54 protein-coding genes, 1 pseudogene and 1 riboswitch (1 of these 56 running past the window's edge) are annotated in these 57,671 nt (G+C 44.8%); of the genes and pseudogenes, 34 read left to right on the forward strand and 21 right to left on the reverse strand.

Going from position 1 to position 57,671, the window contains the following annotated elements:
- Positions 1–90 precede the first annotated feature (90 nt).
- The 10 genes from AB6E30_RS14895 to AB6E30_RS14940 all read right to left on the reverse strand — a co-directional run bounded on the left by AB6E30_RS14895 (position 91) and on the right by AB6E30_RS14940 (position 8,593).
- A complete protein-coding gene (locus tag AB6E30_RS14895) occupies positions 91–534 on the reverse strand; it encodes a F0F1 ATP synthase subunit epsilon (protein WP_017060844.1) in 444 nt (147 codons plus the stop codon).
- Between the two features lie 14 nt (positions 535–548).
- Complete coding sequence (atpD, locus tag AB6E30_RS14900; protein WP_017068485.1) at positions 549–1,934, reverse strand: F0F1 ATP synthase subunit beta; 1,386 nt, start codon at positions 1,932–1,934, stop codon at positions 549–551.
- Between the two features lie 44 nt (positions 1,935–1,978).
- On the reverse strand, positions 1,979–2,848 hold the full coding sequence (gene atpG, locus AB6E30_RS14905) for a F0F1 ATP synthase subunit gamma (protein WP_372104150.1): 870 nt from the start codon (positions 2,846–2,848) through the stop codon (positions 1,979–1,981).
- A gap of 46 nt (positions 2,849–2,894) precedes the next feature.
- Positions 2,895–4,436: a F0F1 ATP synthase subunit alpha gene (atpA, locus tag AB6E30_RS14910; RefSeq protein WP_017060841.1), complete on the reverse strand. Its 1,542-nt coding sequence runs from the start codon at positions 4,434–4,436 to the stop codon at positions 2,895–2,897.
- A gap of 9 nt (positions 4,437–4,445) precedes the next feature.
- Entirely contained in the window at positions 4,446–4,997 is a 552-nt protein-coding gene (locus AB6E30_RS14915; protein WP_017060840.1) for a F0F1 ATP synthase subunit delta, read from the reverse strand.
- An 11-nt stretch (positions 4,998–5,008) separates the two neighbouring features.
- Positions 5,009–5,479 (reverse strand): F0F1 ATP synthase subunit B, encoded by a 471-nt coding sequence (locus AB6E30_RS14920; protein WP_017068483.1) that lies wholly within the window; start codon positions 5,477–5,479, stop codon positions 5,009–5,011.
- A gap of 54 nt (positions 5,480–5,533) precedes the next feature.
- Positions 5,534–5,770, reverse strand: a complete 237-nt coding sequence (atpE, locus tag AB6E30_RS14925) for a F0F1 ATP synthase subunit C (protein ID WP_004730405.1) — start codon at positions 5,768–5,770, stop codon at positions 5,534–5,536.
- Positions 5,771–5,817: 47 nt separating this feature from the next.
- A complete protein-coding gene (gene atpB / locus AB6E30_RS14930; RefSeq protein WP_017060838.1) occupies positions 5,818–6,588 on the reverse strand; it encodes a F0F1 ATP synthase subunit A in 771 nt (256 codons plus the stop codon).
- A gap of 1 nt (position 6,589) precedes the next feature.
- A complete protein-coding gene (locus AB6E30_RS14935; protein WP_017060837.1) occupies positions 6,590–6,991 on the reverse strand; it encodes a hypothetical protein in 402 nt (133 codons plus the stop codon).
- Between the two features lie 717 nt (positions 6,992–7,708).
- Positions 7,709–8,593, reverse strand: coding sequence for a LysR family transcriptional regulator (locus tag AB6E30_RS14940; RefSeq protein ID WP_017060836.1), 885 nt, complete (start codon positions 8,591–8,593; stop codon positions 7,709–7,711).
- Positions 8,594–8,750: 157 nt separating this feature from the next.
- Between AB6E30_RS14940 and AB6E30_RS14945 the strand changes: the two genes are divergently transcribed.
- From AB6E30_RS14945 to AB6E30_RS14975, 7 genes are all read left to right on the forward strand, one after another.
- Positions 8,751–9,149: a RidA family protein gene (locus tag AB6E30_RS14945; protein WP_372083449.1), complete on the forward strand. Its 399-nt coding sequence runs from the start codon at positions 8,751–8,753 to the stop codon at positions 9,147–9,149.
- A 187-nt stretch (positions 9,150–9,336) separates the two neighbouring features.
- The gene (locus tag AB6E30_RS14950; RefSeq protein ID WP_017060834.1) at positions 9,337–10,797 is read left to right on the forward strand and encodes an aldehyde dehydrogenase family protein; all 1,461 of its coding nucleotides are present in this window, start codon (positions 9,337–9,339) and stop codon (positions 10,795–10,797) included.
- 206 nt (positions 10,798–11,003) lie between these two features.
- Positions 11,004–11,999 (forward strand): membrane dipeptidase, encoded by a 996-nt coding sequence (locus tag AB6E30_RS14955; RefSeq protein WP_372100626.1) that lies wholly within the window; start codon positions 11,004–11,006, stop codon positions 11,997–11,999.
- 230 nt (positions 12,000–12,229) lie between these two features.
- Positions 12,230–13,837, forward strand: coding sequence for a BCCT family transporter (locus tag AB6E30_RS14960; protein ID WP_017066850.1), 1,608 nt, complete (start codon positions 12,230–12,232; stop codon positions 13,835–13,837).
- 257 nt (positions 13,838–14,094) lie between these two features.
- A complete protein-coding gene (locus AB6E30_RS14965; RefSeq protein ID WP_372104155.1) occupies positions 14,095–15,906 on the forward strand; it encodes a hypothetical protein in 1,812 nt (603 codons plus the stop codon).
- Complete coding sequence (locus AB6E30_RS14970; protein ID WP_017064722.1) at positions 15,903–16,640, forward strand: DUF3726 domain-containing protein; 738 nt, start codon at positions 15,903–15,905, stop codon at positions 16,638–16,640. Before AB6E30_RS14965 ends, AB6E30_RS14970 begins: the two co-directional genes overlap by 4 nt.
- A 396-nt stretch (positions 16,641–17,036) precedes the next feature.
- A complete protein-coding gene (locus AB6E30_RS14975; RefSeq protein ID WP_017064721.1) occupies positions 17,037–18,329 on the forward strand; it encodes an alpha/beta fold hydrolase in 1,293 nt (430 codons plus the stop codon).
- A 171-nt stretch (positions 18,330–18,500) separates the two neighbouring features.
- Here the strand turns inward: AB6E30_RS14975 and AB6E30_RS14980 are convergent, their stop codons facing one another.
- The 6 genes from AB6E30_RS14980 to AB6E30_RS15005 all read right to left on the reverse strand — a co-directional run bounded on the left by AB6E30_RS14980 (position 18,501) and on the right by AB6E30_RS15005 (position 24,063).
- Positions 18,501–18,683: a hypothetical protein gene (locus AB6E30_RS14980; RefSeq protein WP_004730424.1), complete on the reverse strand. Its 183-nt coding sequence runs from the start codon at positions 18,681–18,683 to the stop codon at positions 18,501–18,503.
- Between the two features lie 282 nt (positions 18,684–18,965).
- Positions 18,966–19,193 (reverse strand): PAS factor family protein, encoded by a 228-nt coding sequence (locus AB6E30_RS14985; RefSeq protein WP_004730426.1) that lies wholly within the window; start codon positions 19,191–19,193, stop codon positions 18,966–18,968.
- 265 nt (positions 19,194–19,458) lie between these two features.
- On the reverse strand, positions 19,459–21,615 hold the full coding sequence (locus AB6E30_RS14990) for a cytochrome c (protein WP_102393760.1): 2,157 nt from the start codon (positions 21,613–21,615) through the stop codon (positions 19,459–19,461).
- Entirely contained in the window at positions 21,612–22,226 is a 615-nt protein-coding gene (locus AB6E30_RS14995) for a cbb3-type cytochrome c oxidase subunit II (RefSeq protein WP_017064719.1), read from the reverse strand. Before AB6E30_RS14995 ends, AB6E30_RS14990 begins: the two co-directional genes overlap by 4 nt.
- Positions 22,227–23,651: a cytochrome-c oxidase, cbb3-type subunit I gene (gene ccoN, locus AB6E30_RS15000; RefSeq protein ID WP_017069846.1), complete on the reverse strand. Its 1,425-nt coding sequence runs from the start codon at positions 23,649–23,651 to the stop codon at positions 22,227–22,229. It lies immediately after the preceding gene.
- 37 nt (positions 23,652–23,688) lie between these two features.
- The gene (locus AB6E30_RS15005) at positions 23,689–24,063 is read right to left on the reverse strand and encodes a cytochrome c (protein ID WP_029235248.1); all 375 of its coding nucleotides are present in this window, start codon (positions 24,061–24,063) and stop codon (positions 23,689–23,691) included.
- 462 nt (positions 24,064–24,525) lie between these two features.
- Here AB6E30_RS15005 and AB6E30_RS15010 point away from each other — a divergent pair, with 462 nt between their 5' ends.
- Both AB6E30_RS15010 and AB6E30_RS15015 read left to right on the forward strand, forming a co-directional pair.
- Complete coding sequence (locus AB6E30_RS15010) at positions 24,526–24,981, forward strand: hypothetical protein (RefSeq protein WP_017069847.1); 456 nt, start codon at positions 24,526–24,528, stop codon at positions 24,979–24,981.
- Positions 24,982–24,990: 9 nt separating this feature from the next.
- Complete coding sequence (locus tag AB6E30_RS15015) at positions 24,991–26,016, forward strand: GGDEF domain-containing protein (RefSeq protein WP_017069848.1); 1,026 nt, start codon at positions 24,991–24,993, stop codon at positions 26,014–26,016.
- Positions 26,017–26,252: 236 nt separating this feature from the next.
- Here the strand turns inward: AB6E30_RS15015 and AB6E30_RS15020 are convergent, their stop codons facing one another.
- Positions 26,253–28,685: a putative bifunctional diguanylate cyclase/phosphodiesterase gene (locus tag AB6E30_RS15020; protein ID WP_372104157.1), complete on the reverse strand. Its 2,433-nt coding sequence runs from the start codon at positions 28,683–28,685 to the stop codon at positions 26,253–26,255.
- A 3-nt stretch (positions 28,686–28,688) separates the two neighbouring features.
- On the reverse strand, positions 28,689–29,720 hold the full coding sequence (locus tag AB6E30_RS15025; protein ID WP_372104160.1) for a PotD/PotF family extracellular solute-binding protein: 1,032 nt from the start codon (positions 29,718–29,720) through the stop codon (positions 28,689–28,691).
- Positions 29,721–30,295: 575 nt separating this feature from the next.
- Here AB6E30_RS15025 and AB6E30_RS15030 point away from each other — a divergent pair.
- The 6 genes from AB6E30_RS15030 to AB6E30_RS15055 all read left to right on the forward strand — a co-directional run bounded on the left by AB6E30_RS15030 (position 30,296) and on the right by AB6E30_RS15055 (position 33,531).
- Positions 30,296–31,096 (forward strand): PhzF family phenazine biosynthesis protein, encoded by an 801-nt coding sequence (locus AB6E30_RS15030; protein WP_065584627.1) that lies wholly within the window; start codon positions 30,296–30,298, stop codon positions 31,094–31,096.
- A gap of 123 nt (positions 31,097–31,219) precedes the next feature.
- On the forward strand, positions 31,220–31,723 hold the full coding sequence (locus AB6E30_RS15035) for a YgjV family protein (RefSeq protein ID WP_017071337.1): 504 nt from the start codon (positions 31,220–31,222) through the stop codon (positions 31,721–31,723).
- 61 nt (positions 31,724–31,784) lie between these two features.
- Positions 31,785–32,099: a cupin domain-containing protein gene (locus tag AB6E30_RS15040; RefSeq protein WP_017060022.1), complete on the forward strand. Its 315-nt coding sequence runs from the start codon at positions 31,785–31,787 to the stop codon at positions 32,097–32,099.
- Positions 32,100–32,197: 98 nt separating this feature from the next.
- A complete protein-coding gene (locus AB6E30_RS15045; protein ID WP_372104163.1) occupies positions 32,198–32,680 on the forward strand; it encodes a GNAT family N-acetyltransferase in 483 nt (160 codons plus the stop codon).
- A 165-nt stretch (positions 32,681–32,845) separates the two neighbouring features.
- Complete coding sequence (locus AB6E30_RS15050) at positions 32,846–33,103, forward strand: hypothetical protein (RefSeq protein ID WP_017060020.1); 258 nt, start codon at positions 32,846–32,848, stop codon at positions 33,101–33,103.
- A 131-nt stretch (positions 33,104–33,234) separates the two neighbouring features.
- On the forward strand, positions 33,235–33,531 hold the full coding sequence (locus AB6E30_RS15055; RefSeq protein WP_017064710.1) for a hypothetical protein: 297 nt from the start codon (positions 33,235–33,237) through the stop codon (positions 33,529–33,531).
- A gap of 127 nt (positions 33,532–33,658) precedes the next feature.
- Here AB6E30_RS15055 and AB6E30_RS15060 read toward each other — a convergent pair whose 3' ends face one another.
- Positions 33,659–34,156 (reverse strand): fasciclin domain-containing protein, encoded by a 498-nt coding sequence (locus AB6E30_RS15060; protein WP_017064709.1) that lies wholly within the window; start codon positions 34,154–34,156, stop codon positions 33,659–33,661.
- A 204-nt stretch (positions 34,157–34,360) separates the two neighbouring features.
- Here AB6E30_RS15060 and AB6E30_RS15065 point away from each other — a divergent pair, with 204 nt between their 5' ends.
- From AB6E30_RS15065 to AB6E30_RS15075, 3 genes are all read left to right on the forward strand, one after another.
- Entirely contained in the window at positions 34,361–35,344 is a 984-nt protein-coding gene (locus AB6E30_RS15065) for a DUF2860 family protein (protein ID WP_372104166.1), read from the forward strand.
- Positions 35,345–35,510: 166 nt separating this feature from the next.
- The gene (locus tag AB6E30_RS15070; RefSeq protein WP_372104169.1) at positions 35,511–36,005 is read left to right on the forward strand and encodes a GNAT family N-acetyltransferase; all 495 of its coding nucleotides are present in this window, start codon (positions 35,511–35,513) and stop codon (positions 36,003–36,005) included.
- A gap of 75 nt (positions 36,006–36,080) precedes the next feature.
- Positions 36,081–36,180: riboswitch (purine riboswitch) on the forward strand.
- Between the two features lie 90 nt (positions 36,181–36,270).
- Positions 36,271–37,293 (forward strand): adenosine deaminase, encoded by a 1,023-nt coding sequence (locus AB6E30_RS15075; RefSeq protein WP_372104172.1) that lies wholly within the window; start codon positions 36,271–36,273, stop codon positions 37,291–37,293.
- Between the two features lie 179 nt (positions 37,294–37,472).
- Here the strand turns inward: AB6E30_RS15075 and AB6E30_RS15080 are convergent, their stop codons facing one another.
- Together AB6E30_RS15080 and AB6E30_RS15085 are read right to left on the reverse strand one after the other, a co-directional pair.
- Positions 37,473–38,138, reverse strand: coding sequence for a DUF2057 family protein (locus AB6E30_RS15080; RefSeq protein ID WP_102320967.1), 666 nt, complete (start codon positions 38,136–38,138; stop codon positions 37,473–37,475).
- A gap of 293 nt (positions 38,139–38,431) precedes the next feature.
- The gene (locus AB6E30_RS15085) at positions 38,432–39,994 is read right to left on the reverse strand and encodes an arylsulfatase (RefSeq protein WP_372104175.1); all 1,563 of its coding nucleotides are present in this window, start codon (positions 39,992–39,994) and stop codon (positions 38,432–38,434) included.
- Positions 39,995–40,340: 346 nt separating this feature from the next.
- Between AB6E30_RS15085 and AB6E30_RS15090 the strand changes: the two genes are divergently transcribed.
- The 16 genes and pseudogenes from AB6E30_RS15090 to AB6E30_RS15165 form a co-directional block, all read left to right on the forward strand.
- A complete protein-coding gene (locus AB6E30_RS15090; RefSeq protein WP_017060009.1) occupies positions 40,341–41,888 on the forward strand; it encodes an arylsulfatase in 1,548 nt (515 codons plus the stop codon).
- A gap of 192 nt (positions 41,889–42,080) precedes the next feature.
- Positions 42,081–44,450, forward strand: a complete 2,370-nt coding sequence (locus tag AB6E30_RS15095) for a tetratricopeptide repeat protein (protein ID WP_372104177.1) — start codon at positions 42,081–42,083, stop codon at positions 44,448–44,450.
- A 149-nt stretch (positions 44,451–44,599) separates the two neighbouring features.
- Complete coding sequence (locus AB6E30_RS15100) at positions 44,600–45,583, forward strand: MoxR family ATPase (protein WP_017060007.1); 984 nt, start codon at positions 44,600–44,602, stop codon at positions 45,581–45,583.
- Positions 45,584–45,595: 12 nt separating this feature from the next.
- Positions 45,596–46,558 (forward strand): DUF58 domain-containing protein, encoded by a 963-nt coding sequence (locus AB6E30_RS15105; RefSeq protein WP_372104180.1) that lies wholly within the window; start codon positions 45,596–45,598, stop codon positions 46,556–46,558.
- A complete protein-coding gene (locus tag AB6E30_RS15110; RefSeq protein WP_017066901.1) occupies positions 46,559–47,101 on the forward strand; it encodes a DUF4381 domain-containing protein in 543 nt (180 codons plus the stop codon).
- Positions 47,094–48,173 carry a VWA domain-containing protein gene (locus AB6E30_RS15115; protein WP_372104183.1) on the forward strand — a complete coding sequence of 360 codons (1,080 nt, stop codon included), beginning with the start codon at positions 47,094–47,096 and terminating at the stop codon, positions 48,171–48,173. The genes AB6E30_RS15110 and AB6E30_RS15115 overlap by 8 nt, the downstream gene beginning before the upstream one ends.
- Positions 48,166–49,878, forward strand: a complete 1,713-nt coding sequence (locus AB6E30_RS15120) for a VWA domain-containing protein (RefSeq protein WP_372104185.1) — start codon at positions 48,166–48,168, stop codon at positions 49,876–49,878. Before AB6E30_RS15115 ends, AB6E30_RS15120 begins: the two co-directional genes overlap by 8 nt.
- Positions 49,875–51,257, forward strand: a complete 1,383-nt coding sequence (locus AB6E30_RS15125) for a BatD family protein (RefSeq protein WP_372104188.1) — start codon at positions 49,875–49,877, stop codon at positions 51,255–51,257. The genes AB6E30_RS15120 and AB6E30_RS15125 overlap by 4 nt, the downstream gene beginning before the upstream one ends.
- A 78-nt stretch (positions 51,258–51,335) precedes the next feature.
- Positions 51,336–52,241, forward strand: coding sequence for a LysR family transcriptional regulator (locus tag AB6E30_RS15130; protein ID WP_372083682.1), 906 nt, complete (start codon positions 51,336–51,338; stop codon positions 52,239–52,241).
- Between the two features lie 19 nt (positions 52,242–52,260).
- Positions 52,261–53,001, forward strand: coding sequence for a YegS/Rv2252/BmrU family lipid kinase (locus tag AB6E30_RS15135; protein ID WP_372104191.1), 741 nt, complete (start codon positions 52,261–52,263; stop codon positions 52,999–53,001).
- Positions 52,902–53,861 (forward strand): annotated as a pseudogene (gene tnpC, locus AB6E30_RS15140) (IS66 family transposase); the annotation flags it as partial. The gene AB6E30_RS15135 and the pseudogene tnpC, both read left to right, overlap by 100 nt.
- A gap of 377 nt (positions 53,862–54,238) precedes the next feature.
- The gene (locus tag AB6E30_RS15145; protein WP_017062010.1) at positions 54,239–54,523 is read left to right on the forward strand and encodes a hypothetical protein; all 285 of its coding nucleotides are present in this window, start codon (positions 54,239–54,241) and stop codon (positions 54,521–54,523) included.
- Between the two features lie 44 nt (positions 54,524–54,567).
- Entirely contained in the window at positions 54,568–54,759 is a 192-nt protein-coding gene (locus tag AB6E30_RS15150; RefSeq protein WP_372104194.1) for a carboxylesterase family protein, read from the forward strand.
- Complete coding sequence (locus AB6E30_RS15155; protein ID WP_372104197.1) at positions 54,704–55,285, forward strand: hypothetical protein; 582 nt, start codon at positions 54,704–54,706, stop codon at positions 55,283–55,285. Before AB6E30_RS15150 ends, AB6E30_RS15155 begins: the two co-directional genes overlap by 56 nt.
- Positions 55,286–55,394: 109 nt before the next feature.
- Positions 55,395–57,071, forward strand: a complete 1,677-nt coding sequence (locus AB6E30_RS15160; protein ID WP_102319826.1) for an amidohydrolase family protein — start codon at positions 55,395–55,397, stop codon at positions 57,069–57,071.
- A gap of 92 nt (positions 57,072–57,163) precedes the next feature.
- A protein-coding gene (locus AB6E30_RS15165) for a GTP-binding protein (RefSeq protein WP_065584640.1) crosses the window boundary here: on the forward strand, positions 57,164–57,671 show its 5' portion. Its footprint extends 476 nt past the window's final position; 508 of the gene's 984 nt are visible here — the first part of the coding sequence; it begins with the start codon at positions 57,164–57,166; its stop codon lies beyond the right edge, outside the window.

A 57,671-nucleotide genomic window follows, 5' to 3' on the forward strand; every position in this document is an offset into this window, starting at 1 on the left:
CTTGTACGGTGGTGTGAGAGGACGGAGGCCGTGAGGCCTCCTCCTACTCGATTGTTTGCTAGCACAGCTAACGGCCAATAACGCTTATTCTCAGTGTCTTGTGTGAGAAGAAGTTAGCTCTGATGCACGTAACTGAGCAACGGCTTTCGCTAGTTCTAGCTGAGCTTGTGCAAAGTTAATGTCTATGTTGCCCTTGTTGATGTTCTCTAGAGCGGCATATTTCGCTTCTTCTGCGCGAGCGCGGTCAATGTCTTTACCATGCAAGGCCGTGTCGGCTAATAACGTAACCACATCCGGCTGAACTTCCAGCATCCCACCAGAGACATACAGCACTTGGCCTTCTGATTTAGGGTCTGTAACAAACACGGTTACGCCCGGTTTGATCTTACTGAGAAGCGGGGAGTGACCGGGGCGGATCCCCAGTTCACCGTCAGCGCCAGAAACGGCTAGGGCATACGCTGGACCTGAAAACAGCGTACCTTCCGCACTTACAATATTAAGTTGAAATGTATTATCTGTAATTCCGATAGCCATGGTGCACCTGCCTCTTAGAGTGATTTTGCTTTGTTAAGCACTTCGTCGATAGAGCCACAGTACAAGAACGCTTGCTCTGGGATATCGTCATATTCACCGCTCAATAGACCTTTAAAGCCTCTTAGTGTTTCGCTTAGCGGTACAAAGACACCTTTCTGACCGGTAAACACTTCGGCTACGTGGTAAGGCTGCGTTAAGAAACGTTCAATCTTACGAGCGCGAGATACGGTCTGTTTGTCTTCAGTAGACAGCTCATCCATACCAAGAATCGCGATGATGTCTTTTAGCTCTTTGTAGCGTTGCAGCGTTGTTTGTACTTTTTGTGCAATGTCGTAGTGCTCTTGGCCTACGATCAGCGGATCTAACTGACGTGACGTTGAATCTAACGGGTCAATCGCAGGGTATAGACCCAGTGCCGCGATGTTACGAGACAGTACAACGGTCGCATCTAAGTGAGCAAAGGTTGTTGCTGGCGATGGGTCAGTCAAGTCATCCGCAGGTACGTATACCGCTTGAATAGACGTGATAGAGCCTTGTCTAGTCGAAGTAATACGCTCTTGAAGCACACCCATCTCTTCAGCGAGTGTTGGTTGGTAACCTACTGCTGAAGGCATACGGCCCAGCAGTGCTGATACTTCTGTTCCCGCAAGTGTGTAACGGTAGATGTTATCAATGAACAGAAGTACGTCACGACCTTCATCACGGAAGCGCTCAGCCATAGTCAGGCCTGTAAGTGCAACACGTAGACGGTTTCCCGGTGGCTCGTTCATTTGACCGTAAACCATGGCTACTTTGTCTAGTACACCTGCTTCTTTCATCTCGTAGTAGAAGTCGTTACCTTCACGAGTACGCTCACCTACACCGGTAAACACAGAAAGACCTGAGTGGGCTTTGGCGATGTTGTTGATAAGCTCCATCATGTTGACGGTTTTACCTACACCAGCACCACCGAACAGACCAATTTTACCACCCTTAGCGAATGGACAGATAAGGTCGATAACCTTAACGCCTGTTTCTAGAAGCTCAGTGCTGTTTGCTTGTTCTTCATAAGAAGGGGCTTCACGGTGAATCTCGTAGTTTTCTTTCTGACCGATTTCACCACACTCATCGATAGGTTGACCAAGCACGTTCATGATACGGCCTAGCGTTTCTTCGCCGACAGGAACCGTGATTGGAGAGCCTGTGTTTTCAACCGTTAGGCCACGACGTAAGCCATCTGACGTACCCATTGCAATACAACGAACGATATTGCTACCCAGTTGTTGTTGTACTTCCAATACTAACGAGCTTGCTTCGTCGCTAGTCACTTTCAATGCATCATAAACGCGTGGGCTGTTGCCGCCGCTGAACTCGACGTCAACCACCGCGCCGATTACTTTAACTATTTTTCCAACACTCATTCTTAAATCCTCAAATTCTGTTCTTGACCCAGTCTTTTCTAGCCCTAGACAGCTTGGGCACCTGAGACTATTTCACTCAGCTCTTGGGTAATGGCAGCCTGACGCGCCTTGTTGTAGACCAACTGCAAGTCATCAATGAGTTGGCCTGCGTTATCAGTCGCCGCTTTCATAGCGACCATTCGGGCTGCTTGCTCACAGGCAATGCTCTCTACGATGCCTTGATACACTTGTGATTCAATGTATCGATGTAACAGCTCAGAGAGGATGTCTCTTGGTGCTTGTTCGTAGATGTAGTCCCAACGACGTGCTTTTTTCGCGCCTCCATCGGCCTCAGAATCTGAAGGGTGGGGCAGCAACTGCAAGGTCGTTGGTTCTTGAACCATGGTGTTGATGAACTGGTTATACACGAGATACAAACTGTCAATTTTTTCGTCGTCGTAATGCCCTAGCATCGCGTTAACCGTACCTAAGATGTCTTCTAATTTAGGTGCGTCACCAAGACCTGACGTTTGCGCGATAACATTGCCGCTGCGTTGGAAAAATGAGATAGCTTTTGAACCAATTAAGGTGGTCTCTACCTCAACACCTTTGGTACGCCACTGTTCCATTTCTTCTAGCACTTTCTTGAACAAGTTCGAGTTCAAGCCACCACATAAGCCCCGATCGGACGAAATAATGATGTAAGCAACACGTTTTGGTTCACGCTGTTGAAGATAGGGGTGCTGGTATTCCAGCGACCCTGATGCGACATGAGAGATAACTTTGCGCATGTTCTCGGCATATGGACGTGTTAGCGTCATGTTGTCTTGAACTTTACGCATCTTACTTGCCGCAACCATCTCCATTGCACTGGTGATTTTCTGAGTGTTACTAACACTGCCTATCTTAGTGCGAATTTCTTTAGTACTTGCCATAATCTGCTCCTATTTGTTTTGATTTCCAGCTAACAAACCGGAGCACTTACCAAGCTTTCATCCCAACAAAACCTTCTAGGATCTCTTTAAGAGCACCGTCGATTTCGTCATTGTAATCGCCTGTCGCGTTGATTTTTTCGAACAACGCAGGGTTCTGACCTTTGGCATAAGCAATCAGCTCTTCTTCAAAACGGGCAATGTTGTTTAGCTCAACACCGACCAAGTAGCCTTTCTCTGCTGCGTAGATAACCGTTGCTTGCTCAGCGACTGACATTGGAGAGTATTGTTTTTGCTTCATTAATTCGGTAACACGCTCACCATGGTCTAGCTGTTTGCGCGTCATCTCATCTAAGTCAGAAGAGAACTGAGCAAAGGCCGCCAGCTCGCGATATTGAGCTAATGAAGTACGGATACCACCAGACAGTTTCTTGATGATCTTGCATTGCGCCGCACCACCCACACGAGATACCGAGATACCTGGGTCTACTGCAGGACGTAAGCCTGAGTTAAACAGTTGGGTTTGAAGGAAAACCTGACCATCAGTGATTGAGATTACGTTGGTTGGTACAAACGCTGATACATCACCCGCCTGAGTTTCAATAATAGGAAGCGCCGTTAATGAGCCTGTTTGGCCTTTCACTTCACCGTTAGTGAACTTCTCTACATACTCTGCATTCACTCGTGCTGCACGTTCTAGTAGGCGTGAGTGAAGGTAGAATACGTCGCCAGGGAAGGCTTCACGACCCGGTGGGCGTTTCAATAGCAATGAGATTTGACGGTAAGCAACGGCTTGTTTTGATAGGTCATCATAGATGATCAGCGCATCTTCACCGCGGTCACGGAAGTATTCACCCATGGTGCAACCCGCATAAGGGGCTAGGTATTGAAGCGCTGCAGACTCTGATGCTGATGCCACGACTACGATGGTGTTTTTTAGCGCATCGTGGTCTTCGAGTTTACGAACCACATTAGCGATAGTGGAGGCTTTTTGGCCAATCGCTACATACACACATTTGATGCCAGAATCTTTCTGATTGATGATCGCATCGATAGCTAACGCTGTTTTACCCGTCTGACGGTCACCAATGATAAGCTCACGTTGACCACGACCGATTGGCACCATGGTATCAACCGCTTTATAACCAGTTTGAATAGGTTGATCAACAGACTTACGTTCGATTACACCCGGTGCAATCACTTCTACAGGGTCGAGTCGGTCACAACTCACTGGGCCTTTGCCATCGATTGGCTCGCCTAATGTGTTGACTACACGACCAAGAAGTCCGTTACCTACAGGTACTTCTAAGATACGACCTGTACCTTTCACTTTCATACCTTCAGAGAGGTCAGTGTAGGGGCCCATAACCACCGCACCTACTGAGTGGGTATCGAGGTTAAGTGCGAGTGCGTATTTGCCACCTGGTAGCTCAATCATCTCGCCTTGCATAACATCAGCAAGGCCATTGATTGTGATGATGCCATCACGAACCGATACGATAGTGCCTTCATTGCGAGCCTCGGTGCTCACATTAAATTTCGAGATGCGTTCTTTGATTAGATCGCTGATTTCATTTGAATTTAATTGCATAATTGTTACCTATCTCGCGTGAAGTTGATGAGCCAATCGGTCAATTGATGTGTTTAAAGAACCATCGATAACGGTTTCACCCGCTTTGATGACCATTCCACCCACTAACGTGTCATCAATAACCTGCTTCATTTCAACCTGACGCTCTAATTTCTTCTCAAGTGCAGCTGTTAGTGACGTAACTTGATCTTGTGTCAGCATTTCTGAACTGGTGACAGTGACAGGCACTACACGTTCATGTTCGTCCTTTAGCTCGCAGTACAATTCAAACAGGTCTCTTACAACAGAAAGGCGGCCGTTCTCGGCCAAGACTCGAATGAGATTAATGACGTGGTCATCAACGAGTCCTTGGCAAATATGAATGATGAGGTTTGCCAGCTCTTCTGTTTGGTGTGTAGAAGCACCTTCTGCTGAAGAAATCTGACTAGCGATCGTTTCTTCTTCCGCGACAGCCACAAGAATGGACAGCATTGAGTGCCACTCTTGTAACTGGTTTTCACCTAAAGCAAATTCAAACGATGCTTTGGCGTAGGGATGAGCAATATTGGTGTAATCTGACATATTGCCTCTCCTTAGAGCTCGCTAATCATTTGGTCAACTAGCGCTCGGTTCGTTGCGGAATCTAGGTTTTTGCTAATCAGTTTCTGTGCACTTTGAATTACTGCGTCTGCCATATCTGCCTGAAGTTCACGGCGTATCTTTTGGCGTTCGCCTTCTAGCTCAGCTCTACCTTGTTCTAAGATGCGTGCCTTTTCTTGCTCGGCTTCTTGTTGCGCTAAGCTGATGATTTCATTGCGGCGTTTTCGGCCCTGTTCAATCAGTTCAGTCACATCTTTTCTTGCATCTTCGATGAGTTGCGCGCCATTTGATTTTGCTAGTTCTAGCTCTTTCGCAGCGTTCTCTGAGTGGCGTAAACCATCAGCGATTTCTTTTTGGCGCTCGTCTAACATCGCGGTGAGAGGGGGCCATACATATTTCATGCAGAGCCAAACAAAAATCACGAATGAGATTGCTTGTCCAAACATGCTTGCATTTAAGTTCATACCTTCCTCACTAAATCTTGATTATGTATAAATCGATCTTTCAAAGCGGTTTGATTAAGCCACGGCGAAGATGATGTATAGACCGATACCAACACCGATCATCGGTACTGCATCCACAAGACCCATCATGATGAAGAATTGAGTACGAAGCATTGGAGTAAGGTCTGGTTGACGCGCAACACCTTCAAGGTATTTACCTGCTAAGTTACCAATACCAGATGCTGCACCTGCTGCACCTAAACCGATCAGTAATGCACCTGCTACATATAAAACTGCGCTTACGATATCCATTTGTATCTCCGATAAATAATTTTTTAGTTAAATTTTTTAGTTATTAATTAGTGGTGTTCTTCTGTTGCCATACCTAAATAAACAACGGTCAGTACCATAAATATAAATGCTTGCAAGAATACGATTAATATGTGGAATAGTGCCCAAGGAACACTCAGTGCCCATTGCATCCACCATGGCATTAATGCGATCAGAATAAATATCATCTCACCTGCATACATGTTTCCAAATAATCGTAAGCCTAGTGATATAGGTTTTGAAATTAATGTTATTAATTCAAGAACTAAGTTAACAGGGTATAAAAGAGGGTTATCAAATGGCTGCGTAGTAAGCTCTTTGATAAAGCCTTTCAATCCTTTATTTTTAAATGTATAAGTCAACAGTAAGATAAATACACCGAGTGCCATCGACATTGGAATATTTACGTCCGCCGTTGGTAGATCTCTAAAGTGTTCTAGACCCATTGCACGACTTAATGCTGGTATGAAATCTATTGGTAATAAATCGACCGCGTTCATTAACAACACCCAAACAAAAGTGGTTAATGCCAGTGGCCCTATTAATTTATCCTCCGCTTGAAAAATCTCTTTTACTAGGTTGTTTACAAAATCAAATATCAGTTCGATAAAACATTGAAATCGACCTGGAACACCGCTGGTGCCCTTAGTCACTACGTATCGAAAAGCTCCAATAAACAGTAAACCCGTAATCCAAGATACCAACATCGAGTCGATGTTGAACGCCCAGAAACCATCACCTGTAGTTAAGAAGGTTAAGTGATGCTCTATGTATTCGTGAGCGGTAGTTACTTGATCCATACTACACGTACTCCGATCTTGTAGAGGCAGTAATAAATGGTGTTAAGAAGTACCCAACCATAGTGAGAATATATGCGTACAATATTACTGGGTTATCCAATTTGAAAAACTGGAACGCCAAGATAAACATTAAGAACGTATAAGTTATTTTCACGACACGACTCATTTGCATTAAGTCACGTAAACTATAATTAGGATTCTTGCGCACCTTTAGGCTTGCATATATAAAACCAAACAGCGGAGGTAGCATCGCAATTCCGATACCCAAAGCCGACGATTCCATATCTACTTTATTACCAAAAAACACTTCATATAAAACTACACCGACGGCTAATACTACTTGGCAGAGAACAACTCTTTTAGCAGCAACAAGAATGTCACCACTTATCCCATTAAGCCTCATAATAAAACCTTATATTTAACAGTGTAAGCTCATATAAAACACAGTTTGAATATGTCTTGCTACTCGCATTTACTTGTTAATAAAACTTTGCTTGTTAACAAAGAGATAATCTTGCTGGTCTTATATCTCCTGACGAAATAGAACGATATAAACTAGTTCGCTCTCGTTTCGACAAAATATAAACTACGCCTAAAATTATGTGATCAAAACGACAAATATTGATATCAATAATTCCATTTTTGAAATGGGTGTTTTCCATTTATGAAAGTAATAATTCTGTCACTATAATCATGAATATTTAAGATGCTTTATCCTTGTGAAAAAGAGGGTCTTTTTAGAAGGGAGTAGCGAGCTAAATTTTCAACTTATGATCTTATCAATTAAGACTATTCAAACACTTAGGTTCATTTACAAGCTGAGTTGTGAAGTGTGATTTTGGTAGGGGTTAAGCTTGTTTGAGGCAATGATGGAAGATCTGGTTTTTCTGGTAAATTAAACGTACGTCGCTCCTTATAAATAAGCGAATATTTTTTATATTGTCGTCAGCTTGTCACTATTTGCGTGCGCGAGAGTGAAAATTCAGCGCCTAAATGTTGATGATATAGGAGTGAAATGGGGGACTGGGTGTGCGAGAAGCATGGTGCGGAGAAGAAACACCGAGTTTTGAGGAAGTAAATGGCAGCAGAGCGCTGCCTAATTTACTTAATCTAGGCTCTCTTATGACTCTTCATAACTGAGGTATTGAATACATAAGTCATGGAAAGCCTGTGCTTGTGGCGAGATCGTACGATCAGACAGTCTGAAAATGCCGATTTGTCGTTGCAAGGGTGGGTCAATTAGCGGAATCCACACCAAGCGGGTTTCATTGGTTGGGAAAGCCAGCTTAGGTAGCGTGGTCACGCCTATCCCGAGCTCTAACACCGAAAAAAGCGAGGTAATGTTCTCGACAGAGTACAGGGCTTGTTCGCTGAGCATGCGCGCAGGTGTTGGGTCCAGTAGGGTGCAAGTCCCGTTACGAATGAAGGGCTGCTTTAACAAGGTTTGCCATTCGATTCCTTCCCGTTGAGAGGCGATAGGGTTATCTTTGAGGCACACCACACCGATAGGATCAGAAAGCAAAGGCGTGAAGTCGATGCTCTCTTCTTCTAAATGGGAGCTATTACCGAGGGCAACATCCACCTCGCCAGAGAGTAATCTTGCTTCTACCCCTGCCGCATTATCATCAATCAAACTCACTTCTACATTCGGGTACTGCTCACAAAATGCCCCTAAAACACTAGGGATGAGTTTTGCGGCCACCGAAGGCACGCTCGCTATTCGAACTCTTCCTTGTTGTCCTGCTGCCGCTGCGCGTAAGTCATTGTCTAATGCTTTGTAAACGTTCAGAAATTGAATGATCTTGGGCAAACATATTTCTCCAAAAGGCGTCAGTGTCGATTTGTTGCCTGTTTCAAACAGAGGTTGGCCGAGTATTTTTTCCAACTCTTTTATCGAAGTCGAAAGTGCCGCTTGCGATCGATTTGCACGGTGAGATGCCGCTCTAAATCCACCTTCTTCGACCACCAAAACGAAATGTTTTAACTGTTGTAGCTTAATACTCATGACTCCGATCCTTCTCTAGCCCTTGCTATACCTTACTTTTCGCAATGTGATAGATTTTATTTATCAAATGCACAAAATTTACCGTTAGATTTATCAGGCGTCAAGGTGCAGTATTTAACCATCTTGAAACATAGTTGTTACAAAGTTGGATGAAATCGTGAACGCACAAACTAAAAAACACCCAGTAAAAACCTCTCTTTTTGCTTCAAAAGCACCACTAGAGTGGGCAATCGTTAATAACGGCACTCTATACACTGCGCAGATTCCAATCGATGAAACGGGCGCAGTAGTAGAAGGCGGTATTGAAGCGCAAACGCGTCAGACTTTTAACAACCTTGTTCATACCTTGGAGTGTGCAGGCGAATCGATGGATTCTGTGCTGCAGGTTCTGATTTACGTGACTGACCGTGAATACCTGAAAACGGTAAACAGCGTATACGGAGAATACTTCAACGCACCTTATCCAAATCGTGCAGCAGTCGTTGTTGCAGGGCTAGCTAGAGAAGAGATGTTGATTGAGTTCGTGGTTTATGCATCGGCGTCTCAACCTGAATAAATGGACTGTGAACTGAGGCAATTTGCCAATCAAAGCTGTTTGTCTACGCAGATCTTTACTAATACAAGCGAATAGTTTTACGTCTAGATACAAAATTAATACTTATTCTCTATATGAATTAACAATTTATTAATTAATCCGATGGTTGCCAGACTCAACCGCAACCTAACGTTACAAGGACAGAATGATGACTCACTTACAGAATGTTCAAGCAGAAAACGCACTTTACATTGGCGGCGAATGGCAAGCGGGTGTAAGCACCGTAGCGAACATTAACCCATCAGATATTTCTGAAAATATTGGCAACTTTGCACAAGCAAGTGCTGAACAAGTTCAACAAGCGATTTCAGCGGCGAAACACGCTCAACCAGAGTGGGAAAAAACGCCGATTGAACGCAAGCAAGCGGTGCTTCAAGCGATTGGTGATGAGCTGATTGCCCGTTGTGATGAGCTGGGCACTTTGCTATCTCGTGAAGAAGGTAAGCCTTTTGCTGAAGGTCGCGGTGAGATTTACCGTGCAGGTCAGTTCTTCCAATACTTTGCGGCTGAAGTGCTTCGCCAAATTGGTGACAACGCAGATTCTGTACGCCCGGGTGTTTCTGTTGAAGTGACTCGCGAAGCGGTGGGCGTTATCGGCATTATCTCTCCTTGGAACTTCCCGACAGCAACAGCAGCTTGGAAAATTGCTCCAGCATTGGCTTTCGGTAACAGCGTTATTTGGAAACCAGCAAACCTAACACCAGCAAGTGCGGTCGCGCTTACAGAGATCATCCACCGCCAAGGTATCCCTGCAGGTACGTTTAACCTTGTACTGGGTAGCGGTTCAACAGTAGGTGATGCACTGATCAACTCTAAAGAAGTGAACGGTGTGAGCTTTACCGGTTCTGTTGATACGGGTCGTAAAGTGGCAGCGGCTACAGCGCCAAACTTCGTTCGATGCCAACTAGAAATGGGCAGTAAGAACGCACTTGTTATTGCTGACGATGCTGATATCCAAACTGCGGTTGATGCAACGATTGCAGGTTCTTTCTCTGGCGCAGGCCAAAAATGTACCGCGTCTTCTCGCCTTGTGGTTATGGATAGCATTCACGACCAATACGTTGAAGCACTGATCAAACGTATGAGCGAGCTGAAAGTGGGTCACGCACTGGAAGAGGGTGTGTTCATGGGCCCTGTCGTTGATGGCAACCAACTTGAAGCAAACCTAGGTTGGGTTGAGAAAGCACGTCAAAGCGGCGGTGAGCTGGCATTTGGTGGCGAACGCTTGAGTATGAAGCACGAAGGTTTCTACATGTCTCCAACGCTGTTCTTGAACACTAAGAACGATTGGGAAGTGAACCAAGAAGAAGTGTTCGCACCAATGGCAAGTGTGATTCGTGTCGCTGACCTAGAAGAAGCGATTGCGACAACCAACGACACTCGCTTCGGTCTAACAGGCGGCATCATTACTCAGAGCCTACGTACTAGCGCAATGTTCAAGCAACAAGCGCAGACCGGTTGTGTGATGGTCAACCTACCAACAGCAGGCACGGATTACCACGTACCGTTTGGTGGTCGTAAAGAGTCTAGCTTCGGTCCTCGTGAGCAAGGTCAATACGCGAAAGAGTTCTACACAGTGGTTAAGACGGCTTACCAACGTCCTTACTAATCCACTTTCTAAATAAGAATTGGATAGCTGAATTAACTTCCTAGCTATCCAGCTATCGAATTGGCCTGATTCACAGAGTCAGGCCAACATTCAAACCAAAGCAGCAAACGAACTTAGACAAGTGATTTAACCCATTTTTGAAAACATGTTATTTGAGCGTGTTTTCAAAACCGAGCTAGAACACTGAGCTTTCAATAGGAGTGGTTATGTACCAGCAACGGATTGTTATAGATGGATTGCAATACTGCAATTGGAACAGAGAATATTTCCAAACACTAAAGGCGAGCGGCATTACAGCAGTTCACGCTACCGCGGTTTACCACGAGACGGCTCGTGAAACCTTATCTCGCTTTGCAGAATGGAATTTAAGATTCGAGCAGAACGCAGACCTTATCATGCCGATTCACTCAATGGCTGATGTTGAGGCTGCAAAAGCAACTGGCAAAGTCGGCATTTTACTTGGTGCTCAAAACTGTTCTCCAATCGACGATGAGATCGGTCTTATCGAAGTGATGCGTAAGCAAGGCCTTTTGATCATGCAACTGACGTACAACAACCAGAGCTTATTGGCGACGGGTTGCTACGAGAAGAACGACACAGGTATTACTCGCTTTGGTAAACAAGCCATCGAAGAGATGAACCGAGTGGGCATGATCATAGATATGTCTCACAGTGCAGAGCGCTCAACACTTGAAGCTATCGACTTGTCTTCTCGTCCTATTTGTATCAGCCATGCGAACCCGACGTTTGCTCATGATGCACTACGAAATAAATCAAACGATGTAATTAAAGCTCTAACCGCACGCGGCGGCTTAATCGGATTCAGCTTGTACCCATTCCACCTACCAAACGGCAGCCAATGTACCTTGGAAGATTTCTGCCAGATGGTTGCGACTACGGCTGACATGGTCGGCGTAGAGCACCTCGGTATTGGCAGTGACCTATGCTTAAACCAACCTCAAGCCGTTCTTGAATGGATGAGAAATGGTCGTTGGTCTAAAGCAATGGACTACGGCGAAGGCTCTGCGAACAACTCAGGTTGGCCAGATGCGTTGCCTTGGTTCTGTGGTAGTGCGGGTATGGAAAACATATATAACGGATTGATGCGTCATGGTTTCAGCGAGTCTGAAGCTGGGCAAGTCTTGGGAGAAAACTGGTTTAACTTCTTGAAAGATGGCCTAGAGCCTCAAACCAAGGGTTAACGGTTTCTCGCGAGCCATCATCGAATTAGCAGCCTTCTAACAAACGTTCAATAAGCAAGTGCTGCTTAAACCAATTTCACTATTCAAAAGGAACAACGGTCTATTTCGCAACGCGGTAACCCAAACATGGATTAGCCTGCCCAACACAAAAAACAATAGGGCAGGTGTTAAATACACCCTTGTAGTCATCATTCAAATGACAGCTGCAAAGAAACCTCTGGAGTCAGAGTATGTCTGATTTAACCAATAGCGTGAAATCTTCAAGCTTAAATGCGGGTCAAGCACACACAACAATTAATGCAAAAAGCAACACAAACGAGTCTGAGTCTACATCAGACAAATTAGGCCTATCCAACCCAGCACTTTGGTACAGCGGCGGTTTTATCGCTCTGTTCGTGGCACTTGCTCTATTTGATGGCGAGCTGTTATCAAGCCTAGTAAATACGGGCTTTGCATGGTCTGTAAAAGTATTCGGTCCTTACTGGCAAATGCTTCTTCTTCTGACTTTTCTTATTGGTCTTGGCCTGGCGGCAGGGCGAACAGGCAAGGTTATCCTAGGCGGCATCGCTAAACCTGAAATGGACGGCTTCCGTTGGATGGCGATCATCTTCTGTACGCTACTGGCAGGTGGCGGTGTATTTTGGGCAGCAGCAGAGCCTATCGCTCACTACGTTAGCCCACCACCATTGTACGGCGCACAAGAAAACGCACAGCAAGGCGCGGTGAATGCTTTATCGCAATCCTTCATGCACTGGGGTTTTCTAGCATGGGCTATTGTCGGTAGCTTAACGTCTATTGTGGTGATGCACCTTCACTACGACAAAGGCTTACCGCTTAAACCTCGTATTTTGCTTTACCCAGTTTTAGGCGAGCGAGCATTGAAAGGTCACACCGGCGCATTGATTGATGCATGTTGTATTGTCGCAGTAGCGGCGGGCACCATTGGTCCTATCGGCTTCTTAGGCTTGCAAGTGAGCTACGCACTGAACGCACTGTTTGATATTCCTGATGGCTTCACGACGCAGCTTATCATCATCCTGTTCGCTATCGTTCTATACACATTGTCGGCATTAAGTGGTCTTAACCGCGGAATGCAAATGCTAAGCCGTTACAACGTAATTTTAGCAATGTCATTGATGGTCTACATTCTGATCTTCGGCCCAACAAACTTCATTTTCAATGGCTACATCCAAGGTGTAGGCAGCATGATAGACAACTTCATCCCAATGGCAACATACCGTGGTGACGAAGGTTGGTTGAGCTGGTGGACAGTATTCTTCTGGGGTTGGTTCTTAGGTTACGGCCCAATGATGGCAATCTTCATCGCACGTATTTCACGCGGTCGTAGTATTCGCCAATTGGTATCAACCATTAGCTTGATTGCACCGTTTGTTACTTGCTTCTGGTTCACGATTGTTGGCGGCTCTGGCCTTGCGTTTGAAATCGCAGATCCAGGCAGCGTAAGTAAAGCGTTCGAAGGCTTTAATTTACCTGGCGCGCTACTGGCAGTAACTCAGCAACTACCAATGCCAATGCTTATCTCTATTCTGTTCTTGATCTTGACGACGATCTTCATCGTAACGACAGGTGACTCAATGACTTACACCATCAGTGTGGTAGTCAGCGGTGAGACAGAGCCTAACGCAATTATTCGTACTTTCTGGGGTGTGATGATGGGGGTAACAGCATTGATTCTGATTTCCCTAGGTTCCGGCGGTATTTCAGCGCTGCAATCATTCATAGTTATCACAGCGGTACCGGTGTCCTTAATCTTGCTGCCATCACTTTGGAATGCGCCTCAAATCGCAATCAAGATGGCGAAAGATCAAGGTTTGTAGAAAAGCAGGATCTGTAAAGAAACTGTAGAGGAAACGCTCTCTAAAAATTAAAGAGAAACAAGGTATCAACCTTTGAAATAAGGCTGATACCAGATTCCGAAAGGAAGAGAAAACCCGTACTGGTGAAGATACATCGGACGGCAACTATTTAGGTCAAGAGATCTAGTCAGGACAAATAATAAGGGGTGAGTTCGCTTGCCTCGACAACATCAATAACGATTAAAACGTGAAAGCTAACCAACATACTGTCGCTATATATGCTTCAAAAGACAGCAACGATCGGTTCTGAATGGCTAGCAAAATCCTATAACTATAAGGTGGTGAGCAAAATGGATGCACATCGTTCTACCTACACTGAATCAGCACTACGTGACGCAACGGTCGTCATGGCACCGGAAAGACTGGGTGCTATGCACCAAACACGCATCAGCTTCGTAAGAACTCTGATTCGTAAAATGGCGCAACAGCAATGGAAAGTGACTAAGCATGAGTGGCAACTAGACGCTCGAGGTTTTGGTCATGTTATCTATAAGCTAGAGACGCCAAATCATGTTTATCATTTGGTTGTTTTCTGCGATGAGATTGCAGACGACGAACGAAATGACCGTGTAATTGCTGAAAAGTGGGACGTAACGTTTGCTCTGGTTCTTGGTGATGTTGATGTCACCCTACTTGAGAGACTTCGTGCGAATGTACCGCTACAAGAAGCAGGCCGTAACCCCAACAATGTGCTTGTTTTAGCGCGTGCCAACAAAAGTGTACGAGTGTTTGAACATATTGTTAGTCACTTGGCTAAAGGTGTTCAACCAACGCCAAAAGAGCTAGCGGAAGTTGGCTACATCCTACGAACCACAGCGGTTTATGGTAATGGTAAGTTTGGTATTGCTGACTTTAAAATCTTGGAAAAGAATCCAGATTTTAATCAATCGTTCAGTGCTCAAATGTGTGCTGTTTATATGCTGCGTGAGTTCAGCCTAGATTGGGTTCATTACCTAGCGGAGCAACAAGGCGGTGAACAAGCGATTACCTTGCACAGAGGCTTACAACGCTACCTAGGTGTGGGTAATGCGACTGGTTTAGGCATGGCGCCATACCTGATTAACCACCCAAGTATTGTCGATCAATGGATGACAACCCGTGAACATGCATTGGCGGACGTGTTGGCTAGTCAGACCGATACGGCGTTGATCGAGCCACTACGTAGATACGTTAAAAAAGCGATTTGTCATTTAGAACAAGTTGTTACCATCAATGAAAATCAGCAAGAGTTGAACAAAACCGCTGTTGATGAGTTGAAACACGCAGAACAGTCACTAGAAGCTTCTGTAAACCATTGCGATACATGGGCGCAGTTAGTTGAACAATCTAAGCACATGAGTATGGAAGCCCAAGAAATCCTTATCTCATGCTTGATGGAATTGTACCCAGAATTAGTGGACGCCCATCAAGAGCAAATGAATTGTAGCGAAACACTCTCGCTTCCTAGTGGCAAAAAGATCCAAGACCTATTGGTTGTGTTAGAAGAAAAGTACCGTTGGGCGATCACGACTGACTTTACGAAAGCAGAAAATAACTACTGGTTCTGGTATCGCTCTCAGGACAAAGAAGAGCCAAGGCTCGGTGTTCGAGGCGAGGAACTCGGCGAAGAGCGCGAACTGCCGTTGGATATCGGCCGTCAAGCTTACCGTCTGTACCATGCTTTATTGCAATTCGCGCCAGAGCTTTCATTGGCTGAATTCCTTGTTAAACAACCGCAGCATCGTGCCATTGCGCGCCGTGTGTGGACGTTAGGTAACAAGGCGATGGGCGACATTCAAATGAACGTGCTGCACCAAGACTCGCCACCAATGCATTTGCTGCGTTGTAAGCTAGCGATGTTTGGAGCGACTAAGTTTGATCCTCGCTCAGACCGTTGGGTACGAGTGACGTTTTTCCAAGGTGCACCGTTACTTGATGAAATTCATCAGGACGAATGGGTGTTCCCAATCTTACCAAGTGAAGCGGAGATCGCTGACTCAAATAAAGTTCCTACACATATCAACGCTCAACATAGAGGTAAATCGTTATGATCGTTTCTCACAATGAACTGGTAGCGGCCGTTAATAAAGCCTTTCTGGGTATGCGTCGTACATGTGGTGAAGCCGATGTGATAGCGAACATGGTGGCAGATTTACAAATGGTTGGCTTGGATGGTGTTCGTCATTTTAACAATGCGAGCAACTTTATGGGGCTAGAAGACGATTGCCCTGTAGACATCCAAGTGACAAGCGACAACACAGTTGAAGTGGACCTGCACAAGGCGAGCTTAGCGTGTCATCTTCCTGTGGTGATGGATTACGCCATTGAAAAAATGGTCGGTAAAAAGACGCTGAAAATCGAGCTAAACAACTGCCATAACCGCTGGCTAGCGTACAGTGAGCTTGTAAAACTGGCAGCGAAAGGCATCGCATGTACCGCACGTTGGGATAATGGCTCAAATCCTAAGAGCACCTTGTATGTGCTTAACCGTGGTTGCGTTGCACCAGAACTGTTTTTATCAGATTTGCCTCTGGCATCGGACGATCATATCCACAATATGACCATCGAGCTTTCCGTCCAGGATTTCGATATCGAACGTTTGTCAGATGGCTACCAAACACACATTGAATCGGAAGCGCTTTTTAAAACTCAAGAGAAGGCGTGGAACGAGGGCATTGAAGTTGACGATGGAGAGTGGGGCGCGTTGAAAGAAACGGCGACGGCTATCCTTGTTGAAAACAGCCAACGTTCAATTCAAGGTGCAGGTGAGCTCGAGGCTTCTTAGCTTTGTTTTATAGAGCTATAAGTTACAGAAGCTCAGTTTATAGATCCTTGGCTTATAAAAACTAAACCTATAAAGCCTGAGCTTGTTCAACCTAAAAACCTCATTTACAACAGATAAAACCAAAGAGCTTAACGTATCCTCACCTCGTTAAGCTCTTTTTATTTGTGTCCCACTTTTGTTCTTCTTCTCAATAGATCACATCTTAAACTCTCTGTTTTGACACAAGTTGTTACGCGTATAAAGCTAATTTGGCGATTTAATGAAGTACCTTCACATTCAGGTTCAACAAACGGTTTCATTTACAAGCTAGTATGCGTATCTTGCTAACTACGGTGCCAAAGGGTGCCATTTTTATTCGTACCAATGACTTTAGAATCAGATAAAAAGGAATGAAGCGTGCAAGCTAACTTTATTGATGGAACCACCCTGTACCGTCAGCACTCTTTCGAGTTGCCACTTGATTATCAAGCCAAAGATGGACAACAGATCCAAGTCTTCGCACGTGAGCTGGTTGATCTCGCTAAAGATGAGCAAGAGCTGCCGTGGTTGATCTACTTTCAAGGCGGCCCAGGTTTTCCTTCTCCACGGGTGAGTGGTCAATCGGGTTGGCTAAAGCGTGCATTACAAAACTACCGTGTTCTGCTTCTAGACCAACGTGGTACTGGCAACAGCACGGTTATCAGCCATGAAACTTTGGCGCATTTGTCTCCAGAACAACAAGTCGAATACTTAACGCATTTCAGAGCGGATAACATCGTTCGTGACGCTGAAGCGATTCGTGAACAGTTTGGTATTAAGCAATGGTCGACGATTGGTCAAAGCTTTGGTGGCTTCTGTACACTGAGCTATTTGTCACTGTTCCCACAGAGCTTGCAACGTTGCTACGTGACGGGCGGTATTCCTTCTATTGAACGCGAAGCTGACGATGTTTATCGTGCGACTTACAAGCGTGTCGAAGATAAAAACAGAGCCTTCTTTGCTCAGTTCCCACAAGCACAAGCTATGTGTCGCGAGATCTCTGATTACCTGCTCAACAACGATGTGAGACTGCCAAACGGTCAGGTGTTTACAGTTGAACAGTTCCAGCTGATTGGTATTAACCTTGGTGGTGGAGAAGCGAATCTGCCGATGTATTTCACATTGGAGAGTGCGTTTGTTGAAGTGAACGGTAACAGACAGCTGAGCTACAGCTTCCTAAATCAAATGCAGCAAGAGCAGGGTTACTTAACTAACCCAATTTACGCAATCTTGCATGAATCGATTTACTGTCAAGGTACAGCGTCTAACTGGTCTGCACATCGTGTTCGTGAGCAGTACCCACACTTCAACTACCAATCGGGCAGTGAGTTCTGGTTTACTGGTGAAATGGTGTACCCATGGATGTTCGACCAACTTGAAACGCTGAAGCCACTGCGTGAAGCCGCGAACATGTTGGCTGAAAAGTCGGACTGGGGCACTTTGTACAACGCAGAGCAGTTGAGCAAGAATACAGTGCCAATGGCGTGTGCCGTTTACGCCGATGACATGTACGTTGAGTTGGATTACAGCCGTGAAACATTGGCGAACATTCCTAACTCGAAAGCGTGGATCACCAATGAATATGAACACAATGGCTTGCGAGTAGACGGCGAAAGGATTGTCGATAAATTGATGACGATGGTTGAAGCGTTAGAAAATCTGCCAAAGTAATCAAGCTATTTGCACTAGAAACAAGATGCGTTAGAAGCTTTCTACTTTAGAAACTATCTACGTTAGAAATACGATACGCCAGAAACAAGAAAACGCTGCACCCATGCAGCGTTTTTTTATGTCATCGAACTATTCGATTTAAGGAACTAGGAGGGGTAGCCCTTGAAGCCATTAAGGTTGGATGACGATATCTTGATTTTCAGTGGTCGATAAGCTGGCGCGGTTCTGTTCGATAAGCTGAGCCGCATAAGAGGGAGTTACAGCTTGAATTTCGCCTTTTGAACGAATCGTTAATGCTTCCCACGCATGATCACGGTATTTGCCTGTTTGTGTATATTCAATAAGTACTCTCATGATTCTTCCATCCGATGTGTGGTTAACGTGCTACTAACATTAGCGCCATTATTGTGGTTACACACCTGTTAAAAATGGAACATAAGATTAACCAAATGAGAATGCGTGTAACTTGAAAAACAGACCTAACTGCACTTATCTTCTTAACCGCGTTTATCGCAACTAACCGTATTTATCGCAACTAACAGCATTTATCGTAACCAACCTTACTTATCGTAAATAGCGTCCATAAAAAAACGCTGCACAATGGCAGCGTTAAAGTTGAGATAGGTTAAAGGTTGCTTAGCTGTTTTCTAAGCCAACAATCTTGCGTGCAGACATCACTGCACTATCCAAATCGGTCAATCTACCAGCACTTGCTGGACCAAGAACTGATGAATACAAAGCCAACTGCTTCTCAAATGATAAATCTAATTGGTTATATAGATTTTGGCGGATTTGAGCGTGTTGCTGTGGCTTTGCGCTCGATAGGCCTTCCAACGTATCGTAGATGAGTGTAGTTGTATCCATAACTGTCCTTAGTACATCTTTAGAAAATTTTGCATATTATGCACTTGGTATCATCTTTGTTCTGCGAGATTGATCGCATTATGTGCAGCTCTGCTTAATTGTGTAATCAGTTAGTTACAATTGTGTTGTACGGCAAAGTGTCGGAACTCGGGTTTGGGCAAAAGAAAAGGAGACACAGTGGTCTCCTTTTGGCTTGTTAGCAAAGATAAAAGTTACGTGCTGTTCGCTGTTTATTGAGCCAATCGGCTACGCACAGCTACAGCGCCTATCGTATGTTAATGTTCTTATCTCGATTTTCGTACATTTCAGGCGTGGTGTGTAATCCACCTGCATAGCCTGCTGCTTCAAGTGTTTCTCTTACCTCTCGAACATGCTCAGCCGTGACCGGTTCATTTCTGTCGCCAAGGTTTAAACGCACAAACGTGATTAACTCAGCTAAGCGTTGATCCGACAGTACATCCTCAAAACTTGCCATTGGCATGAAATTTCTGTCTTTGTCGAGATAGGTGGGTTGCAAGCCGCGCACCGTTACCGCAATGGTATTGAATGGGTCGCTGTGCATGATAATACCGTTGTTCAACAGAGTAGGGGCGATTGGATCGCGACCTTTACCATCGTCACCATGACAGGCCCCACAGGTTTGACGATACGTGGTGTAGATTTCACTGGCATACGCAGCTTCATCAAACCCTTTAGGCTGTAACTGAACGGCATCACTGGCAATGGTGTTGTTGATGTCCCCACTGAGTAGGTAATAGGACATCGACTCAATATCTTCACGCGTCATCAAGCTTAGGCTGTTTTTCACTACATCAGCCATACCCGCAAAAGCGGTGCCTTTGTCTGAATGTCCTGTGTGTAAAAAGTCTGTGAGTGTTGCTTCATCCCAACCATCGATATAGAGCTCATTGGCTGTAATATCAGGCGCGTTCCAACCGTCGATCAAGTTACCTTGGAAAATACGTTCTGGTATCAGTGCTTGGGCAATATTTCGAGGTGTATGGCACTCCGAACAGTGACCAAGTCCTGCGACCCAATATTTGCCTTGTTGCCACTTATCGACATTCTCAATTTCTCCTTTGAGTTCCTCTGGCACTTCATAATCAATAGGGTCGGTATCCATGAATACGATGTTCCAGCCAAGCAAACCTAAGCGAATATTGGATGGAAACATCATGCTGTTGTCATCATTGCGTCGCGGCACGGCGGTGATTGACTGCATGTATTCCCATAAATCCACCATGTCTTGGTCGGTGAGGTATTGATAGGAGGTGTAAGGCATTGCAGGGTACAGGTAACCATTCTTGCCTTTACCTGCGACTAACGCCGCTCGGAAATCATCGAAGTCATAAGTCCCAATACCTTCGGTAGTGTGTGGCGTTATGTTGGTTGAATACACGGTGCCGAAGGGGGTGACAAAGGGTAGGCCGCCAGCAAAGGGTTCGCCACCTTCTGCACTATGACAAGCCACACAGTCACCGGCATAAGCGAGATACTCTCCGCGCTCAACAGATGATGCTTTCAAACTCGCGAGCCGTTGTTGCTCTACGTCACCAGCGTGTCGGATATAAGCCCCAAGCGCGAGTATCTCGTTCTCACTGAGCTGCTCATCAAACGCAGGCATTAGGTTGTTCAAACCGTAATTGATGGTGTGCTGAATCTCTTCAATACTCCCTCCGTGAAGCCAGATATCATCGGAAAGATCAGGTACGCCAATCGCTGGGTTAGCGACAGCACCATCGGCATGACAAGACGAACAGTATTGGACGAACAAGGTTTTACCGAGCTCGACTTTAATCTCCGGCACATCGGTATGACGTTGGTTGAGGGAGGCTAGATAGTAGGAGACTTTTGCCACCTCGTCTGGGCGCATGATTTCACTCCAACCCGGCATCGCTCCATTTCGCCCTTTGGCAATCGAATGGATCACAGCTTCATCACTGCCGCCGTATAACCATTCTTGGTCGATAAGATTAGGGAAGTGTTTCTGACCTTGTGCATTATCTCGGTGACAAGCGGCACAGTGAGTTTGGAACAGAATCCTACCGCTGTTCACGATCTCTGGGACAGCAGCTAATCCCTCTAACGTGGTTTCGCTGGTTTGTGCAAATTGCTCATTGAGAGTGGTGGATGGTGAACTGAGCTTATCGTCGCTTTGTTCCCAATCGACTAAGCCTTCCCATTCTCCAAGCCCGGGGTAGAGCACCAAATAACCCGCAGACAAAAGAAATGCCACTGCATAACTGATAAATAACAGCTTAGGTGGAGGCGCATCTTTCTCTTCAATACCATCAAAGGTGCCAATGGTGTGGTCGTGATCGGCCTTGTGATTGCTACGCCAGTATTTAACGACAACAGACACCATCAGAACAAAGAATATTAAGGTTAAGAGTACCGCCCATAGATTCCAGAATGTGCTCATTGTGATACCTCCTGTGACGTATCTTTACCCAGGCTTTGTAAATAGCGAATCAGAGCTTCACCTTTGGTTTTGCCTCTTACTTGCAAACGGGCATCACCAATTTCTTGATCGGTATAAGGCACACCTAAGGTACGTAACACTTCCATTTTGGCGCTAATATCATCGCCAGTCAGAGTCTGCTCAAATAGCCACGGGTAAGAGGGCATGATCGAGGTCGGTACGACTTTTCGAGGGTCAATTAAGTGAATAGCATGCCATTGGTCAGAATACTTTCTACCTAAGTTAGTGAGGTCAGGACCAGTACGTTTAGAGCCCCACAAGTTAGGAAACTCATAGATATCGTCTGCTTCTTGGTTCGGGCGACCATTACGCTTCACTTCTGGCTCTAGAGGGCGAACCATTTGTGTGTGACAAACATGGCAGCCTTCACTGATGTATATGTCTCGGCCTGCTAACTCAATCGGTGTGAGAGGCATCGCTAAGCTGCCTTTGGCAATATCATCGCCACGGACAATGCTTGGCACTACCCAGACCAATAAAGAGAAGGAGGCCACGACAACAGTGGTCAAAATTAAAATGACGATTGAATGTGTAAAGTCTTTACTCATCATTTAAGCTCCTTCATTAACAGTGTGTTTAGCATCATTTGTTACGGGCATACGAACCGTTTTGTACAAGTTGAAAGCCATTAAGAACAATCCAAGTACAAACAGCGCGCCACCAAAGAAACGCATGAATAGCCAAGGTGCTTTAAAGTCCATAGCTTCTACAAAACTGTAAATCAGTTCGCCATTTTCATTTTGAGCGAGCCACATATATCCCTCGCCGATGCCTGCGATCCAAAGTGCTATTGCATAGATGGCGACGCCAGCATGAGCAAGCCAAAAGTGCCATTTAATCAGTCGTCGTGACCATAGATCGGTTTGGCCCCATAAGCGTGGAATGAAGTAGTAAAAAACCGCTATCCCTGACATCCCAACCCATCCGAGAGCCGCGGAATGTACGTGCCCGATGATCCATTCGGTGTTGTGTGCCACCATGTTGAACCAGCGAATAGCGAGTAGCGGACCTTCGAATGTTGCCAAGCAGTAGTAAAGAATCGCTGAGAAAAAGAATAAAAGAATGTAGTCGGACTTCAGCTTTTCTTTATTTTGTAGGAGGGTCATTGCGCTATTGAACGCGCCTGCCCAAGAAGGGAGCCACAGGATCAAAGACATAACGATGCCGATGTTCTGAATCCAGATGGGAACAGAAGAATAAACCAAATGGTGCGTTCCGGCCCACGTGTAAAAGCCGACCAAGCCCCAGAAATGGATCACAGACAAACGGTACGAGTAGATAGGTCGATCCGCCGCTTTGGGTATGAAATAGTAGTTCATACCAATCACACCAGCGGTCAGCAAGAAACCGACGGCATTATGTCCCCACCACCATTGAACAATCGCATCTTGAGCGCCTGCAAACACAGAGTAGGACTTCATCGCCAACACAGGCATCGCGAGGTTGTTCACGATGAAAATCATTGCAACGACGATAATGAATGCAGCAAAGAACCAGTTAGCCACAAAGATATGGCTGACCTTTCGTTTAGCAAGGGTGCCAAAGAACAACACCGCGTACAGCACCCAAACCAACACAATCATCAAGTCGATTGGCCATTCAAGCTCCGCATACTCTTTTGAGGTAGTGTGGCCTGCGGGTAAGGAAATGACCGCAAGTAACAGGATGAATTGCCAGCCCCAAAATACCATCCATGAAAGGCTTTTGTTGAACAAGTCACAATGGCCTGTTCGCTGGGCAATGTACAAAGACGTCCCCATCAAGATATTCACGACGAAGCCGTAAATTACTCCAGAGGTATGTAGCGGACGCAGTCGACCAAATTGGAAATACTGAGAATCAAAGTTTAAGACTGGCCAATATAATTGCGCGGCGAGAATCACGCCGATGATCATACCTACAATCGCCCACACTAAGGATGCAATGATGAAGTACTTCACGACCTTAATGCTGTATTGCGTTGTCACTTGTTCCATAACAAGGCTCCTTGCCTAGAGGTTTTGAATCGCTGACTTAATTTGAATCGCTGAGCGAGCCTGCTTCGTTGCCGAGCACAGAATAGAAATAGGAAATGTCACGGATGTCTTGGTCTGAGAGCGTGTCGGCTTGTTGTTGCATGAGAATCGCTAAGCCACTGGTTCTTTCTCGAGTCTGGTAATCTTTCAATGAAGAGATGAGATAACCCACTTTTTGACCGCGAAGGTTCGGGTAGGGATCTTGTGTTGAGATGCCATCAGCGCCATGACAGGTCATACACACTTTAGCTTTTTGTTTACCTAATTCGAATTGTTCTTGATTAACTTCAGCAGAAACAGGAAACATGACCAGCGTCATTACTAGGGTAGAAAGTGTCGCCATGGGGTTAAATTTTTTTATATTCAAACTCATTCTCGATTCCCTTGGTTATGAAATGAGTAAGCTTTCTAAGATCAATACACGAGATCAACTGGTGAAGTAGAAACGACTGGAACTCGTTATTAAGTCTCTTAAAGCTGCTTACGTTCGATTAAAGGTTATGCAGCAACCAGCATTCTCGCTACTGACTTACTCATATTTATTGTTAATTTTGTTGTTTCATACGTATTCATAGGGCTTATTGGTTTACTTACGCAGAGTAAAATACGAGTTTTTGTTACTAGACGGTTGAGAAGGAATACGTCAAGCGGGTAGGGAGTGCTGAACGAGAGCGGTGATGGAAGAGACAGAGAAACGGCGAAGTTATTGAAAAACAGCGAGGTGTAGGGGCATTAGGGATAAAGCGATACCAATCAATCTGAGTGGTATCGGTACAAGTTAAATGGTCAATTTATACTAGACTCAAATTAGTGACCTTTTTAAATGGAGTTTAGAATGAGAACTGTATTCTTGTTGATGCTTTGGCTTTGCTCGTTTTCGATTTTTGCAGCCTCAGAGTTAACGGTTTTCGACCACTCCGGGCAAAAGCATGGTTTTAGTAGAGAGCAACTCCTGTCACTTCCTCAAAAAGAAATTACTACCACCTTGCCTTGGGTCGAGGGTCTGACCGTTTATAGTGGTGTGACGTTACAAACGGTGCTTGAAAATATGGATCTACCGATATCATCACAAGTCACTTTCGTAGCATTGAATGACTATAAAATTGCGGTGCCCAAAGAAGATTTTGATACCTATGAACCCATCATTGCGATTAAAAAGAATGGGGAGTTTATGTCTGTGAGAGAGAAAGGCCCGTTTTGGTTGATTTACCCAATCTCTGCGAACCCTGAAACCAATACCCCTGATTTCCATGCCAAGATGATTTGGCAGATTCGTGATATTCACCTGTAGAGGCTAATTATGAAGAAGCTGTTGTCTATGGCCGCAATCAAAGTCGTTGTTTTGTCTTTGGCCGTGGTTGTTCTATCCGTCAATATCTACAGTGTCACTCGAATTAATGACATCAACAAGAGCTTTTCTAACCGCCAAAATGAGGCCACATGGTTTGTTTTTCAACTCGTCAAAGAGTATGCAAACTTCTTGATGGTTAGCCACGCAAAGACGATCGATTATGATGAATTGTGGTTGGCATATGACATTACTTGGAGTCGCTTTGATATTCTGATCAACAGCACTGAATCGTCCAATTTTATTCGCTCAGCAAACTTTAAACCGTACTTTACCGCAGAGTTTGAAAAGTTTAAGTCGTTAGAATCCTCAATTAAGTTGGTGAATCAAGGCGCTTTGCCTAAGGAATCACTGCAGAAGAAAATTGATATTTGTTACAACACGCTGGTCGAATTTATTAACGAAAAGTTTCGACTTCAAAGCCCGGTTATTGAAGAAAACACCACAATGGTCGACAAGTTGGTGATGATGCATCAGATAAGCAGCGTATTTCTGGTGTTGCTACTGCTTGTGACAGGAGCGATTTTTTACGTCGACTTTGCAATCAAACGAAAACTTCATTCTACCGACTTCATTACTGGCTTTCGCAATCGAGTCTCGCTCATGCAGTTTGTTAAGAACAGCTATCCAACAAACGGTAATTTCGACCTTTACTTTGTAAGAATCAGAAACCTTAGTGAGATAAACCAAAAGTATGGACTTGAATATGGAGACTTGGTGGTGAGTTCAGCTGCTAAGTCCCTGACGGCAAAGGTACCGGAAAGTACTATCTCGTTTCGTAGTAGTGGCAGTCAGTTTCTATTCTTCATTCCTGAGCAATTGTACACAAGTGATGAGATACAGGAAAAATTCAATGACGTGCTTAAGGATTATATCTCTGCGGGGAATTTAGAATTGATGATTGACGCTGTAGTCAGGCATAAGAAGAACATCAGCTCTAAAGATATGATGGAGCTACTAACGACGATGCAGAGTTAATCCCCGCATCAGCGATAAGTTAGATCATTAGGTTTTGTTGACTGTACGCTCACCATTCTCCCGCTTCACTATCATGGCTTTTGCCATTCTTTATTTGCCTCCTCATTCAATGTGCAGCCAATAGAGAGCTCCTGCTCTGATGAAGATAGTTCTACTACTAGTTATAGCTATAGTGGCTTTCCGCGCTTGAATAGGAAGAGAGGCTTTGAGGTTTAGGTTTAGGTTTAGGTTTAAGGTTACTGCTTTTGAGTGAGTGCAACGATTCGCTCGTTAGATCTCGAACTGCTAACAGACTGCGGGTTTAAAATTGCTTGCGGGTTATGGTTTCGAACAAACTCGATGAATTCCAGATAAGTGAGTGGCTGACTGAAGAAGTAGCCTTGTATTAGGTTACAGTTGGCTTTTCTGAGGTAATGATACTGTTCTATCGACTCAACACCTTCTCCGACGACTAGCGTGTCACAAGAGTGGCCCAAGTTAACCATAGATTCGACCATCTTGCGGTCGGCCTTGTCGTCTACCATGTTATCGATAAAGCTCTTATCAATTTTGAGCTCATCCACAGGGTAGTGGAGAAGTTGGTTAAACGCTGTGTAGCCCGTACCAAAATCGTCAAGGGAGACCTTTAAACCTAAGCTTCTGAGGCTCTCGATAGTCTGCACCGTAAGCTTGGTACTTTTCACGTAACTGGTCTCGGTAATCTCTATAATAATGTTGCCAGGTGGCACTTGATAACGTTCGAGTACTTTACGGATGTTGTCGGCAAAATTACGGTTGTAGAGCTCCATCGCCGAGATATTAATTGACAGAGTGCCCTTGTATTTATGAAGTTCTGAAAGCTCTTTATAGCTTTTGATCGCGGTGCCAATGACCCACATGTCGAGCCTGGCAATAAGGTTACTCTTTTCTGCAACTGGGATAAATTCTTCTGGTCCCGCATCGATATCGAATAAGGCTGGGCAACGAATCAGGCACTCCGCGCCATCTATCTCAAGTGTCTTGGCGTTAAAAATAGGCATAAAGCGAAGTTCAAAGTTGTCACTTTCGCAGCACTCTAAGAGTCTTTTCTCTACAACGTCATGGCGTTCCAAGGTATGTAACAACTCTTCGCCATAAACAATACGACTTTCGCCATCACTATGAGACTTCGCATTAGCTAACATTTCATCGATGCATCGGTGCCAAATCTCATCGAACTTTGGCGTGTCGAGCGGTAAAACACCTGTTGCGAGTGATAATCGAAACCCATAGTAGTCAAGGAAGGTGGTGCCGGTCAGCGTATTGTTGATGTTCTCAATTTCTTCGTTTATCACTTGGTTCTTACCCATCTCCAAGATCGCGATAAACTGATTCCCTCCCAGTCTGGCTAAAGAGTAATCACTGCAACTAAAGCCCAAAGAGGCTTGTTGGTTTTGTAGTGTCTCTTTCAGTGCTTTAGCTAAGCTTATCAGTACATTATCACCAACTTTTGCCCCGTAGAGATCGTTAATTTTACGAAAATCGATGATGTCCCAACAAACCACATAGCAGTGTGGGCTCATCGAGCTTTTTAGTCGTACATCAAGGTGTCTGATGAAAGAGCGTCGGTTAGCTAGCTTGGTGAGTTGGTCGAATTCGGCTTCGAACTTCAACTCTGTTAATGAGTCTATGTACGCGTTCTTTAAACCATCAATTTCACTTTGCCCTGATGAGCGTTTGAAGTATCTAAGTTTGAGCCCGCCGATCGATATCTCTTTAAGTAAGTCTTTAAGCGGGCGCACAAGTTGGTAACGCACCACTAAATGCACGATCAACATGATCGTAAAGAGAGTGCCAAAGCCACCTAACAAGGTTTGTTTAGTGATGATGGCTTTCTCATGGTTGAACTTTTGTTCTCGAATATTTACTTGCGCGATGAGATTTCGGCTGGTCATCTGCACATTGATATTATCTTGGGTTTGCTCAATTGATTTGATAACGAATTGGGTATTTCCGATGTTGGCAGCGTCAGAGGATGGCTCGATTAAGAACTGAATATTGTCATCGTCATTGTATTTGATTAATAAGCTAGAGAGTTGTATCAGAGGTCCGTCAGCAATCAAGATGTAGCGATTTAAACTGTTACTTGCACGTTTGTCTTGAGGAAGGAGGTAAGGGTCAATTGCTGCAACATACGAGTATCTGAGCTCTCCACTGATCGAGACATAAGAGAAGCCTTCGTAGGAGAGTTCCTTCTTGCTGATTAACGAGGTGTATATATCGAAGACTCTTTCGTAAATCTTGTCAGGGATCTTTAGCCCCTCGAAAGGATCGGCTCTGAGAGTCGAAAGCGTTAATTTGAACTTAGGGTCCACGATATAAACATTGCGTTGCCCAAATTGATTGACGTGATTCTGGCTTAATACTCGGAGTACTCGTTTTTCCAATAGCGATAGAGTCGTGTAGTCGCCAGGATTTTGAATGTAGCGGAGGAACTGCAACGAAGAACCGATATCTTTAACTAGTAAGGACAAGCCGAGCTGCTCGTATTCCGCCGCGACTAAAGCGGTGTTCACATCAGATTGCACCTTGTCCAAATACATGTGCTTAGCATGATTTGATGCGAAGTTGTACATCACGATTCCTGCTATCAGGAGCACAAATGTCAGCGTTGGTAAAAGTACAAAATAGAGCTTCTTCAATACTGGCATGAGTTATCTCAAACTGTCGACAATACGATTGCGAATTTGAATGCTACTCGGTTCTAACGGCTGATAAAGGTAGCTGCGATCTAATACTTCTTTATTCGGGAAAAGCTCGGGATCGTTTTGATACTCCTGAGAAGTGAGTGCTTTTGCTTTTGAACTTGGCGTTGCAAACCATGAATCCATTGCGTTTTGAGCGGCGATTTCGGGTTGCGATAAGAAGGAGAGAATCGTGGTTGCCTGTGGAGATCGCTCTCCGTTGTTAATTGCAGCCATACACTCTAACCATAAGGTTGTTCCTTCTAGAGGCACTGTGTAGGCCCAAGATGCCTCAGGTTCGGCATCATTAAGCACATAGCTGTCACCTGAGTATCCGTAGGCGAGGTCGATGTTGGCTAAGTGTTCGGGATGACGAATATAATCGACAACGTATTCATTATTTTCAAGGTGAGGCTTCTGTGCTTGTAGCGTTTTGTAAGCGACTCGAAGTTCTTGTTCGTTGTTGGTAAACGGCTCAAATTGATTCATCAGAAGCGCAGCACTCACCAAATCCGTAGGCTCATAATACATGCTGATTCGGCCGCTGGTTTTGGTTTCAGGGTCTAGAAGAGCGCCCCAAGACTTGGGAGTCTCAACTTTTCCGCTTCGGTATAAGATGCCGGATGTCCCCCAAGCGTAGGGGATTCCATATTCGCCACACCCATCCACCCATCTTGAGTCAAAGTTGCTTGAAAGGGATTGCTGCAAGTCGCTCAGGTTGTGGAATAAGTTCTGTTTAGCCAGCGCTTTCAGTTTCATACTTTCAATGACAACCAATTCAAACGCACCTCGTCGTTCACTCAATAGCACTTCATCACGAATGGACTCGTCAGAAAAATATTGCTGCTTTAGTGAGATGCCGTAGGTATCACTCAACTGGGTAACGACGCTGTCAGATAAAAATTCATCCCAATTGTAGAGATAAATATCATGCTGCTGGCCAAATACAGGGCTAGCCAAAAAGGATGTTGACGCAAGTATTGATACGCAAAACGCTTTCACTGACGGATTCCCTTTCGTACGTGATAACTAAATCGTAGCCCAAAATTTGCGATATGATTCAAATTTAGGCACTTAATTTAACTTCAACTTCATGCATTTCATGCAAATAGCAACTTGCTACTCCTACTTGATACCGAACCTTTATCGTGTGAGGCAAGGATGACTCCGTCGTATCGTATTCAACACAAGTACGTATTCCAGTTTATTGTCCGTGAATGGATTATTTAAATTAATATTCATCATAATATCCATTATTACAAGTTATTATGCAAATATTAAGCATTAAATAATGATGCGGTGATTACCTTTTTCGGGTTTTCGCTCGTATTAATCGTCGTTATTCCTTTGTTTTGCCATCGCGATTTACTCTTATGTTCAATGTTCTTTTATCCCTAAAAACACTTCTATAACGTTTTGTTTATCATTTGTTTCGTTTCTCAATAAGTATCGATAAAGTTGTTGCTAAAGACTTGTAGCACAAGGTGATTGTGCTTATTGTGGGCAGCAATATCTAGGTTATGTCCCAACGAGCCATGATTGCCGGTTTGGGAAATGTTGTGCATTTAGGAGCCATTGTGGATTTAGAGATATATCAAGTAGATTCGTTTACAACTCAAGCGTTTAAAGGGAACCCTGCCGGGGTCTGTATCTCCAAAGAGCCGTTGGATGAGTCGTTAATGTTTTCAATCGCTGAAGAGATGGCGGTATCTGAAACGGCTTTTCTCGCGCTTAACACTATGACGCTTAAATGGTTCACTCCCGAAGTCGAAGTGAAGCTGTGTGGACATGGCACACTGGCAACGGTTCATGTGATGAAAGAACAAGGACTGCTTGAGACAGGTGATAAGGTCGTGTTTAACACCTTATCTGGGGAATTATCTGCCGCCGTTTGTGAATCGTCTATCGAGCTTGATTTTCCTAGTACACAGCTATCATTGCGTTCTGAACCCAACCTCACGCTGCTTGAACACCTAGGTTTAGATCCGCATCAAGTAGTTTCATTCAGAGAATTTGACTCTAAGCAGTTAATCGAAGTTTCCAACGAACAAGTGTTATTGGAGCTTTCACCAAACTTTGATGCGTTAAAAGGTATTCAAGGGCGAGGTGTAGTGGTGACAGCATTGGCAGCAAATACGGAACTTGATTTTGTTTCTCGCTACTTTGCACCTTGGGTTGGGGTTAATGAAGATCCTGTGACTGGCTCGGCACATTGCGCATTGACGCAACACTGGGCAGAAAAGCTCAACAAAAGCAGTTTCAGTGCTTATCAGGCGTCTCGTCGTGGTGGCTATATGTCGACTGAATTATTGGCTAATGGGCGAATAAAGTTAATCGGCTCTGCGACCACTGTGATTAGTGGTGTGTTGAAGCTTTAGATTTTTATAGAAGCTTTAGAGCGCTGTTTGCTCTGTTTTGTTGTAACCGCCTAGTATGTTTTATTCGATTATTCACCGTGAAAGAAGCGGCTAGGGCGGAATGTTATTATTGAAGGAATCACCGTGTCTGCCTTTTATCTTTCCCAAGTATTAGTCGCGATAGCCATTTGTTTTGATCTTCTGTCATTCCAATTCAAGGAAAGGAAGAAAATCGTCACTTGTCTGTTCTTTGCTGGCGTTCTTATTTCGAGTCACTTTATCCTTCTTGAACAATGGACAGCGGCGAGCTTAATGACGATTGCCACGATTCGCTATTTGACGAGCGTATTTTCTACCTCGTCTAAGTTTAAATATTTGTTTTCTTCGATGTCGGTGGTCGCAACCGCAGTGACTTACTCAGGGCTGACCAGCATATTGAGTTGCTTTGCCTCCGTATTTCAGACCTTTGCTGCCTTCAATAAAGATGACCGTCGATTAAGAGAATTGATGATCATCGGAACCAGCTTTTGGTTGGTTCACAATTATTTAGTTGGTTCGCCAACAGCGGTTGTTATGGAGGCGCTGTTTATCTGCAGTAACTTGGTGGGCTATTACCGTTTTTACTTCAGAAAGAGTGCCACTGCTTAGGTTTACAACTGAAGCTAAGGCCCAAATTATTAATCAATTCAATACTAGCTAGGAGAGCTTGATGCCAAACATTTACAATGATGTTCCTTCATCAATACCCAATGAAATATTCAATGACCTGATTGCCAACGACAGTGTTCGAATTGAAAGAATATTGTCGCATGGACACAGCTCCCCGGAAGAGGGTTGGTATGATCAAGATGAGAATGAATGGGTGATGGTGATAGAAGGTCAAGGCGTCATCGAGTTTGAAGATGGACGCGTTGTTACCTTGTCTAAAGGGGATTACACCAATATTGCTGCGAGAGAAAAGCACAAGGTTATTGGCACAGATAAAGATACGGTGACGATCTGGCTCGCTGTGTTTTATCGTTGATATCTTGCTCTAAAGCTGAGGCTGTTAGGTTATAAAGCTTGCTGATTCAGCTGTTTATTTGCACCTCAGAAAGGACTTAAGATAAAAAGGAGTATGTTGTGGTTAGAATTCGAAACTATCAAGCGAGTGATGACAAAGCACTGTGGGAGATCTTCTTTCATACCGTACGTAACGTGAATGTTCGAGATTATTCTCAACAGCAAGTCGAAGCTTGGGCACCCAGTAGCTTTGACTTTGCGTTATGGCAAAAGCGTATGAATGGGTTACAACCCTTTGTGGCTGAGCTCGATGGCTGCGTTGTTGGCTATACTGACCTGCAACCCAACGGCTTGATTGATCACTTTTTCTGTCACCACGAATATCAAGGGAAGGGTGTCGGGAAAGCGTTGATGGAACATGTTTTCACTGTGGGTCGAGTTCGTGGTATATCGAGATATTTCTCTGAAGTAAGTATTACCGCAAGGCCTTTTTATGAGCACCTTGGCTTTAAGGTAGTAAATGAACAGGAAGTCGAAATGCGTGGCGTAAAGCTGACCAATTACGTGATGGAAAAGATAGTTGAAGATGGACAAGGCAGCTGAATAGGCGGACTCGTGTTCTTAGGGATACAGAAACCGAGTTTGAAATATTAAAAAACCTTTTTAAGGATAACTTTTCCTGATCTATTGATATTGTCGATGAGTTCAAATTGTGTGCAAGATAATTTGTCTAATCTAAACATTGAATGAATACAAGGAGTGTTGTTCATGAGTCATGTGAGTAGATCTAAACTATATACATTGGTGTCGATGTTGTCCTTCGCTGTTGGCGTTCTTGCCTTAGATGCTGGGGTGTCGGGGCTATTTCCTCTCTTTGTTGTCGTCATCTCATTCTTTTCATTTGTCATCAACTCGTTTCTTTGTTTGTTCGGAGGTAAACGCGAAGATGGCTTTGATGCCTATCAAAAAGCAAATCAGACTCGGTCGCGAGCACTGGTCAAAGGCTTAGAAGACTCGAACAAATAAACCTATGCCTTCAGACGAACGGTAATCTCATTTTTGACACAGTTTTCACCTGCTTTTTGTTCTCTTATTCAAGAAAAATCATCTCTTTAGAGATAATATTCACTTCAACTAATATCAGTGAAGGAAGTAAAGTGGGTATTGAAGCTTTAGCGTTTGTGATGGACGCATTAATCACCGCATGTTGTATGTACATCGCCTCTAAAATGTCTTTCGTGGTCGCAGATTTTAAATCCCTTCTTACTATTGCTGTTATCGTTGCTCTGGTGTCATTGATTCCAACAGTAGGTTGGGTGTTAGGGTTGATTCTGTTTGTGTTCCTACTCGGGAAAGCGACGCACTCTAGTATTGGTGACTGCATCTGGGTAGTGGTCTTCACGAAGGTGGTATCGATGGCGGCCTTTCTGATATTCGGGCGCTTGTTTATGTAATCCGGGTTCTTGCTTATATAAAGGCAGGTTCGGCTAGTTTGATACCGATCTTAACTTGGTATTTAAACGTCAAAAGGGTGTGAGCCTGTCACACCCTCTAAGAACCTTTGATTTGTGTTCATCTTTATTATTTAGGCAGTAATACAGCATCAATCACATGGATGACACCATTGCTTGCTTCAACATCTGCCATCACGACCTGCGCTTTGTTGACCATCACGTTGCCGTGATCAATTCCTACCATTACCGCTTCGCCTTGCACTGTTACGGCACTATCAAGTTTCATCACTTCAGACGCCATTATTTTCCCTGGCACCACATGATAGGTCAGTACTGCAATCAGCTTGTCTTTGTTTTCTGGCTTCAACAGCATATCAACCGTTCCTTCTGGTAGCGCAGCGAACGCTTCATCCGTTGGCGCAAACACTGTGAAGGGACCGTCACCTTTCAATGTTTCAACTAAGCCTGCCGCTTTTACCGCTGCTACCAAGGTGTTGAAAGAGCCGTTTTCAGCCGCCACGTCAACGATATCTTTCTTCATTCCGTGGTGATCAGCGTGAGCAAAAGCCGTAAAAAGAAGCGTCGCAACTAGCACTGACATGGTTTTGATTAATTTATTAAACATATTGTCTTCCTTTGAGTTTTGTCCGTTATTTTCGAGAGGTATTACGAAAGCCCAATCGTGATAGATCAATTTGTTGTGTCTTTGAGTGAATGGTTAGCGATATCGACAGCGTCAAGCGAATAAACTTATATTGTTAAATGCTTGTTATAATTCCATTTTGATGATTATAGTTATTTGGTGATTATTCAAGTAATGGATGTGAATATGAGGTTTGTTTTACCAGTAGTCTTTTCTGCATTGGCTTCAATGCCTGCATACAGCGGCCTTGCTCCAAGTGAAGGCTTCAGCGGTAACTTCAGTGTATTGGCCGGTTTCTACTCTGACAGTAGTAATTTGAGTACTGAACAAGATTCGAATCAAGCCACCAACACCCAGGAAGGGGAGAGTGAAAACCAAGGGCTACTCGGCTTTTTGGGTACTGTTCAATATACTTTTGGCGAATCGCTGACTCACCAAGTGTATGCGGGTACGACACGAGAGGATATTGCAACAGGTACCATCGCGTTTGAGATCGGTTATAGATACCAACTTTCTGGTGGCACTATATTAGACTTTTCTGTTCTTCCTACGCTTATCTCGGGTAAGGCTTGGACGGATCCGTATGCTGTTGGCGTTAATCGAAATGAAACGGATGTCAAAGGTAATGTAGGACGACTGCAGCTCACTAATATCGGTGGAACTGGTTTTCGAACGGATCTCGCATTTGGGCAATCAGATGTTGATGAAGAGCTATCTGGTAGCCAAGGCTTATCTCCGGAAGATACTGTGCTGCTGGATAGGGAAAGAACCTATGTGTACGCCAAAGCAGGATACCGCTTTATCTTACCAAACCACGCAGGTCTATTTGTTCCTTCAATGGTGTATTTCCACTCAGACGCAGAAGGAGGAGCACTCAGCTTCGATAGTTATGGTATTGAATTAAACTACGCGAAGAGAATCGGTCGTCATGGTTTTGTTGTCACCCTAGATGCAAGTGATCGTGAATATGATGAGTCGAATCCAATTTACGGGCAAGTACGTGAAGAGAATGAATTCGGTGCATTCTTAGCTTATGAGTTTAGTGGTTTGATGGGCTATAAAGATTGGGCGTTCATTACTTTACTGGGTTTAAGAAGCATAGATTCTAATATCGATTTCTATAACTCCGAGCAAGTATTAGCGAGTGTGGGTGTGGATTATAAATTCTGATATTCACACTATTTTAAAAATACTCATCAAAGCAGAAGTTTAAGTTCAGTCTTACTATTTGTTTAATTATTTCGGGCACTTACACCTTTAAAGGTTGTAGGTTCCCGTTGCTATCCGTAATATGAAAATTAGCTTATGGATAGAAATAATAGGATAAGGAAGCGCTTTGGAAATACAAATTAGACATTTAGAAGCAACGGATAGCCAAGATATTTTCGATATTTATCGCCGCCCTTCAGTTTCAGAAAACACCTCACAAAAGCCTTATCTTAGTTCTGAACAAGTGGAGCGACTGTTTGGTCATTCAGACCATTTCACTCTGGTTGCGGAAGTCTCCGGCAAAGTAGTGGGTCACATTACTTTATTCATGACCACCAAGGTAAGAGACAGGCACTGCGCTGGTCTTGGTATTGCTATTTACCCGGATATGCATGGTAAAGGGGTCGGTAAGGCGTTAATGCAAGAAGCGATCAATCAGGCGGATAACTGGCTTAATCTCGTGCGTCTTGAGTTAGAGGTTCATGCCGATAACCACGCCGCTATTGCTTTGTATGAACGTGTAGGCTTTCAGTTAGAAGGCACAAAAAGACTCAGTACGTTCAAAGCGGGTAAGTACATCGATATGTTGCTTATGTCGAGAATACGACCAGATTACCGTTGAGATCGAACCAAACAGGTTCCTGCTTTAGAAATCGGTTAATGAGCAATTGATTAGTGAAATTCCCATTAAACTCTGTATAGTAGCAACCGTTTGCTTCGTATAACCCCAATGATATGGTTTGGGGGTCTCTACCAGCTCCCGCAAAGTGCTGATTACGAAGGGTTTAGATCACAATTGTGTTCTTACTCTTTGTAATGGCGTTCAAGAAAACCTCCTGTCTATTATTCAGAGTAAGTGCACACCTAAAATCCATAGTAGGTGAAATATGAACGCATTTATTCAAGGGCTCCCAAAAGTAGAGTTGCATTTACACATTGAAGGTTCGCTCGAACCTGAGTTACTTTTCCAGCTTGCTCAACGCAATGGCATTGAGCTGCCTTATTCATCCCCAGAGCAACTAAGACGCGCATACGAATTTGATGATTTACAGTCATTTCTGGATATCTATTATCAAGGTGCTGATGCACTGCGCACAGAACAGGATTTCTACGACTTAACATGGGCTTATCTAGAACGCTGTAAAGCCGACAATGTTATCCATACTGAGATTTTCTTTGATCCTCAGACACATACCGATCGTGGCATTGCATTCGACACCGCTATTAACGGCATTCATCGTGCGCTTGAACAGGGTCATAAAGAGTTGGGCATTACCTCTCAAATCATCGCATGTTTTCTGCGCCATTTATCTGAAGAGAGCGCCCTTCAAACGTTCGCAGAGGTATTGAAGCATCAAGATAAGATCGTCGGGGTTGGACTGGACTCTTCTGAATTAGGACACCCACCAGAGAAGTTCAAGCGTGTATTCCAACAAGCAAAACAAGCGGGCTTCTTGACGGTGGCGCATGCAGGAGAAGAAGGGCCGGCTCAAAACATTGTCGATGCGATTGAAATGCTCAGCGTGAGTCGAGTGGATCATGGTGTCCAGTGCATGACAGACGAAGCTCTAATCGAAGAGCTGATTGAAACCAAAATGCCACTGACGGTGTGCCCACTGTCGAATATTAAATTGCGTGTATTCGATGTGATGGAAGACCACAACATTGTCGAACTGCTCAGAAAGGGTGTGGCTGTAACGATTAACTCGGATGACCCTGCTTATTTTGGTGGTTACATGTCGGATAACTTTAATGCGGTGAGCAAAGCTCATGAGATGACGCATCAGGAGTTAGCGCTGTTTAGTTTGAATGCGATAGACGCGAGCTTTATTGAAGCGCCATTGAAGCAGCAATATCGAGAGCTTGTTCAAGGTTACTTAGCTAAAGCTGATTTTGACCAGAATTTCTAGCCGCTGTGCCCATTTACTAGCAGCTGAGTATAAAGCGCTAGGATGGCCAACTAAAGTGGATGGTAAAGTGTTATCGACTGAGTCTGCTTAATCTCTATAAGCCTAAATCATCTAGATGAAGACAAAAAAGAAGCTGGCAGTTTGCCAGCTTCTTTCATTCTTAAATTAAGCTCATTGAGCTACTTGTTCACGTAGTCTTTGAATTTCTGCTTGGTTTCAGCATCCGCTTTTTCGTACCAGAAATAGAGCATCTCTTCAGCTGTATTTGCTGCATTTCCGTCAATCTTTGTTGGAAGCGTTACCGGTTGTGCGACAGCAGCTGCTACGCCCGCGCTAGAACCTACTGTAAGTGCAGCGATGCCGCCTTTCTGGTTGTACTCCTTCGCTTCTTGCGGGTACTTACGACCAATCTGCATGCCATCTTTGATAAGTTTGTCTTGCTTAACACTGATTGCATTTTGGTTTTCATCAACCAGTTTCCAATCTAAGTTTTGAAGGCCTTTTTTCGCTTCGTTGGTGTTACGGAACTTAGGCATGTCAAACGTCAATGCTGTGTCTGTCGCATCAAAAGTAGCAATAATGGTATCGCTATCGACAAACTCTCGGTCGTTACCTTGGCTGAAAGCCAGTTGATATTTGAAAACGATTTGGTTTACGCCATCTGGAACGGTGATCGTTTTGCTCGAAGAGAAGAAACCACCGTCAAGATCGGGTTTAGCTTCATTTACAGCTAAGACTTCGACTAAAGCATCTGCGCTAGAAGGAACTTCAATTGTTACGTCAGCTAACACTTGTGGCGCTGCGATAATTGTGGAAAGCAGCGCGATGGATTTTAATGTTTTCATAATCATACAGTTGTTTATGGGCAGTTGAACTACAATCGCATGGTAAGAACTCCAATTCAAGTCATGTCATAAGGATTTGAAAAAATTTGCGAAATCTTAACGCAACGGTCATATATTAAGGTTCACATTGACTAGTGTGAGTTTTTATTTTTGAAAAATGAGAGGGTAGGTTGGGTGTGAATTGTACTAGTTGGCGGTTCGCGTCTTATGTTATTTGTATTGGATACTAAAAAGCCGCGGTCACTGCATTCAGTCACCACGGCTTCGTTATTACATTTTTAATCTAGAGTAGCTTATTTAGCTTGTGCTGCGGCTGCTTCTAGTTGCTTAAGTTTACCTTGAAGCATGTAAGCATTCTGGTTGAAGTTACCTGGGTTCAGTACTTGGCTATTCTGCATAGGGTAATCTGGTAGCGTCGTCATAAACTCTTGAACCTGATTTCCTACTGGAACGAATAACCACATGTTGTCTGCCATCCAGCGTAGGTACATACCAGACTCGTGCGGTGCTTTCTCGAATGGGTCAGCACGTAGGTGAACAACTTGAGGCCAGTTTGGTTGGAAACGAACTGCATCCACAATGTTACCATCCATCACAGCAAACGAAATCTTGAAGTCATTCCAACGTACTGCGTTTAGCTCAGCGTTAGCAGAGAAGTAAAGCATGCTGTCACGAGGGCCTTTCTCTTCTTTACCTTGGAAGTAAGGCAGGAAGTTGTAACCATCTAGGTGTACGCGCCAGTTTTTACCGTTGTAAGTTGCACCTTTGTCAGATGCTAGCTTCTCAACCACTTTATCATCACCAGCGGCTGCTAGTAGAGTAGGAATCCAGTCTTGGTGGCCCATGATATCGTTGATTTTAGTTCCAGGTTTGATAGTCCCAGGCCAGCGAACTAGCTGAGGCACACGCATACCACCTTCGTAAGTTGTACCTTTCTCACCGTGGAAGTAAGTTGCGCCGCCATCAGGCCAAGAAACCGTTTCAGCACCGTTATCGGTAGAGTAAATTACGATAGTGTTGTCAGCGATTTTTAGTTTATCCAGCTTGTCTAGAAGCACACCAACATGGTCATCATGCTCTAACATACCATCAGCATAAATACTGATACCTGACTTACCTTGGTATTTCTCTTGTAGGCGAGTCCACACGTGCATACGAGTGGTGTTGTGCCAGATGAAGAATGGTTTGTCAGCTTTTACCGCTTTTTCCATGAATGCTAGAGATTCTTCTAGGAACTCTTCATCCGCATGCTCCATACGCTTACGCGTCATTGGGCCAGTATCTTCAATCTTACCGTCAGCAGTAGACTTGATTACACCACGAGGGCCGTAGTTCTTACGGAACTCTGGGTCTTTAGGGTAGTAATATGTTTCTGGCTCTTCTTCGGCGTTTAGGTGGTACAGGTTACCGAAGAACTGGTCAAAACCGTGGTTCGTTGGAAGGTGTTTGTCTTGGTCACCCATGTGGTTCTTACCGAACTGAGCTGTCATGTAGCCTTGTTCTTTAAGAAGGTCTGCGATCGTTGGAGCCCAATCAGGGATACCGTGGTCCGAACCTGGCATGCCGATAGTCAATAGACCAGTACGGAAAGGTTCTTGACCTGTTAGGAATGCAGCACGACCAGCAGTACACGATTGTTGACCGTAGTGGTCAGTAAATAGTGCGCCTTCGTTAGCAATACGGTCGATGTTAGGTGTTTCGTAACCCATCATACCGTTGTTGTATGCACTGATGTTGAATACACCAATGTCATCACCCCAGATAGCAAGAATGTTTGGTTTTTCTGCTGCTGTTGCCGCTGAAGAAGCTGCTAATAAGCCAACACCTAATGCTAGTTTATTAATTTTAGTACCCATAAGGACTCCGATTCACTTTTAAGATTAATGCGTTAGAACAACGCATCGATGAGCAAATGTTATTCTCAAAATTCCGTTACGTCCTTTTATAGTGCTTATAACCAATCGTTATGATGCTTAGGTAACCTATTGATTAATATCAGCTCTAGTGGGTACGTAGAATAAAGCCTTAGTTTGTATGTGTGATCCTTATCATGTTTGTTGGCGTAAACCTTATCGATGATTTCTGTATCCGTATCTCAATAAAAATGACAAAAAGATTAATAGCTTAGGGAATCTCGCGCATGTGTAAAAAATGGACTATACGTTGTAGGGCAGGATGCAAATAACTTACGAAGAGGTTTCTATGACAGCGAAATATGGCGCTAAACGTCGATTAGCGATTTTGGGTACAGCGATGATGGCCGCGTCCAGCGCCACTTTTGCGGCTGAAAAGCCAAATATATTGGTTATTTGGGGGGACGATATTGGTCAATCCAATGTGAGTGCATACACCTTCGGTCTCATGGGTTACAAAACCCCGAATATTGATAGCATCGCGAAAGAAGGGATGATGTTTACGGACTATTACGCAGAGCAATCTTGTACTGCGGGTCGCTCTACCTTTATCACGGGACAAAGTGTATTACGAACGGGTTTGAGTAAAGTAGGTTTGCCGGGCGCAGACATTGGCTTACAAGCAGAAGACGCGACAATCGCAGAAATGCTGAAACCTATGGGTTACATGACAGGTCAATTTGGTAAAAACCACCTTGGCGATAAAGATGAATTCCTTCCAACAGCACACGGGTTTGACGAATTTTTTGGCAACCTTTACCACCTAAATGCTGAAGAAGAACCAGAGAATGAAGATTACCCAACCGATCCTGAGTTTCGTAAGAAATTTGGCCCTCGTGGTGTCATTAAGTCATTCGCTGATGGCAAGATTGAAGATACCGGTCCACTGACGCGTAAGCGTATGGAAACGGTTGATGAAGAAACACTAGACGCGGCACTTGATTTTATGGATCGCGCAGTGAAAGCGGACAAACCATTCTTCGTGTGGTGGAACGCGACACGTATGCACTTTAGAACGCACGTGAAAGCCGACAGTAAAGGCGTAACTGGTGTCGGTAACTACGCTGATGGTATGGTTGAGCACGATCGACACGTTGGGCAACTATTGAAGCAAGTGGATGAGTTGGGTATCAAAGACAACACGATTGTTTTCTACTCAACGGATAACGGCCCTCACATGAACTCTTGGCCTGATGCGGGTACAACCCCGTTCCGTGGTGAGAAAAACACCAACTGGGAAGGCGCATACCGTGTACCAGCAATGGTTCGTTGGCCTGGTAAGATTGAACCAGGAACCGTATCTAACGAAATTATGCACCATATGGACTGGATGCCAACCTTCGTTGCCGCCGCTGGTGATGACCAAATCAAAGAGAAACTACTCAAAGGTCATACTGCCGGTGATAAAACGTTTAAGGTTCACTTAGATGGTTACAACTTCCTTCCTTACCTAACGGGTGAAGAAGAGAAAGGCCGTCGTTCGGAGATCTTCTACTTTACCGATGATGGTGATTTAGCGGCGCTTCGTTACAACCAATGGAAAGCGGTGTTCATGGAGCAGCGTGCGACGGGTACCATGCAAATTTGGGCTGAACCGTTCGTGACGTTACGTCTTCCTAAGCTGTTTAACCTGCGTATGGACCCATACGAAAACGCAGACATTACATCGAATACATACTACGATTGGTTGTTAGACCATGCTTATATGTTCGTTCCAGCACAGGCGTATGTCGGCAAGTTCCTAGAAACCTTTGCTGAATACCCGCCACGCCAAAAAGCCGCGAGCTTTAGCTTGGATCAGGTAATGGAAAAACTTCAGGAATCTCATAACAAGTAAGTGATTGTTTGAGTGAAACTGAACAGATTGAAGAGCTCTTAGGAGCTCTTTTTTTATGCGCATACCGATGAGTAAATCCCGGTCGTGAATATGAGTCACAACTATCGAGCTCATTGCCACTAAATAATTGTAAATTCGTTGTTTTTACGTCTACCTTATTAAGCATAAGGATGTATAAAAACAAGGAATGTTATGTCTGCATGGTTGTGCTCACTGGTAAACGGATTGAAACACCAGCGAGTCGCAGTATTATCCGCAATCTTGTCTTCACTGATGTTGTCGCTGTTCAGTCTGAACGCCTATGCCAACGAGCAAGACCCTAATATCAACTCTGATATTTCAAAGGCCAGCTATGTCGGTTCGGAAGCATGTGTTGATTGTCATAGTGAAGAAGTCGCAGCGTGGGAGGGCTCTCATCATGATATGGCGATGAAGCACGCTACAGACGAATCTGTATTAGGCGATTTCAACGATCAAACATTCACTCATGACGGTAAACCCAACCGATTTTTCCGCAAGGGCGAAGAGTTCTGGGTCAATATTGAAGGGCAAGACGGCCACTTTAAAGATTACAAAATCAGCTATACCTTTGCCTTTGAACCACTACAACAATACATGGTTGAATTTGAAGACGGCCGTGTACAGTTGATTCCTTTCGCTTGGGATTCTCGCACTGAGGGCGAAGGCGGTCAACGCTGGTTTCACCTCTATCCTGATACCACCAACACCGATGAATTCTACTGGACCAATAGCGGTCAAAACTGGAACTTCATGTGTGCTGATTGCCATTCAACGAACCTAGAGAAAAACTACGACAGCGCGAGCAACACTTATAATACTACTTGGTCGGAGATCAATGTCGGTTGTGAAGCGTGTCATGGCCCTGCAAGCGTGCACGTTGAACAGGCCTTGTTAGCAAATAAACAGAAAGCCAAAGCTAACGGTGGAAAGGATGCTCCAGTCTCGGCGCATTATGGTTTTGACCGCGACTTGTCGAAGTCGGTCAAAGAGTGGATCTATCAAGAGGGTAATTCAACCCTGCAACCAAAAGACATCATCCATACCAATCAAGTTCAAACCTGTGCTCAATGCCACAGCCGTCGTACTCAGTTAAATGAAACGGGTGATCACGTTAACGGGTCTTTCTTTGATAAGTATCGCTTGAGCTTGATTACCCCAGAGCTTTACCACAACGATGGTCAAATCTACGATGAAGATTACGTTTACGGATCTTTCCTTCAATCCGTGATGGCTGAAAAAGGCGTCACATGTACTAACTGCCACGATCCTCATACCGCTGAACTAAAAATTGCGGAAGAAGCCGTGTGTAGCCAATGTCATATTGCATCAGAATACACGCCTGAAAAGCACACATTCCACGAAGCGAATACTGAAGCTTCACAATGCACGACTTGTCACATGCCAGAGACGACTTACATGGAGGTCGACCCAAGGCGTGACCACAGTTGGCATATCCCACGTCCTGATATTAGCCAACACATTAAAACGCCGAACGTGTGCACTAGCTGTCATGCAGATCAAACCGACCAGTGGGCAGATAAGCAAATCGGTGAGTGGTTCCCAGATTCTAAGTATCGTAATCAGCAGCACTTTGCCGTTGCCTTTTATGCTGACTCGATAGGGCACAGAGGTGCAGAGGATGCGTTGGCATACTCGGCTCAGGACTCTAGCTTAAGCAATATCATTCGTGCATCGAGCTTAGAACGTTTGGGCGGTAATACGGGTAAGAATACGCTTATTTCGCTGGCAAGAGCGGTGAAACATGATGATGAAATGATCCGTTTGGGTGTTGTACAAGGCTCGTCTGGTTTCCCATTCACTGACCGTTGGCAAATTCTAGAGCCGCTACTGAAAGACCCTGTATTGTCGATTCGTTCAGAAACCGCAGGCGCATTAGTGCGTTATTGGGGAGAAATGAACCCTCTGCAGAAAGACCAAATCAAGCCTGCATTAGAAGAGTACATTGAAATACAGCAATTTAATGCCGACAGAGGATTTGGACGTACTAACCTAGGCAACGTTTACCGAGATTTAGGCCAGCACGACAAAGCGATTGAGTTTTATCTAGGCGCTATCGAGATTGAGCCTTATTTCGAAAACAGCTACGCCAATTTAGCGGATTTGTATCGAGCGCAAGGTAACGAGGCAAAAGCGTTGTCGACCTTGAAGCAAGGTATTGAAGCTCAGCCTAAATCGAGTGTTTTGCCATACAGCACAGGATTGTCTCTGCTTCGTGTGAAAGATTACGAACAAGCAACGGACTACCTTAAACAAGCCGCTGAAACTGCGCAAACCGACCCTCAATATTGGTATGTGTACGGATTGGCTTTGGAAAAATCGGATGTGCTTGCGGCAAGTCAATCACTGCATAAGGCTTACCAATTTAGCCGCAACCCACAGCACCTGTATGCCCAGTGTGAAGTGTTGGCGCGAAACAGTCATATACCGGGCGTACCAAAGGCGTTTGAGCAATGTATTTCATCATTGAGCAAAGTGGCACCGCCGGAAGCCATTAACCAATTGAAAGCTAGGTTTAAATAAAGCGATGAGGTGAGCTTGGCTATCGAGCTTGCTGCTTATTCCGCTTGTAACCAATTATCGCGTTTATAACTGTTTATCATGTGTATAACTAATAGTTATGGGGCTTGTGAGTAGGATGTACGCAGCCAGATTGAATTAAGGGAAGACCTATGAACCATGCGCAACAAGCAATAAACCAACTGATTGAACAAACAGAGAAAAGTGTTATCGGTCAGAGCCACGTCGTTCGGGCTCTGGTGATAGGGTTATTGACTAATGGACATGTGCTTCTTGAGGGGCTTCCCGGTACTGCGAAAACTCGCTCAGTAAAATCGCTGGCGAATCTACTGAACACCAGTTTTGGTCGAATTCAGTTTACTCCTGACCTGCTGCCGTCAGATGTGACGGGTACGGAGGTGTATCAAGAGCTTGATGGCAAGCCGCAACTGCATTTCCAACCGGGTCCTATTTTCAACAGCATTGTTTTAGCCGATGAAGTGAACCGTGCGCCTGCAAAGGTACAAGCGGCTCTGCTTGAAGCTATGGCGGAAGGCACGATAACCGTGGGCGGCCAAACTCACATCCTTCCTGACTTGTTCATGGTATTGGCCACTCAAAACCCAGTTGAACAAGAAGGTACTTATCCGCTACCTGAGGCGCAAATGGACCGTTTCATTATGAAAGTGACGGTCGACTACCCAGAAGACGAAGCGGAACGTGACATCATTCGACTGGTGCGCAGTGAGGAGTTGGGTAGCGAAACCAGTTCAGAATTAGTCACTCCACAACATATTGAACCTGAGTTGGTACTTGAGGCACGCCGACAACTTCCAGACATTGCCGTTTCCGATTTAGTTGAGAACTACATTGTGGCCTTGGTCATGGCAACTCGTAAGCCAGAGCGTTACCCAGAATCAAACTTGTCTAAATGGATTGAGATTGGCTCAAGCCCGCGTGCTTCCATTGCGTTGGATAAATGTGCACGCGCTTATGCGTGGTTACAAGGGCGTGACCATGTCACGTTAGATGATGTGCGAGCGATGCTACCTACCGTATTAGGCCACAGATTCTCACTTTCTTATGATGCATTGGCCGATGGCGTTGACCATCAAAGAGTGGTTGAAGAACTGCTTGATAATGTTGAGATCGGATAATTAGGGGGCGTCATGGCGAAGCCAACACAAGCTCCCAAATCGCAAGGCCTTGATCCACGACTGTATTGTGATTATTCAAGGTTAGTGCGAATTCAGGCTCAAGCTGAGTCGTTTTCACTGTTACCTCATTTAAAAGCGGGCAGCGTACTTTCGGGCAGACATAACTCTTTGTTCCGTGGTCGTGGTTTGAACTTCGAAGAATTACGTCATTACCAATTGGGTGATGATATCCGTAATCTCGATTGGAAAGTTACGATGCGAACGGGTAAGCCTCATGTTCGTAGCTATACCGAAGAGAAAGACCGTAATGTGATGATCTGTGTCGATCAGCGCAGTTCGATGTTCTTTGCGTCTCAAAACACCATGAAATCTGTTGTGGCTGCCGAAGTGGCGGCATTGTGTGGATGTCGAGTGCTGAAAGATGGTGATCGTGTCGGCTTCGTTTTGGCCTCGCACCAAAAACTGTTTCATACCAAAGCTCAACGTTCTCAATCTGATTTGTTGGCTCAGCTAAAACATCTTACCAAGGCTAATCAAAGCTTAGGTGTCAGTGTGAGCGATAGCGAAGGTGTTGGATTTAGCCAGTGGATTGAACTGATAAAACGAATGAGATTAAAGCAATCGACCTTAATCTTTATTAGTGATTGGCGAGATTGCCAAGAGCAACATCTTGACCGACTAAAGCAACTGCAACAACACAACGACATCTTAGCCATTATGGTCACCGATCCATTAGAACAATCATTGCCTCAAGATCTGGCAAGCGCAAACTGGGTGGTGGGTGATGGTCGCTTTCAACTTAATCTGGATAGCCAATCTAAGGTTAACCTCGCAAGTAAAAGCCTTGCCCAAAAAGCGGCACTTCAGAAACTGTCCCTTGCTAAATTGATGGCGATGAAAAACCTCCCTTATATAGAATTAGACACGTCGGGCAATCACATATCACAGCTGCAGAAACTAGTGGGAGGGCGCTAAATGGCTGTTGAACATACGCCTCCAAGTACTTATATCCTTCGCGACCTACATGATGTCGCCATTCCTGACAGTGTGAGCTGGGCTCCTCAAACGATCGGCTGGAAGATCCTTGGCGTTATTCTGTTATTGGTCGCTATCTATCTGGCTTATCGCTTGGCGTTAAGGTGGTGGAATAACCGTTATCGCAAAGAAGCGCTTCAAGAACTCATGGTACTGGATGCAAGAGACAAGAACTCAACCGAACGAACCTTTAAAGTCCTCAAAGTGGTGCTTCGTTACCTAGACAGCAGTAATGCCAAGTTGTTTGGCCAAGCTTATGTGAACCGTTTGAACGCTTATCTGCCTGTTAGCGCCAACACGAGTGAAAACAGCAATGCGTTCTTTGCCGATGAAGTTTCGGAATTATGGATGCAAAGCCTAATTGACCCTAATGTGCGTTTGAGCTTTGAACAGCGTTTAGAGGTAATTCAAACCGCGATGATGTGGCTAAAACTTCACAAGCCGAATGTACAGGTAACGGTTGAGGGGCAAGACAATGTTTGATGTTTTATCTTCCAGCTTTGAATTTGCGCATCCGCTGTGGTTTATTGCGTTACCTCTGCCTTTGTTGGTCTACTTCGCTGTGCCAGCTTATCGAACCAAGCAAATGGCCATCAAGGTGCCATTTTTCAGTGAATTGGTTGAAGCGATTGGTGAAGCGCCGTCTGAAGGGGCAAGCCAGCTAACACCAAGCTGGTGGCAACGAACCACGTTGATTATTACTTGGGCATTAGTGGTGTGTGCGCTCGCTAAACCAACCATTCTTGGTGAGCCGCAAGTTCGCGAACAATTAGGTCGTGATGTGATGGTAGTGGTCGATTTATCTGGCTCAATGGCAGAACAAGACTTTACCTCTAAGCGGGGCGATAAAATATCTCGTTTGGACGCGACCAAAGAAGTGTTGGCTGATTTTGCGACTACCCGAAAAGGGGACCGACTCGGTTTGATTCTTTTTGGTGATGCAGCGTTTGTACAAACACCGTTTACAGCTGACCAAGATGTGTGGCTTGAACTGCTTAATCAAACCGATGTGGCGATGGCAGGACAAAGCACGCACTTAGGTGATGCAATTGGCTTGGCGATTAAGGTGTTTGAACAAAGCGAAAAGCAAAGTGCTGCGGTTCAAGATTCAAGTATTGATGCGAACGTGAAAGAGAAAGTTGTGATTGTGCTAACTGATGGCAATGACACCGGAAGCTTTGTTGAGCCTATCGATGCCGCAAAAGTTGCTAAGGCTAAGGGCGTTCGAATTCACGTTATTGCGATGGGCGATCCGCAAACCGTTGGTGAAGTGGCTCTGGATATGGAAACCATCAAGCGAGTGGCTCAAGAGTCTGGTGGCGAAGCCTTTGAGGCGCTTAACCGCGACGAACTGACCAAAGCCTACGCTCAAATCGGTGAACTAGAACCACAGTTATATGAAAGTACCACTTATCGTCCTAAACAGGGGCTGCACCATTACTTAATGGCGATTGTTGTTGTGATGTATCTGACTGCCTTTAGTCTGGCGACTTTACGTAGAAGGTCGCTTTTGGCTTCTAAAACTAAAAAATTGAAAGGAGAGGATGATGCCTGATTCTCTCACTCTGCAACAGTTCTTTACCCAGTTTCATTTTATCCGACCTTTGTGGTTGTTGGCCTTTATTCCGATGTTCTTCCTGCTATGGGTTCGTTGGAGAGAAGAGACCAAACCAACGTGGAAAGACATTCTACCTGCACACTTACGTGATGCATTGACGATTGGCGAAACAGGCTGGCGTAAGCAGCTGCCATTGAAGCTATTGGTGGTGATTGTAACTATCGCCATCATTATCTGTTCTGGCCCAACATGGCAGCGTGAGGCTTCGCCTTTTGGTGAAGACAAAGCGTCGATGTTGGTTGTGCTTGATAACAGTGAATCTATGCTCGCTAAAGACTTACCACCGAGTCGCTTGGAACGATCTAAGCAGAAGATTAGAGACTTATTAGCGGCTCGGAAAGGCGGTAATACGGGCTTAGTGGTTTACGCAGGCAGCGCACACGTCGCGATGCCCGTCACTCAAGACAGCAAGGTATTCGAACCGTTTCTAGCGGCTATCACACCCGATATCATGCCGGTATCAGGTAAGTCAGCAGAAGAAGCACTGCCATTGATTAATCAGCAACTGTCTGGTGAGTTAGGCTCTTCTGTACTGTTGGTATCAGATGGTGTAAACCCAAGCACCATTAGGGCGTACGAGAGTTTCTTTAACGACAATCCGTATCAGTTGCTCATTCTAGCCGCAGGAAACAGTAATGTGGTGAGCGATAACCCAGTCGACCTAGATTCACTGCGTAACTTAGCGAGTAAGACGGGTGGACGAGTGATTGAGGTGACCGTTGATGATTCGGATATCCAACAACTGAACAGAGCGGTTGAAAGAAACATGCAGCTCAACGGCGAATCTTCAATGCCTTGGAAAGACATGGGCTATGGTTTGCTCATTCCAATGGCGATCATCATGTTGTTGTGGTTCAGAAAAGGGTGGCTGGTGCAGTGGTGTGTCGTTGGTTTTATGATCACAAGCAGCATGTATTCACCAGACACTTTGGCGAAAACAGTCAACTTAACCGCTGAGAAACCAGTTGTGGTGGAGTCGGTTACGGCTTGGGACAAAACAGCTCAATGGTGGTGGGACTTATGGTTAACGCCCGACCAGCAAGGTCAACGCCTGTTGAATCAGAAAGAATACCTTGAAGCGGCAAAGCACTTTAAGGATCCCATGAGAAAGGGCGCAGCTTATTACTATGCTCGTGATTTTAAGTTAGCTCACAGTGCCTTTTTGCAAACCAAGACCGATTATGGTTTGTATAGCGCAGCCAGTGCTTTAGCTCGACAGCGAGAGTACCTTGCTGCTCGCGATCTACTCAAATCACTGAGTGAAAAGCCCGATCTGTCACCAGAACTGAAAGCCGATATAGAAAACAATTTGGCGGTTCTAAGCGGCATTGTTGAAGAGGTTAATCGCACCAGTGAAAGCCAAGCATCTTCTTCGGTATCTGATGGGCTTGAGGAGTCCATAGAATTAGCTGATGACCAGCCACGCACGGGGGACGGCGCAGAAGAACAAACGGTAGCCGAAGTTATGTTGAAGGAAACACTTAATGCCAATGAAATTTTGGGTAGCCAAGAGCTTGCCGATAAGTGGTTAAAACGAGTCGAAGCGGACCCTAAGTTCTTCTTAAAGTCCAAGTTCCAAATTCAATTAAGAGACCCTGCACCTTCCATCGAACAAGCGTCAAAACAGGAGCAAACCCAATGAGTCGATATCATTTAGCTCTTGAAGCCATTCAATCAAAGAGAGTGCGATTCAGAACCCATAAGTGGTTACTGTCGATGACTCTTATATTGAGTTGGTTTTCTCCTTCTGTTGCTTCTGCTGCCGATATCTTCGATCTCCAAAAAAGTGGTGACGTTGAGCTTATCGCTTGGGTAGGGGAAAAGCCAAAGTCAGGCGATAAGATAACGCCGACTAAAGTGAGCGTTAATGAGCAGGTAATTCTAAATATTGAGGTGGCGACGCCGCGCTGGTTAACAGGAGGGACTCGAATCGGCAGTATCGAAATCCCTAACGTGATCGCTAAGCAACGTAACCAACTCGCGACTAATTACACGGAACGGGTCAATGGCACTACATGGTCGCGTCAACGATGGGAAGTGATGCTCTATCCGATGACTTCTGGCGAGTTTGTTATTCCAACCGTGCCGGTTCGCGTTCAAGTTTCTGCTCCTGATGGTTCTAACGTTGGCGGCACGCTTTACACGCAGCCAATTAAGTTTGAAGCTTCGTTGCCTTCAGGTTTACTTGATAATGAATCGCCTTGGTTTTCTGCAACAGAAGTAGATACAGAGCAACAATGGCAACGCTCGAGTGAAAACTTAAAAGTAGGCGATGCCATTACTCGAACGGTAACCATCAAGGCCAAAGACAGTTTGTCTGTATTACTGCCGGATGTGTTGAACAATGAATCGACCCAGCAGTACCAAGCTTACCCGCAACCTAATCGTTTAGATGATACTCAAGATCGTGGTAACTACCGTTCCAGTCGAATTGAGGAGACGGTTTATGTTATTCAGCAGGGCGGTGAATTTACGTTGCCAGAGTTTTCATTTCAGTGGTGGGACAGCAGGAATCAACGCCTTGAAAACGTGGTGATAAAAGGCGAAGTGTTTGAAGCCAAACACACAGTCCAATCTTTCATCAAGGCCTACATGTCGGTGTTTATTAGTGTTGGTTTGGTGTTGTTAGTCTGCATTGCGTTGATTGTTTCGGTTAAGCGTTACTACGCAAACCGCCCAACACCGAGTTGGCTGGTACTACGTCGTTTAGTTAAGCAAGGTAATTGGGCTGCATTAAGAACCTTTATCTACCGTCAATTGCGAAACCAAACCTCTCAGTTAGAACTGAATAAAGTGCAACTGGATAAAGCGCAACATGGTAAATCAAATGGACAAAAGCGTTGGCTAGAAGATAGCGAAGCCCTTCAACAAGGATGTGAAGATAAAAACGTATTCACTCGTTTATGGAAAGGGTTACGTAACTTGCCCAGTGACACATCAAACTCAAGCAATTCTCGTTCAATTGCTGCTCGCTTGAAAATCCCTAAAGCCTTGCCAGACTTAAAAGATAGAACTAAGTAGCAAACTTTAGTCATTCGCATCGAACATAATCGACAGGTTCTCTACTATGGAGAACCTGTTTCTTTAATATGGAACTGTATGAAAAGTACCGAACTAAATCTAATTCCTATATTTGTCGCTATTTATGAAGAGCAGAACTTATCTAGAGCTGCTAATCGCATGGATATAAGCCAACCAGCAGTGAGTAAAGCACTTGCAAGGTTGAGAGATATCTATGATGAGCCACTGTTTCATCGCACCACATCAGGCGTAGAGCCAACCACATTCGCTATTGATATCTATCCTGCAATGGCCGCTGCACTTAAAAACTTTACTTCTACCTTATCCGCATCAAGAGACTTCGATCCTAAAACCTCAGGCCGCGTGTTTTCCATTGCCTGCGTCTCGGCGGCGAGCTACGAAATGATGCCAAAAGTCATGCGGTTAATCAGCCAAGTCGCACCAGGTATCGCGTTAGAGGTTCATCCTCTGTTTACCGAAGACTATGAGTCTGATTTAAGGCTGCAAAGACACGACGTGATTGTTGATATGACGCCTAAAGGAAGAACCATGCTTAAGTACGAGGTGATTTCTACAGAAGAGCTGGTCGTGGTGTGTAGTAGTGATCATCCTACGGTTGGCGATACCATCGATATGGAACAGTTCTTAGCACTCGAGCATGTGGTGGTCTCTAGGTGGCATGCGCGCAAAAGCTTATTAAGCTCTGAGCACTATAGTGACCTTGAGAAACGTAGAATCGTGTATCGCGCAGCGGGCGTTGTAGAGATGCTTCCTGTTATCGAAGGCTCTGAGTACATCGGAGTAATGCCTATTTCATCAGTGCGTTGTTTTGCTGAAAAGTACGCGGTAAAAACACTACCATTACCCTTCGAGTTGGAAGACCTCGATATGTGTATGATTTGGCATCCAAGCCGTACTAATGAACCAAGCCATAAGTGGTTACGAGCTAAGATCAAAGCGGCAGCAAAAGAGTTATCAAGTTAGCCTATACAAGGACATAGCCATGGACAGCATTCGCGTGATTTTAAACGGAAAGAAAGCCAATATCCCGGAATTAAGGCAAGCCATCTTTGCGGCGAGGGACAATGATATTGACCTGCAAGTTAGAGTGACTTGGGAATCGTCGGACATGTTTCGTTTGGTAAGCGAGGCAATATGCGACGGTGTTAAGCGTCTGATTGTTGTCGGTGGCGATGGAACGGTGAATGAAGCCGTTAACGCGCTCAACCTGTTCCGTGCCAGTGAAAGACCACAACTGGCGCTTGTCCCAATGGGCACTGCGAATGATTTTGCTACCGCAACGGGAATATCTAACGATATTTCGGGTGCTTTTGAACTAGCGGTGGAAGGCAAGGCGTTTGCGGTGGATAGCGTGCGTGCGAATGACCGCTATTTTATGAATGTCGCTGCGGCGGGTTTTGGTGCTGAAGTCACAGCTGAAATGCCAGTCGAGCTTAAAGATTTTCTCGGTGGCGGTGCGTATACACTAACAGGTGTGGTGAAAGCACTTGGCTTTAAGCCCTACAGTGGCACGTTGCCCATAGACAAAGGCAGCTTTACCGGCGAGATCCTTGTGGGTGCTTTTTGTAATGGTCGCTTAGCGGGTGGAGGACAAGAGTTAGCACCCAATGCATTGATTGATGATCGCTGTTTACCCAGTCGGGTATCGAGCTATCACGCGCCACCATGGCAAGGTGGGTTATCCAAGTCAGTGAGAAGTTCGCCCCGCTGTATGCGGCCTTGAAGGAGAACCTACTTCAACAAGTGGTGGTTCAGGCGGATGAAACGCCGCTCAATGTGCTCAAAGAAGAGAAGCAGTGTTATATGTGGCTTTACTGCTCAGGCGCTGACTCGCCCGAAGCGGCACTGCCGAATGTGAAAAAATCGCCTTGTACGACTATCAAAACAGTCGCGCGAGGGTGTGCCCCGTGGACTTTTTAGGTGACTACAACGGTTATCTACAAACCGATGGCTACACGGCTTATCATGGTCTGCATCACGTCACTAATGTGGGGTGCTTAACGCAAGTTCATGGACGCGAAGAAGCTTCAAGGGGAAGGTAAATCGGGCAAGGCTGATAAAGCGCTGGCTAACCCCCCAAAGCTCTGCGGGATAGAATCACGCTTAAAAGGTGCGCCTGCCGAAGAACGCAAAGCAGAGCGTTAAGCGTATGCCAAGCCGATACTGGATGAGCTTTACCAATGGATGACAACCCAGAAGGTGATAGGCTCTAGCCCACTAGGCAAAGCAATAAAGTACAAGCTCGGGTAATGGCCTAAACTCATTCGTTATATCGACGATGGTCACTTATCTATCGATAATAATCGCGCTGAACGCGCAATTAAACCGCTGGTTATTGGCAGGGAAAATTGGCTATTCTCCAACACACCAAACGGTGCTGAGGCGAGCGCGATGCTTTACAGTATCGTCGAGACTGCAAAAGCCAACGGTCTTATCCTCTAAGACTACATGGTCAAGTGCATGAAAGAGCTCGCGAAAGCAGAGCCTGATATCGACGCACTTCTACCTTGGACCTCTTCGGGTCAAGTCAAAACAGACCTCAACAATATTGGCTTTGGCCTCGAAACTTACGTTTGGTGCTAACTATGCCATCGGACTCTAATAACATATTTGGGTTCTTTGATGAGTTTGAAGCTTCAGAAGGAGAGTTACAGCAACCCCCTATAGAGCTATTTCAAGAACCCGTTGAAATTTTATCAACCCTAGATAGTCAGCCAAAGAAGGTACAACAAGAAGTCTTTGTGATAAATAAAAAGCGACATCCACTCACGGTAGTGAATATATGTAGGATCACGTCCTGCATAAGCGATTTATTCAAATTTAAAGAGTGAATTAATATCGCACCATAAAGAAAAAATACTTCAAATACTCCAGAAATGAGCATGGCTGAGCATAGGGATTCTCAGGTTTGATGATACCAATATCAGGTCAGATGGCCGAACACATTTATGGGTACAACCATGAATTTAACGCATCGCTCACTCATGGTTATCGCTATCACTGTTGCTCTTTCTGCGTGGGGTAGTGATGAAACCAGCTCACGTCCTATTAAGCCAGAACCGCTTCAGACATTACCAACAGAGCAGGTTTCAGTATCCATCGGGGACGCGACTCTTTTCGCAAATAGAGAGTCTGTTGTGATCAATACCTTAGCAGGTGACGAGCAACGCGTATCCATTGAAGCGTTTAAAGGAATCACTTACGCCGATCAACAACGTTTTCAGCACAGTCACTCCGTCAATTAGAACACAATGCTGATAGCGCTATAGATGCGACACAATTTGGCGCCGTGTGCCCACAGCTTAAAATAACCCAGCAAGAGCAATCTGAAGATTGCTTGAATCTTAATATTTGGCGTCCTTCGGAGATCAATGGTTCAGAGTCATTACCCGTGTATGTCTTTATTCATGGTGGGGACTTTGAATATGGCGCAGGTTCTGATACCGACATTAACGGTGATACCGTCGTGGCTAAAAGATAACATTCGATATACGGGTGGCGTTGGCGCTGGAAAGGCGAACCTCGATATTTTCAAAGAGTTCAGTATAGGTGCGTCGTACAACAAAACGATTCAATTCGGCACAAAAACCTCGGGAGTCGCTGCGCTTCAGCAGCTCCAGTTTCGAGTGGCAAACACACCATTGATGCTGGGTGTGAAACAGATTATTGGCCAGAGCTCGGTAGAGTTTGAGACCAGTAATGAAGATGTGAATAACGCTATCAATGGCGTTATTCAATATTTTATGGGCGAAAGCTCGGTGACCTCTGGGCTGGGTGTTGTCGCGGAATACGATAATGCGATTGATAATCGTTGGACCGTTTCTGCGTTTTATGGCCTGGATAAAGCGACAGTAGAGGGCAGTCTGTCAGACGATGAAAGTGTCGATGCGTATGGTGCTGGATTTCGCTATCAGATAGCTTGCCGATATGGGTTACACATGGGGGTAGACCTCGCTTTTAGTGACGTTGACAGCGCGTTTTATATAACGGTTGGCAGTGGATTCTAATGATGGAAAGGTGGGTGTTAGTCAATCGATTGATTTTTCTACATGCAGCATAGTTTTCATAGCAATCATGAACTAATATTCTTTTACAACAAACATAACAGGTATCAATATGAAAAATTACGACCCAAATGAATTGGACGCTACGCAAGTATTACTTGATGGTGTCGATACAGATAAACGTTCGACTTTGACTAAGTTAGCGGTTGGGGCTGCGGCACTGCCTTTTGCCTCTGTTTTACATGCAGCCCCTGAAAAACTGGTTGGCCAAAACATCAAACTGATGCCTAACGAGAAAGGGCCATTTGATATCGTTATCGAAAATGGCCGTGTTGTTGATCCTGAAACTGGACTCGACGCAATTCGTCACGTCGGTATTAAAGGTAAGCGTATTGCTGCAATCTCAGACAAAAAGCTGCAAGGCAAAACAATCATCGATGCTGAAGGTCTCGTGGTTGCACCTGGCTTTATCGATATGCACGCTCACGGACAACAACTTCCTGCTGCCCGTGCTCAAGCATTCGATGGCGTAACCACCGCTCTTGAGATGGAATCTGGTCTATTCCCAATCGGAACGTACTACGATATTACTGCTGCTGAAGGTCGCCCGATTAATTACGGCGCTTCTGTAGCATGGACTTACGCTCGTATTCAAGCAAAAGAACCTACGATGCCTGCTCCTGATGGTACGATTGTTTGGTTCCAGAAAGCTTTTTCTAAAAACAATTGGCAAAATACCCTAGCAACCCCAGATGAATTAAAACAAATTCTGGGCTCGGTTGAGCAAGGTCTTAAAGAGGGGGGCTTAGGCATTGGTATTAACGCGGGTTACGCACCAGGTTATGGCCACAAAGAGTACTATGATCTTGCTAAACTAGCAAAACGCTATGAAGTACCAACTTACACTCACGTTCGTTACCTAAACAGCGCAGAGCCAAAATCAAGCTTTGAAGCATACCAAGAACTCATTAGCCTGTCGGCGACAACGGGTGCACACATGCACATTTGTCACCTCAACAGCACGTCAGTACAAGATATCGAAGATTGTGCCGATTTAGTTCAATCCGCCATTGATCAAGGTTTAGCCGTTACTACTGAAGCTTATCCTTATGGTGCTGGCTCTTCCGTTATTGGCGCAGAAGTTTTCCGTGGTGACGATTGGTTACAACGTTGGGGTGTACCAAGCGCTAGCTACATGGAAGCGAATGGTAAAGCACTAAACCAAGAAAAAGTCACTGAACTACAAGCATCAGCGCCCGGTACCGTGGTTGTCATGCACTTCTTAAAACCCGATGAGAACAAAGAAGATCGCGCTAAAATGGACCGTTCAGTATTGTTCCCAGGTGCAGCTATCGCTTCAGATGCAATGCCTTGGATGGATGATAAAGGCGTATTAATTGAAGGTGATGTATGGCCACTTCCAAGCAACGCAATAGCTCACCCTCGCTCACTTGCTTGTTTCTCTCGTTTTATTGAAAAATATGTCGAGGAATACAAAGCGGTAACACTAGTAGAAGCGATGGAAAGAACTAGCTTAAACGCATGTCGTATTCTTGAGGATGCTGTGCCACAAATGGCAAATAAAGGTCGTATTCAAGTAGGTAAAGATGCTGATTTAGCTATTTTCAAACTTGATGAAGTAAAAGCCGTTGCAACATTTGATAAACCAAATGCCCTTTCTACAGGCATGAAATACGTACTTGTAAACGGGACACCTATCATTGAAGCTGGTGAAATGTTGTTAGATTCAAACCCAGGTGAAGCGGTTCGCAACAAAGTTACTGGCTAAGTTATCCTGACTTAAAAGGTTGGGCATTAGCTCAACCTTTTTTATTGCTTACCGAGTAAATATAGACAACGAAAATCGAAAGAGAGCATGCTATGAGCAAGAAGCCTATTCCAGTAACAATTTTAGCCGGATTTTTAGGAGCAGGGAAAACGACCCTACTAAACCATATATTAACCAATGCAAATGGAATGCGCATGGCTGTGATCGTCAATGATTTTGGATCAATCAATGTTGATGCGGAGTTAGTTAAATCTGAAAGTGAAAATATGATCAGCCTAGAGAATGGCTGTATCTGTTGTAACCTTGCAGAAGGACTAGTCGTTTCGGTAATGCGTTTACTCGCATTAGAGGAACGCCCAGACCATATTATTGTTGAAACTTCAGGTATCGCAGAACCCAAAGAAGTGGCACTTCAATTTGAAGATCCGGAACTGCAAGCACACGCACCTTTAAATGCAATCGTGACGACGATCGATGCGGAAAACATTTTAGGGCTAGAAGGCCCAATGGAGACGTTGTCGAAGCAGCAAATTCAAGTGGCTGACATTGTTCTGGTTAATAAAGTTGACCTAGTCGATGCTGATAAACTAGAGCAAGTCA

Source organism: Vibrio sp. 10N.247.311.12 (assembly GCF_041467515.1).
Lineage (GTDB): Bacteria > Pseudomonadota > Gammaproteobacteria > Enterobacterales > Vibrionaceae > Vibrio > Vibrio crassostreae_C.

What these genes read in the sequence shown, in the direction of transcription:
- AB6E30_RS14895 (WP_017060844.1), bottom strand. Translation starts at nt 534, where the DNA reads ATGGCTATCGGAATTACAGATAATACATTTCAACTTAATATTGTAAGT.
- atpD (WP_017068485.1), bottom strand. Translation starts at nt 1,934, where the DNA reads ATGAGTGTTGGAAAAATAGTTAAAGTAATCGGCGCGGTGGTTGACGTC.
- atpG (WP_372104150.1), bottom strand. Translation starts at nt 2,848, where the DNA reads ATGGCAAGTACTAAAGAAATTCGCACTAAGATAGGCAGTGTTAGTAAC.
- atpA (WP_017060841.1), bottom strand. Translation starts at nt 4,436, where the DNA reads ATGCAATTAAATTCAAATGAAATCAGCGATCTAATCAAAGAACGCATC.
- AB6E30_RS14915 (WP_017060840.1), bottom strand. Translation starts at nt 4,997, where the DNA reads ATGTCAGATTACACCAATATTGCTCATCCCTACGCCAAAGCATCGTTT.
- AB6E30_RS14920 (WP_017068483.1), bottom strand. Translation starts at nt 5,479, where the DNA reads ATGAACTTAAATGCAAGCATGTTTGGACAAGCAATCTCATTCGTGATT.
- atpE (WP_004730405.1), bottom strand. Translation starts at nt 5,770, where the DNA reads ATGGATATCGTAAGCGCAGTTTTATATGTAGCAGGTGCATTACTGATC.
- atpB (WP_017060838.1), bottom strand. Translation starts at nt 6,588, where the DNA reads ATGGATCAAGTAACTACCGCTCACGAATACATAGAGCATCACTTAACC.
- AB6E30_RS14935 (WP_017060837.1), bottom strand. Translation starts at nt 6,991, where the DNA reads ATGAGGCTTAATGGGATAAGTGGTGACATTCTTGTTGCTGCTAAAAGA.
- AB6E30_RS14940 (WP_017060836.1), bottom strand. Translation starts at nt 8,593, where the DNA reads ATGAGTATTAAGCTACAACAGTTAAAACATTTCGTTTTGGTGGTCGAA.
- AB6E30_RS14950 (WP_017060834.1), top strand. Translation starts at nt 9,337, where the DNA reads ATGACTCACTTACAGAATGTTCAAGCAGAAAACGCACTTTACATTGGC.
- AB6E30_RS14955 (WP_372100626.1), top strand. Translation starts at nt 11,004, where the DNA reads ATGTACCAGCAACGGATTGTTATAGATGGATTGCAATACTGCAATTGG.
- AB6E30_RS14960 (WP_017066850.1), top strand. Translation starts at nt 12,230, where the DNA reads ATGTCTGATTTAACCAATAGCGTGAAATCTTCAAGCTTAAATGCGGGT.
- AB6E30_RS14965 (WP_372104155.1), top strand. Translation starts at nt 14,095, where the DNA reads ATGCTTCAAAAGACAGCAACGATCGGTTCTGAATGGCTAGCAAAATCC.
- AB6E30_RS14970 (WP_017064722.1), top strand. Translation starts at nt 15,903, where the DNA reads ATGATCGTTTCTCACAATGAACTGGTAGCGGCCGTTAATAAAGCCTTT.
- AB6E30_RS14980 (WP_004730424.1), bottom strand. Translation starts at nt 18,683, where the DNA reads ATGAGAGTACTTATTGAATATACACAAACAGGCAAATACCGTGATCAT.
- AB6E30_RS14985 (WP_004730426.1), bottom strand. Translation starts at nt 19,193, where the DNA reads ATGGATACAACTACACTCATCTACGATACGTTGGAAGGCCTATCGAGC.
- AB6E30_RS14990 (WP_102393760.1), bottom strand. Translation starts at nt 21,615, where the DNA reads ATGAGCACATTCTGGAATCTATGGGCGGTACTCTTAACCTTAATATTC.
- AB6E30_RS14995 (WP_017064719.1), bottom strand. Translation starts at nt 22,226, where the DNA reads ATGATGAGTAAAGACTTTACACATTCAATCGTCATTTTAATTTTGACC.
- ccoN (WP_017069846.1), bottom strand. Translation starts at nt 23,651, where the DNA reads ATGGAACAAGTGACAACGCAATACAGCATTAAGGTCGTGAAGTACTTC.
- AB6E30_RS15005 (WP_029235248.1), bottom strand. Translation starts at nt 24,063, where the DNA reads ATGAGTTTGAATATAAAAAAATTTAACCCCATGGCGACACTTTCTACC.
- AB6E30_RS15010 (WP_017069847.1), top strand. Translation starts at nt 24,526, where the DNA reads ATGAGAACTGTATTCTTGTTGATGCTTTGGCTTTGCTCGTTTTCGATT.
- AB6E30_RS15015 (WP_017069848.1), top strand. Translation starts at nt 24,991, where the DNA reads ATGAAGAAGCTGTTGTCTATGGCCGCAATCAAAGTCGTTGTTTTGTCT.
- AB6E30_RS15020 (WP_372104157.1), bottom strand. Translation starts at nt 28,685, where the DNA reads ATGCCAGTATTGAAGAAGCTCTATTTTGTACTTTTACCAACGCTGACA.
- AB6E30_RS15040 (WP_017060022.1), top strand. Translation starts at nt 31,785, where the DNA reads ATGCCAAACATTTACAATGATGTTCCTTCATCAATACCCAATGAAATA.
- AB6E30_RS15050 (WP_017060020.1), top strand. Translation starts at nt 32,846, where the DNA reads ATGAGTCATGTGAGTAGATCTAAACTATATACATTGGTGTCGATGTTG.
- AB6E30_RS15060 (WP_017064709.1), bottom strand. Translation starts at nt 34,156, where the DNA reads ATGTTTAATAAATTAATCAAAACCATGTCAGTGCTAGTTGCGACGCTT.
- AB6E30_RS15065 (WP_372104166.1), top strand. Translation starts at nt 34,361, where the DNA reads ATGAGGTTTGTTTTACCAGTAGTCTTTTCTGCATTGGCTTCAATGCCT.
- AB6E30_RS15075 (WP_372104172.1), top strand. Translation starts at nt 36,271, where the DNA reads ATGAACGCATTTATTCAAGGGCTCCCAAAAGTAGAGTTGCATTTACAC.
- AB6E30_RS15080 (WP_102320967.1), bottom strand. Translation starts at nt 38,138, where the DNA reads ATGAAAACATTAAAATCCATCGCGCTGCTTTCCACAATTATCGCAGCG.
- AB6E30_RS15085 (WP_372104175.1), bottom strand. Translation starts at nt 39,994, where the DNA reads ATGGGTACTAAAATTAATAAACTAGCATTAGGTGTTGGCTTATTAGCA.
- AB6E30_RS15090 (WP_017060009.1), top strand. Translation starts at nt 40,341, where the DNA reads ATGACAGCGAAATATGGCGCTAAACGTCGATTAGCGATTTTGGGTACA.
- AB6E30_RS15095 (WP_372104177.1), top strand. Translation starts at nt 42,081, where the DNA reads ATGTCTGCATGGTTGTGCTCACTGGTAAACGGATTGAAACACCAGCGA.
- AB6E30_RS15100 (WP_017060007.1), top strand. Translation starts at nt 44,600, where the DNA reads ATGAACCATGCGCAACAAGCAATAAACCAACTGATTGAACAAACAGAG.
- AB6E30_RS15105 (WP_372104180.1), top strand. Translation starts at nt 45,596, where the DNA reads ATGGCGAAGCCAACACAAGCTCCCAAATCGCAAGGCCTTGATCCACGA.
- AB6E30_RS15110 (WP_017066901.1), top strand. Translation starts at nt 46,559, where the DNA reads ATGGCTGTTGAACATACGCCTCCAAGTACTTATATCCTTCGCGACCTA.
- AB6E30_RS15115 (WP_372104183.1), top strand. Translation starts at nt 47,094, where the DNA reads ATGTTTGATGTTTTATCTTCCAGCTTTGAATTTGCGCATCCGCTGTGG.
- AB6E30_RS15120 (WP_372104185.1), top strand. Translation starts at nt 48,166, where the DNA reads ATGCCTGATTCTCTCACTCTGCAACAGTTCTTTACCCAGTTTCATTTT.
- AB6E30_RS15125 (WP_372104188.1), top strand. Translation starts at nt 49,875, where the DNA reads ATGAGTCGATATCATTTAGCTCTTGAAGCCATTCAATCAAAGAGAGTG.
- AB6E30_RS15130 (WP_372083682.1), top strand. Translation starts at nt 51,336, where the DNA reads ATGAAAAGTACCGAACTAAATCTAATTCCTATATTTGTCGCTATTTAT.
- AB6E30_RS15135 (WP_372104191.1), top strand. Translation starts at nt 52,261, where the DNA reads ATGGACAGCATTCGCGTGATTTTAAACGGAAAGAAAGCCAATATCCCG.
- AB6E30_RS15145 (WP_017062010.1), top strand. Translation starts at nt 54,239, where the DNA reads ATGAATTTAACGCATCGCTCACTCATGGTTATCGCTATCACTGTTGCT.
- AB6E30_RS15155 (WP_372104197.1), top strand. Translation starts at nt 54,704, where the DNA reads ATGGCGCAGGTTCTGATACCGACATTAACGGTGATACCGTCGTGGCTA.
- AB6E30_RS15160 (WP_102319826.1), top strand. Translation starts at nt 55,395, where the DNA reads ATGAAAAATTACGACCCAAATGAATTGGACGCTACGCAAGTATTACTT.